The organism is Streptomyces sp. NPDC002133 (genome assembly GCF_040296405.1).
Taxonomy (GTDB): Bacteria; Actinomycetota; Actinomycetes; order Streptomycetales; family Streptomycetaceae; genus Streptomyces.
Window position 1 is genome coordinate 284,843 of sequence record NZ_JBEOXF010000001.1, and the last position, 56,988, is coordinate 341,830.

The window sequence follows — 56,988 nt, forward strand, 5'->3', positions numbered from 1 at the left end:
GCACCGAGGCCGCGCCCGAGAACGACTGGGCGCCGAGCTGCCGGGTCAGGCTGCCGATCTGCAGGGCGATGACCGCGCCGAACGGGATGGAGACGAGCGCGGTGGGCAGGATCGTGACGCTCGCGATGAACCAGGCCTGCTGGATGAACTCACGCACTTGGAAGGGCCGTCGGGGGAGCGTCCTGAGGACGTCCAGAGCCATCGCGAAGAGGCTGCCGGAGTGCCGGAGCGCGCCGACGGGGGAGGGGCTCATGCGCGCGCCACCGCCTCACGCTTGGCGATGGTCTCCCAGCGGGGCGGCCGGGTGATCCCGGTGCTCGGCAGCAGACGGGGCGTCATGCCCTCGACGCCGCCGCCGACGAGTCGCTTGTCCTTGCCCCCCTTCTTGCCTGCGCCTGCGCCTGCGCCCGCGCCTGCGCCTTGGCCTTCGTCGAGCTGCGCCAGCTCCTGCGCGACCTGGGCGGCGTCCTTCTCCTCCGCCATGCCGATCGGGCCCTGCATCCGGCCGTTCAGGAACTGCCGTACGACCGGCTCGTCGCTCGTCAACAGCTTCTCGCGGGGCCCGAACATCACCAGCTCCCGGCGGAACAGCAGCCCGATGTTGTCCGGCACCTGGCGGGCCGAGGCGATGTCGTGGGTGACGATCAGGAAGGTCGCGTCGATCTGCGCGTTGAGATCGACGATCAGCTGGTTGAGATAGGCCACCCGCACCGGGTCGAGACCCGAGTCCGGCTCGTCGAAGAGGATGATCTCCGGATCGAGCACGAGCGCCCGCGCCAGCCCGGCCCGTTTGCGCATACCACCCGATATCTCGCCGGGCAGCTTCTCCTCGGCCCCGATCAGCCCGACCATGTCCATCTTCTCGAGGACGATCCGCCTGATCTCGCTCTCCGGCTTACGGGTGTGCTCGCGCAGCGGGAAGGCGATGTTGTCGTACAGGCTCATCGACCCGAAGAGGGCACCGTCCTGGAAGAGGACCCCGAACAGCTTCCGCACCTCGTAGAGGTCGTGCTCGCGGAGCCTGGTGATGTCCCGGTCCGCGACCCGGATCGACCCGCGGTCGGGCTTGAGCAGCCCGACGAGCGTCTTGAGGAACACCGACTTGCCCGTGCCCGAGGGCCCGAGCATGACCGAGATCTCTCCGGCGGGCAGCGTCAGCGAGACGTCCTGCCAGATGATCTGGTGGCCGAAGGACTTGGTGAGCCCTTCCACACAGATCTCGACACCCATCCGGTACACCCTTCAGCCGGCCGTGGAGCAGCTCTGACATCTGCTCTACGGGGAGGGGCGGGGTGTCCGTCGCGACAACTTCCGGAAATTTTTGCGCGCGCGTGCATCCGAGTCGGTCATCGAGTCCGCCCTGCGGTCGAGGACGGACAGGCGGGCGAGTGTGCGTCGCACAATGCTTTTTGTTGCCGTCCGGCAGGTACGTATGGGGATGATTAGGCATCCGGGTTGAAGAGCGGACGAATTTCACATCATCCTTGCTGCCATGTCTCTCGCGTCCTCCGCCGCCGACTTGTCCGGCCTGCGTGACTACGCCTTCGACTGGGCGCTGGTCGACGTGGAGACGTCCGGGCTGATCCCACGCCGCGATCGGGTGCTGTCCGTCGCAGTGGTGACTCTGGGCCCGGACGGAGAGCAGACCGGGGAGTTCTCGACGCTGGTGAACCCCGGCTGCGATCCGGGGCCGGTGCACGTGCACGGGCTGACGGCCGAGCAGCTGCGCGGTGCTCCGACCTTCGACCAGGTGGCCGGGCGGATCGGCGCAATGCTGCAGCAACGTGTCCTGGTCGCGCACAACGCCCAGTTCGACTATGACTTCCTCGCGCACGAGTTCGCCCGGTCCCGGATGTGGCTGCCGGTCACCCAACGGCTCTGCACGCTGGCGCTGAACCGGCGTGTCGATCCGCCCACCGACGACCTGAAGCTGGGCACGCTCGCGGCCCACTACGGCGTCCCGCAGGCGAAAGCGCACGACGCCCTGGACGACACCCGAGTACTTGCCGGAATCTTGCGCGCTTCGCTGCGGGAGGCGGGGCGACTTGATCTGCCGCTGCCCCTGGTGGCCTGCCCGCCCAGGCAGGACCCACAGTTCGCGCCCAAGCCGCCCAAAACGCCGTGCGCCTTCCGTAACCCAGGGCGGCTCGTGGAAGGCGGGCCGCTGGCGCAGGGAATGAAGATAACCATCAGCGGGGAGACCCAGAGTTCGCGTGCAGAGCTGATCGGACGGGCTGTGGCCGCCGGGCTCAACATGATGACCTCCGTCAGCCGGCACACCAGCGTTCTGGTCACCAACGACTCACTGTCCGGTTCCACCAAAGCCCGTCGGGCGCAGGCCGAAGGTGTGCCGGTCATCGACGAGCACACCTTCCTGCGCCTGTTGGGCGACGTCCGGCCCGGGACGCCGCACGAAGAAGCGGGTCCCGCCACCGCATTCGTCGCTCCCTCGGCTTCCGCACCCCCGCCCGTGCCCGCGGCTCGTTCCTTGCGCCAGACCGACGCAGTCAGCCCCGAACCCCGGCTCCCGGCCCTTGCGGTACGACCCGAACCGGTCCAGCCGAGCCGCAAGCAGAGGTCCGCCGGGCGCACTGAGGAGCGGGAACGTCCTCTGACCGGGCGGCGTGTGCTCGTACTCGGCGGCACACACCCCGAAGCGGTGGCCGCCCGTACGCGCATTGTCGAGCTCGGAGGAGCCGCCGCCATCAATCTGTCCGCCGGCGTCACCGACGTCGTTCTTCTCGACGGTGGCGACACCGATCGCCGGATGCGCCGGATCACCTCCCTCGCATTCCCCACCCACGACGCCGCCTGGCTCGATGCCCCGGTCATTGACTCACAGCCGTCCATCGACCACGGACGTGAGGCCTCGCGCGTACTGCCGCGCGGCGGCGTCGTGGACCTGCCGTTCTTGGCGGGCCGTTGGACCGTGACCGCCACCTGGGCACAGCAGACGGCGTGCGAGATCGACGTGGTCGCCTTCGTGGTCGACGAGGACGACCAGGTCTCCTTCGACGAGGACTTCGTTTTCTACGGCGCCCCGGAGAATCCGGGCGGAACCGTACGGCTCCTCAGCGACGGCCCGACCGAGCAGACCATCAGCGTCGGCCTCGCCACGCTGCCGCCCTCGGCCCGTAAGGTCGTCGTCGCGGCCGCCATCGACGGCACACCCACGTTCGGTGACGTCGGCGCCATCCAGATCAGCTCCGGCCCCGGCACCAGCGCGGCTCCTCTCGTGCAGGCCACGCTGGACGCCGCCACCACCGAGCGCACCGTGCTCCTCGCCGAGATCTACCGCCGCGGTCCCCTCTGGCGCCTGCGCACCGTCGGCCAGGGCTACGACTACGGCCTCGACACTCTTGCCCGCGGCTACGGCGTCGCTGTCGCCGACTGACCGAGCGGAGGACGGGCCATAATGAAATGCCGCGCAGGCGACAGCTGCCGACTGGGCCGGGGAGGCTCAGTCGGGCCCCACGGCGGACACCCTCATCTCGGCACCACGTCCGGCCTCGACGAGCAGCACATTGTGAGTCCGGACGCCCAGCACCCACGACAACACTGCGCCTCACGATGACACAGTCGGAGTCTGCCGCGATGTGATCACCACGCCACCGCCCCGTCGTGCAAGTACAGCGGCCGTCCCACCTCCAGCGCCCGCAACGCAGCATCCAGGCGGTTCCGCAGCCGCGTACTGACCAGCTCCCGAGCTTTGTCCACCGCCACGAACCGGGCTTCGGACAACTCCTGGTCGTGTGGACGCAGCTCGTCGACGGCGTCAAGAGTTCCACCGTTGAAGATGAAGGCGATCTGGTCGTCCCAGGGTCCGTGGGGAGCGACCCAGTCCACGACCAGGAGCCCAAGCAGTTGTACGTTCCGGCCCAACTCCTCCCGGAGCTCGCGCCGCGCCGCGCGCTCCGGCGGCTCGTTCGCCTCGGCCATGCCTCCGGGCAGGTCCCAGCCCGGCTTGTAGGTGGGGTTCACGAGGAGCACGCGACCGGAAGGATCTCGAAGGAGCACATCTGCCGCGACGCGCTTTCGGGCTTGCTTGGCGTTGCCCTCGGCGAGGTACGCATTCCAGGCGTCGGGGTCGGCAGGTGTGGGTCTCATGTAGGCATGCCTCCCCTGGGCGTGATGATGTCGGCCAGCAGAAGCATTCTTGCGCGCCGCGCCTCGTCGAACCGCACCAGGTACTCCCGTACTGGTCCGCACGTCATGTGTGGCTCCAAAAGGCTCCGCAGTTCGTCGAGTTGGTGCACAACGCGAATGGAGCCAAGGGTCGGGCTTGTACTGAGCAGGTCGTGGCCGACGCTTACGGCGGCGTCGAGATCGGCCTGGTGCACATGGATACCGGCGAGTGTGATGCGACTCAGGGCCAGCGAGCGGGCCCGTCCGACCTCCCGGAGACGGACCGCGTCCTCAGCGTGTGACAGTGCCTGGTCGTACTGTTCCAGGTCGCGCAGAACAAGGGCCGCCTCGCTGGCCAGCGCGGCGGCGTCGAAAGGGCTCAGCCAGGGGTGTTCGGAGTCCGCGGAGGCGACGAGTGCGCCGTGGGCCCGATCCAGGGCGCGGCCGGCCGGTGTGTGCTGGGACGCGGCGGCCAGGGCGCGGGCATGCATGGTGTGGAGGCGGGCGGTCAGCGTGGGAATCCGAGGGCCTTCTTCGGCAAGGCCCAGGCCGGTCCGGGCCCAGTGTGCGGCGCGGGATGTGTCCCCGGTCTGGAGTGCGAGATGGCTGCTGCTCGCGGCTATGTGGGCAGCCAGTGGCAGGTCACCGGACGTACGGGCGAGTGGCAGGGCGCGGGCGAAGTGGAGTGCTGCCAGGTCGTCCTGGCCAGAGTCGTGAGCCATCCATCCGGCCATCTCCGTCAGGGCCGCCGCGGCGGCGAAGACCTGTGGCCCGCTGTCGGTATCGACCAGACGTGGGGCTACGCGGTCGCTGAGGTGCTGGACCACTGCCTGGTACAGGCGCCCTCCGCCGGTCTGACGGTCGGCTGTGCGGAAGGCATCCATGGCAGCGAGGTCGTCGCCGTCCGGAGGCGTCTCCGTTCGTTGCTGATGCGGCTTGACGGCTTGCGGCTCCCAATCCCGTCGCGCCAGTCCAAGAAGACGCCCGGGGATGTGGAAGGCGTCCGCGATCTGCTCGAACAGCGTTAACTTCTCCACCCGGCTCTTGCCGTTCATGTAGTCGTAGAGCCGCCCTTGGGTGATGTCGACTGCCGCTGCGAGGCGCCGAGTGCTGACGCCTCGGTGGTTGAGCAGACGGAACAGCGCGCCCATGTCGCGTTCCGCGCACGCCGCGAGTAAGCGAGCGTCGTCGAGCATTCCCGCGACGATCTTGCGCGGGTCCGTTGCCTCGCGGCCCATCAGCCGTCCCCCTACTGAGCGTTGACTCGATGCTACGTGCAGCAACCGTGTGGTGACTCCGTCTTGGGGTCACCTCTCGGAGTCTCTTCCCGCCCCGTCGAAGCCGTTGACTGGTCACATGCCGCCAGCCGGGCCCGAGGTACCCCGCGCGCGGCGGCGTAGACAAAAACCCGGCCCTGCGCCCCCTGTCAGGGCCGGGCCCCGCCCAAGAGGAGATGGCTCCATGACGATGACCGCAACCAGAGCGAACGCGATGGGTGCGCCTGGCTACAGCGAGACCTTGCAGTGCGAGCCCGAGGCCGCCCGCCGCGCCCGTCTCCTGGTCACAGCGGCGCTGCACACGTGGCGACTGGGCGATCTCACGGATGCGAGCAGGCTGATCGTCTCCGAACTGGTCAGCAATGCCATCGACCACACGCGCTGTCGCCTGGTCCGCATCACCGTGGGACTCGTTGGGGAAGGTCGGGTCCGAATCGCCGTAGCGGACAAATCCCGAGCAGCCCCGGCGCTCCGCGGCCCAGGTGTCAGCTCCGAAACCGGCCGCGGTCTTCTCCTCGTCAATGCCCTGAGCCACCGCTGGGGCTACGACAGGCATCGGTGGGGAAAGGTCGTCTGGGCGGAACTGCGGCTCAAGGCCGAGGAGCCAAAAGCGTGAGGCGGTCAACAATCGCGCCCAGGATCGCCTTACGGCTCCTGTCCGTGGACGAGCTGTCCGACGATCCGTGCCCCGAGGCGTGCGTGGAGGTCAGCTTTGGCCCGGTACGCCCGCCTGACGATCCGGACATTGTCATGCTCGCTGAGCCTCTGCGTATCACCCCTGCTGATCTCGCGCGGCTACGCATCGAAGCGGAGTTGGCCATGGGCGAGATTCGTGCCGAGGTCATGGAGGCAGAGATCGCCTGGAAGAGGGCGCTCGGCGACTGGTACGGGCAAGGCCGCGCCGCGGTCGAGCTCCGGGAACCCGACGTGGCCCTTCTCGTCCGGGTCCTGGAGGGCCTGCGGAAGAAGGACCTTGTGCCCGTGTGATTCCCAATGTCGCCGCCCGAGTACACGGAACGGCATGCGACACGGGCGGTTTGCGTCGGCTCCTCCTGCCTCCGAGGAGGCGTCGAGCCGCACAACTCCAATGCCCAACGCCTGCGCTGAGGAAGGCGCGGGTGACCCGAGAGCTCCTGCCCCGCCTTGGGCGGGAGCCCCGATGAGGAAGGAGCACAGGGTGGCAGAAAGCGTGACGCCCGCGGCCAAGAGCGGCCTTCTGGTGGCGGTGGAGGAACTGACCGCCGTCCATGACCGGTACGACAGCCTCCGGTCGGACAACCAGGGCAGCTCTGGTGATGCGCCGTGGCCGGGCGGTGACGGCAACTTGAACGACATCGAGTAGTCCCAAGCGGCGGCGAGGGCCGGCGCGGCCCGCCGGGCTTGCCCTCGCCGATCGTGTGTGCCACGTGGTCGAAATCATAAGGAGGCAATGGTGGAACATCGTTTGATCAGTGCCATTGAGGCGGCACTTGGATGGAATGGTGCCGAAGTACTCGGCAAGGGCTTCGTGCGAGGTCATGTCGATGACACGGCGCTCGCCTCACGCATCCTCACCCCGAGCCGCATGCTCGACATCGTCATGCGCAGGAGCCTCAGTCGCCCCCAGTTCCGGTGCTTCCGCAGGGGCGAGGAAGTTCACCCGGCCGTCTACTACACCGACAGCGTCAGTCCTCGGTGCCAGAGCATTTCCATGGTCAACTTGCGCAGCCTCGGCGGGCTCTTGCGCGAGGGGGCGACGCTCATCCTCGACCAGGTGAACGTCTTCGATCCGACGATGGAAGTCGCATGCCGGGCGTTGCAGTGGTGGTCGCACGAACGGGTGCAGGTCAACGCGTACCTGACCACGAACGATGCCGCTGGCTTCCCGCTGCACTGGGATGACCACGACGTGCTCATCGTCCAGCTCGCGGGTGAGAAGGAATGGGAGGTACGCGGAACGTCCCGAAGTGCCCCCATGTATCGGGACGCCGACCCCAACACCACCCCGAGTGACAACATCGTTTGGTCCGGCGTGATGAGGACCGGAGACGTCATGCACATCCCACGAGGACATTGGCACCAGGCAACTCGAACCGGCAGCGGCTCGGGAAGGAGCCTGCACGTAACGTTCGGGATCACCAAGCGCACGGGAGCGAGCTGGCTCGCCTGGCTGGCCGACTGGTCCCGCGAGCGCGAGACCTTCCGGCGTGATCTCGACCGCCAAAGCGGGGCCGACAACCGGCTGCTGGCGGCGGCCGCCACGGAGTTGATCGGCGAGCGCGCACCCACCGACTTCCTGGGGGCGTATGAGCAGGAAACGACTCTCGCTCGCCACGTGCCGTTCTTGGACATCTTCGGCCCGCTCAACTCCGTGGTGTGCACCACCCACTTTCGGCCCCGGATCACGGAGAACGGCACGACGGTCGATGTCATGACCTCGGGCAAGAAGCTCACCCTCGCAGCCAAAGCGCTTCCCGCACTGCGACTCCTGCTCAGCGGCACGCCAGTCCACCTGGACCAGGCATCGGTCGTGGTGGGTGCCGAGGTGAAAGAGGTGGCCGAGATCCTGGTGGAGGAGGAGATGTGCGCGCCGCTCACACTCGAGTTGTCCTCGGGCTACACCGATCTCGTCACGAACGCAGTCTCCTGACCAGTGCCGCGGACCTCGGCGTCACCGCGATCGACACCAGTTCCAACTACATGGGGTTCCGCGCGCATCAAACCCTGGCGAGCAAGGCCGGCGATCTGCTGTCCAAGTTCACGGTGTCCACGAAGGTCGGATACTTCCCGGCAAGCGGTGCGCCAGCGCATTCCCTCGACCCCGATCGCCTGCGCGCCGCCGTTGAGGAAGCCGTCCAGGACCTGGGGAGAGAGCCGGACCTGGTGTTCCTGCACAACCCCGAGCACAGCCTCGTCCGAGTACCCGAGACATCGGCGCCTGACAGCCTGGTCGACGCCTGCTCTGTACTGGTGGACGCCACCGCGCGCGGGCTGTGCGGCTCCTGGGGAATCTCGTCCTGGGACCCGCGAACGCTGGCCGGACTCAGCGGAGGCGGACTTCCCCGCCCCGATGTCCTCATGGTCCGCGCCGGCCTGCTGGTCGGCATCGAGACCTTGGAGGCCGCCGAACTCATCAGCAGACGATGGCAGCCCTCGGCGGTGTGGGGCATGAGCCCTTTCGGTGGGAGCACGTCGGAACCACTGTGGGAGAGATTCGACCCGCGGGTCTTCATCCGAGATGCGCAGCATTGCACTCCAGCCCAGGCCGCCTTCCGGACCGCCTTCGCCCTGCCCGCCGTGGACAAGGTTGCTGTGAGCACCAGCAGCATCGACCATCTGCGTGAGCTGGTCGGATCCCTGGACTACCAAGTGGACCAGCAGACGGTAGACCACTACCGCCGCCTCCTGCACGACGGGCGTCAGACGGACTGAAGTTCACGGGCGAGGCGAGCGGCTTCCTTCCGCGCGGGCACCAGCCGGGGGTCTGCCTCGTGCGAATGTGGCCCAACGACCTTCGTGCAGAAGAACAGCGCCATCAGGCGGCCGGACCTGCTCTCCAAGTCCGGCCGTCGCTCACGCCATACGCGATCTGCGAGAGCCGGTACTGCGAGGGCATTGCCCCACAGCGTCGCGGCGTCCAGCCCTCGGGGTGCCATCCCCCAGTCCTCCCAGTCGATTACGCAGAAGTCCGGGCCGGTCACGTTGGCCCAGGTGAGGTCCGCGTGCGCCGGAGCCCATTCGTCGACCGAGAGATCAGGAAGCTCGGGGAAGACCGCACGGATGGTCACGTCCACCACGTCTTGCGTGATCGACTCGGTATCCGGCGTCGCGATACGAGGGGTGTGCTGTGTGGCGAGTGCATCGAGCGTGGCGTTCAGCGCGGTCCACCATGTGCTTGGCAGCCGTGGGTCCTCGATCACCAAGGCCGCTTGCGCAACAGGTGGCGCGGTGATCAGCTCCGTTTCATCGGCACGCCACATGACAGGCTCGGCCCCATCACGCCACGTCACCCCCGCGTACCAATCCGGCATGGCCACGCCACGCAAGACAGCGGCTGTTTCCGGCCCGTTGCCCCCCTGGGCCCCTATCCTCCCGAACGACCGCCGCTCCACGCGCACCCATGTACCGCGATCCGTACGTCCCCCAACGGACCGGCGTTTACGGATCACCGTGTCCCGGTCAATACAGACTTGTAGAGACCGCTCCACGCGATCGAGCACGTCATCCACCGACTCGAGCCGCAGATCAACAGCGCGTGCAGGGGGCACCGACAGCGTCATGCTGGGACCGTAGCAAGCGCCGACCCTCCCGCGTTGACCATTCGGCCGCGCCTACATCAACTCTGCGTTCCTTCTGGTGCTCTTCCGCGCTGGACCGATCTTGGACACCGACCACTCAGCGCTGGTGCGAGACCAACGTGCAGCGCCAGAAGGGGCACACCCTCTTGAAGTTGGCCAACGACGGGCAGGCCTCCTGGGGGGGCGTGACGAGGAACGTTGCCTTCGGGCTGGCGTCGGAGGCCCACCAGCCAGCCTTTGAGTAAGGCGTCGAGATACCTCTCTCCGTCTAACGCCGAGCTTGGATCAGGGCGTGAGTACCGCTGGTGCGCCAAGCCTGGCCGGACCGTTCGAGCGTGCTCACCTTCCGCTGCTCCAGCCCGACGACGACATCGGACTTCAGAGTGCGGAGCGCTGCGACGGGCCCCGGGAAATATGCGGTGACGTCCGCGAACGACGTCGTCGGCTCCCACAGCCGGTCACCGACAAGGCGGCGGTAGTTGAGGTCGCCCTTGAGGATGGTCACCGCGGCAGCCGCGAACTCCTTCCGCAGGTCCTCGGGCATCTCCTCGTACGGCAGCGGAGCGCAGAAGAACGGGTGGGTGCGCACCTCCAGGTGACCTGTCCGCATGGCCTCCCAGAGGCGCCCGCCGATCCTGCCCGGTTCACCAGGCGCCTGGGCGAGGCGACGGAGGCAGTCGACGACATCCGCCGTCGTCGCGTCGGATACGTAGTACGGGTAGGGCTTGACGTGGAGTACGACCCTCTCGGCGTGGCCGTGTCCGAGGAAGTGGTCGGTGAGGACCAGGTCGGGGATCAGTTCCCGTCCGGCGTTGTCCGCCACTACGGCGACGGTCGCCGGCGCCCCTGCGGGCAGGAGCGACCACAGCTCGGCGCTGTCGTCGGCGACCAGGTTGGGGTCGGTGTCGCCGGGCGCTGGTTCATCCGCCGAGGCACGGAAGCCGAGGTCTGCGCGGTTGCCCCAGAGCGAGGCGTACAGCAAGGCCGTGGCCCGCTCGCCGGCGGGCGCGTCGGCGAGCTCGTCCAGGGCCCGGAGTTCCTCGTCCACCGCCGCACCGCGCAGTTCGGCCTGCTTGAAGGGCATGAAGGGGTCGACTCCCTGCCACGGCCCCTCACCGAAGTAGTCGATGGCGGCGAGGAGCCTGCGGTAGAAGTAGCTCTCGGACCAGAGGAACGGGACGTCGAACCACGATCGTCCGAAGTGTTCCCGCCCCCAGACCGACCAGAGCTCGAGGTCCTGGTCCGACGCGTCGAGCGGTTCGACGACACCGTCGGTGATCTCGTCCAGGAGAGCGTCGAGGGCCCGGTGCTGCCGGGGACCGTACGGGAAGGCGTCGCGTACCTGTCGGATCAGCGCCGGATGGCGCCTGTCCAGGACGCCCCGAGCGAACGAGCCTGGCTTGTTGCTCAAGATCACCGGCGCTTCGGATCCGGCGGCCTTGCCGGGGCCCCGGTCGTCGCCCTGGTCGTCGTGGGCGCCGGAGATCTTCTCTGTCATGGTGTCCGAGCCCTTCGCGTATCGCTCGTGCGTCCTCGATGTCCGGGGCCAAGGCACCGGGCGGACTGCCCAAGAACAGTGCATCGGAGTCCACCCTGCCCCCGGCGATCTGTCTCTGCTCGCCGAGCGACCAGAGGCGTACGTACCGTATCGCCGCCATCACCGGTACCAGCCCGCCACCAATGACCGGGAACCCGATGATCTTGCGGGTCGGGGCGGTCCCCGGATGCCCGCGTCGCTCGGAGGGCGGTCAGCTCGGCCTGGAGGCCGGCCGCGTCCGGTCATCGCACGGAGCGGCCGGCGCCGGTGTTCCTGTCGTCCGGCCCGAGCGAACGAGCCCGCCATGTCCGCTTCCCCTGATGCCGGGAACGCGGTTCTCACCGGCCTGCTCGGCGGTCAGGACGACGACGAGTCGGGGCGGTCACCGATTGGCGTACAGCGCCTCCAGTTCTCCCGAGAGCGCGGCGTGTACCTGGCGGGTGATCTCGTCCACCAGCACTTCGGGTTCGTCATTGAGCAGCGCTGCCATCGTCTTCTCGGCCACGTCGGCCGCGAGGATCTTGGGGGAGTCGATGTCCGCCGCCAAGTCGGTGTCGACATAGCCGGCATGCACGCCGACCACCAGCGTGCCCTGCTCCCGCAGCGCCAGTCGGAAGGCGTTCGTCAGCGACCACTGTGCGGACTTGGAGGCCGCGTAGCTCGGAAGCCGCCTGTTGGCCACCCACGATGCCACGGACAGCATGTTCACCAGCGCGCCGCCGCCGTTGGCGGCCAGTACGGGCGCGAACGCACGCGAGACAGCCCAGGTGCCGAAGTAGTTGACCTCCATCTCGCGCCTGGCGCCGTCGAACGATCCCTCGAGGAGGGACGGGCCGCCGGCGACCCCGGCGTTGTTGATGAGGATGCTGACATCGCCTGCGGCACGTGCGGCTGCGGCGACCCGCTCCTCGTCGGTGACGTCCAGTCGCAGCGGAACGAGCCCGGTGTCCCGGATGGTCTCCGGCTCCCGGACCCCGCCGTAGACCTTGGCGGCGCCGTGAGAGAGCAGTGCCTGGGCGAACGCCAGCCCGATGCCACGGTTGGCTCCCGTGACAAGGGCCACCGAACCCGTGATGTCCATGATCACCCTCCTCGCGCGCGGATGTGTGAAGCCTCCCCTCTTCCGACGCTAGGCCCCGGACGGCGGCTCAACCACCGGGCCACCTCACTGCACCTGCGTCCGTACCTCTTCCGCACTCGACGCCCAGAGCTGCGCGTGCCGGACATGCCCGAGGCCGACCTGCGAGAACGTACGAAGGCGGGCCATCACCCTGTCCGGCCGGCTCCTCCCGCTCCCGCTCCGGCGGCTTCGGGGCGCTTTCCCCTCGACCTGCCCGGACCTTGTTCGGGACACGGGGTTCGGCGTCCACGTCGGGCAGCGCTCTGTGTCCCGCGTTTCGCCGTTTTCACGGCGTCGGCGCGTCCATCGGGACGGGCGGCACGGTCGTGGGCAGAGCCGGTACCGACAGCGCGGGTGGTGCGGACGGCATCGGCGCAGCCGCCGCGCCGGGTTCGGCCGGGACGGGCGGAACGGCCGGGGCATCCACGCCGGGCAGTGGCAGCGGTGGCAGCGACGCGCCCCGGACCATCTCCGTCACCTCCGGGACGTCGGGCGACGGCAGGGATGGCAGCGGCGGCACGGAGACGACCGGCAGGAGCGGCGAGGGCGACGAGGTGGGGCTCGGGACGAGGGACGAGGTCACCGGGCTCGCGGCTGAGGCCGGGGCCGGAGGGCGACGGGCCCCGTCGCCGTCCGCCACGCGCACCTTCGCGGTGTCCGACGTGGCCGGCGAGCGGACGGGCGGACCGTCCCCGCCGTGGTCGTACGGCAGGACGAACCCCGCGACGACCAGCGTCGCCGCTGCCGTCGATGCCACGGCCACGGCCTGGGCGTTGCCCACGGTCCGCGGTCGGCAGCGGTCGCACAGCCACACGGCGAGGCCCAGCGTCGCGGCCAGGGAATTGCGCAGCGTCCGCCGGGCCCGGGCCAGCAGGGACTCGACCGTGCGGTAGCTCAGTCCCATCTTCACGGCGACCTGGCCGACGTCGAGGTCCTCGGACTTCAGCCAGAGCGCCTCGGCCTGCCGGGCGGGCAGTTCCCCGCTGCGTACGGCCAGCCACTTCGCCTCGGCCCGGTCGCACACCACGTCCTCGACGGGCGCCGGGCCCGGCGTGATCAGTGTCGGACTGTTGTGCACCTCGGCCTCGCGGTGGACCTGGCGGTACCGGTCGACGCAGAGCCGCATGGTCACCGTCGTCAGCCAGGCGCCCAGCCGCTCGTCGTCGAGGTGCGGATTCTCCGCGGCACGCAGCATCGCCTCGTGCACGGCGTCCTCGGCGTCCTCGACGCTCATGGATCTGCGGCGGGCCACCTTCAGCAGCTGCTCCCGGTGGCTCCATGCGCGCTGCCACCGGTCCTGAGACGTCTCCGCCATGAGGGCCCCTTCGCGCTCACCGCCGGTCCCTGCCGCCCGGCGGTGAGCGCGACATTACCGCCGGGTATCCGGGGTTGTGGAGGGGGCGGCACCCATCGAATCCGTACCGTTGCCGACCAGCGGAGTCGTGCTCGGCAGTACCCCGCCGCCCGGCGGCTCAACTCCCTTTCCAGCAAGGGGAATTACCGGTACCCGCGGCTCTTCCGGCCCGTTTGCGGATTGGCTCTCGGCGGGCCCGGAAGGCACGGAAGGCGCGGAAGGCCCGGAGGACGAGGGAGCGGGGGAGGGGGACGACGGAGCGGCCGGGGGCGAGGACTGCGGCCGCGCCGGTCGGGAGGACTCCGGGCCGGGGCGGGCCTCGGCTCCTCCGTCGCGCTGGTCGGGCACCACGCGGTGGCCGCCGAGGTAGTACGCGAACCAGGCCCTGATCGTACGGAGGTAGGCCGCCGAGTGGTTGTAGGCGAGGATCGCGCGGTCCAGGTCGTCCGGGTCGGAGAGGTCCCGTCCGCCCGCGCACAGGTAGCGGCCCGCCGCGAGAGCCGCGTCGTGGACGTTCTGCGGGTCGGCCGTTCCGTCCGCGTTGCCGTCGGCGCCCCAGCCGGCCCAGGTCGACGGGATGAACTGCATGGGGCCGACCGCGCGGTCGTACAGGACGTCCCCGTCGTACCTGCCGCCGTCCGTGTCCCTGATCGCGGCGAACCCGTTGCCGTCCAGCCGCGGCCCCAGGATCGGCGCGAGTGCCGTGCCGTCCGGGGCCACCCGCCCGCCGCGCGCATGCCCGGACTCGACCTGGCCGATCGCGGCCAGCAGTTGCCAGCGCAGACCGCAGCCGGGGGCGCCAGTCGCGAGCGCCGACTCCGCCCCCCGGTACGCGGCGAGGACGGTGGCCGGCAGTGCGCCCGCGGCGGTCACCGCGGAGCCCTCCGACGCACGGTCCGCCCCGCCCCCGCGCTCCACCCCTTGCGCCCGCAGCGGCGGCAGCTCGGTGCGGTATGCGCCGTCGCCGGCGACGCCCGGCCGCCCTTGCACGGCGGACGCTGTCTCCCCGGCGGGCGGAGAGGCCTGCGCCCCCGGCGCCTGGGAGGCGGTCAGTGCCGCCATGGCCGCAGCCGCCACTGCCGTACCCCTGACGCCCCTGACACCTGTGACCCCTCTGACGCCCCTGACTCCTGTGCCCTTGCGCCGTGTCATCCCGCAGCCCCCTCCCTGTCCTGACGCCGCACCGGAGATGAGGGCCGGTACGGCTTCCCTCACCGGCTCTACGCCGGCCGGGCGCCGGTCCGTCGCGCGGAAGCCGCGCGATTTCGGGGCCGGGCGGCGGAGGCCGGCGCGGCCGGGCTTAACGTGGGGGCATGGTGCGACTGAGAGTGGAGTTCACGACCGAACCGTTCGACCTGGATGAGGCCCCCGCCCACGCGCTGGTGGCACGGGAGGTCATTCAGGCGGCGGATCTCGACGCCGTCGATGTCGGGCCGTTCGGGAACACGGCGGAAGGCGGCACGGACGAGGTGCTCACCGCCGTCGACTCGCTGCTGCGCAAGGCTCTCGGAGCCGGCGCCACCCGGGTCTCGCTCCAGGTCAATGTGATCGGGGAGATCGGGGAGGGCGAGAAGTGACCGAGTCGGCAGACCACCCGCTGGTCATCGCGGTGAAGCCGCTGGTGGACGCCATGGGCGCGGAGCTGCTCCGGCCCGAGCAGGCGGGGCGTGACGACGTCGTCCTGGCCTGGGAGGGCGTCGAGGTCGTCGCCGTGCGGCTGCCTCAGCTCTCCGAGTCGCTGGACCACATCCTGGTCGCGCTGGAGCGCCGCCACGGCATGCCGCTGTCCGCGCTGGACCGCAAGACCAAGCAGTCGGTCGTCCGGCTCCTGGAGGCACGTGGTGCCTTTTCGGTGCGGCACGGGGTGGAGACGGTGGCGAGTGCGCTCGGTGTCAGCCGGTTCACTGTGTACAACTATCTCAACCGCGAGAATGCCGCGAAGAGTGAGTAGTTGATCGCTGTGCGTGGAAGGTCGCCGTCCGGATGTCGGGACAGCGGCTTTTGTGTCACCGGAGTTTCAACAAAGTGTTGACGCGGTGTCGGCGGAAGGCGTTAGCTGTCCCCAGCCCGTCCGACGCACAGTGCAGAACAGCCACGGAGGCTCCCGTGTCTTCGACTTCCGTACCGGGCCTCGCCCGGTTCAACACCTTGCCGGACAGTGCGGCCCAGGCCGCGCTGCATGAGGTGTGTGCCAGCTCGGCGTGGGGGAGCAAGCTGCTCGCCCAGCGCCCGTACGCCACCGTGGAAGCCCTCTTCGCCGCCGGCGACGCCGCCATGGCCGAGCTGACCGCCGAGGATCTGGCCGAAGCCATGGCGGGACACCCGCCGATCGGGCGCCCGAAGCCCGGGGACCCGACCTCCTCCCGCGAACAGAGCGGAATGGCCGGCGCCTCCGAGACGCTCAAGGCCGACATGCTCGAACTCAACCTGGCCTACCAGGACAAGTTCGGCCACGTCTTCCTGATCTGCGCCACCGGCCGGACCGGTGAGCAGATGAGGGACGCCGTCCGCGAGCGGATCGACAACTCGCCCGAGCAGGAGCGGGAGATCGTCCGCACCGAACTGGGAAAGATCAACCGCATCCGGCTGGGCCGCCTGGTGGAGGAAGAGAACTGATGAGCACCGCGACCGCGGCATCGCCGAAAAGTTCCGTGTCCACCCACATCCTGGACACCAGCGTCGGACGTCCTGCCGAGGGCGTCGCCGTTTCCCTGTCGGCCCGAGCCGGGTCCGGCGCGGAGTGGGTGGCGCTCGGCGGCTCCGCGACCGACGCGGACGGGCGCTGCAAGGACCTTCCGGCGCTGCCGGAGGGCACCACCCACGTACGGCTCGACTTCGAGACCGAGCCGTATTTCTTGAATGAGCACAGCTCGAAGAAGCAAGCCGAAGCCCAGCAGGACGCCCCCGCGAATCGGGACAGCGGTGCCGCCGGGGTGTTCTTCCCGGAGGTGGCGATCACCTTCGCCGTCGTACCGGGCGAGCACTACCACGTACCGCTGCTGCTCAACCCGTTCGGCTACTCCGTTTACCGAGGGAGCTAGCAGACACATGACAGCCAATCCCCGACCCGCCCGCCCTGTGATGCTGGGACAGAACCAGTACGGCAAGGCAGAGAACCGTGTCGTCAAGATCACGCGCGACGGCGACACGCACCACATCAAGGACCTGAACGTCTCGGTCGCCCTCTCCGGCGACATGGACGACGTCCACTACTCCGGCTCGAACGCGAACGTCCTGCCCACGGACACCACCAAGAACACGGTGTACGCGTTCGCCAAGGAGTACGGCATCGAGTCCGCCGAGCAGTTCGGCATCCACCTCGCCCGTCACTTCGTGACCTCGCAGGAGCCGATCCACCAGGCGCGCATCCGTATCGAGGAGTACGCCTGGGAGCGCATCGAGGCCTCGGACGCCAACTCCAAGTTCATCGGCGCGGACGAGGTCAAGCACTCCTTCGTCCGCAAGGGCCAGGAGACCCGGGTCACCCAGATCACCTACGACGGTTCGATGTGGGAGGTCATCTCCGGCCTCAAGGACCTGGTCGTGATGAACTCGACGAACTCCGAGTTCTGGGGCTACGCCAAGGACAAGTACACGACGCTGCCGGAGGCGTACGACCGCATCCTGGCCACTCAGGTCTCCGGTCGCTGGCGGTTCAACTGGACCGACGACGAGCAGCGGATGCCCCACTGGGAGAAGTCCTACGAGCAGGTGAGGAAGCACATGCTCCAGGCCTTCGCCGAGACCTACTCCCTCTCCCTGCAGCAGACGCTGTACCAGATGGGTGCGCGCATCATCAATCACCGCTCGGAGATCGACGAGGTCCGCTTCTCCCTGCCGAACAAGCACCACTTCCTCGTCGACCTGGAGCCCTTCGGGCTCAAGAACGACAACGAGGTCTACTTCGCGGCCGACCGCCCGTACGGCCTGATCGAGGCCACGATCCTGCGCGACGGTGTCGAGCCGCGGATCCCCGTCGACCTGACCAACCTCTGACGCATGGCCGGCGGACGGCCCCCCGCCCGGCCGGAGGCGGGGCCGTCCGCCGGTGGCGTGCTCTGCTTGACACGTGTACGCCGCATCTGTCCGCCGCGGCGTCCCCGTACCGGACCCACCGGACCCCCACCTGCTGTTTCCCTTTCGGCACCCACGGTCCCGCGGCCGTGGCACTCAAATCCCCCCAGGGTCCTGCCGTGCCCTCACCGCCACCGCAAGACGAAGGACGCACCGCCATGGCAGCATCGGCAGCAGCCCCGCGCACAGTCATCGAGAACTGTGCGATCGCGACCGTGGACGCCAACGACACCGAGTACGCCTCCGGGTACGTCGTCGTCGCCGGCAACCGGATCGAGTCGATCGGCGCGGGGAAGGCACCCGACAACCTGGAGAACGTGGTCCGCCGTATCGACGGCACCGGCCACCTCGTCACCCCGGGCTTGGTGAACACGCACCACCACTTCTACCAGTGGATCACCCGGGGCCTCGCCACGGACCACAACCTCTTCAACTGGCTGGTCGCGCTCTACCCCACGTGGGCGCGCATCGACGAGCAGATGACGTACTCCGCGGCCCAGGGCTCGCTCGCCATGATGGCCCGTGGCGGTGTCACGACCGCGATGGACCACCACTACGTCTTCCCGAAGGGCTCCGGCGACCTCTCCGGCGCGATCATCCGCGCCGCGTCCGAGACGGGCGTCCGCTTCACCCTCGCCCGTGGCTCGATGGACCGCAGCGAGAAGGACGGCGGCCTGCCGCCGGACTTCGCCGTCGAGACCCTCGAAGGCGCCCTCGCCGCCACCGAGGAGACCATCGACAAGCACCACGACGCCTCATTCGACTCGATGACGCAGATCGCGGTCGCCCCGTGCTCCCCCTTCTCCGTCTCGACCGAACTGCTCAGGCAGGGCGCCGAGCTGGCCCGTCGCAAGGGCGTGCGGATGCACACCCACGGCTCGGAGACCGTGGAGGAGGAGAAGTTCTGCCACGAGCTGTTCGGCATGGGCCCGACCGACTACTTCGAGTCGACCGGCTGGCTCGGCGAGGACGTGTGGATGGCCCACTGCGTCCACATGAACGACTCGGACATCGAGGCCTTCGCCCGCACGAGGACCGGTGTCGCCCACTGTCCGTCCTCGAACGCCCGCCTCGCCGCCGGTATCGCCCGAGTGCCGGACATGCTCGCCGCCGGTGTGCCGGTCGGCCTGGGCGTCGACGGCACCGCCTCCAACGAGTCCGGCGAGCTGCACACCGAACTGCGCAACGCCCTGCTGATCAACCGCCTGAGCACCGTGCACCGTGAGCGCGCGCTCAACGCGCGCCAGGCCCTGCGGCTCGGTACCTACGGAGGCGCCCAGGTCCTGGGCCGCGCTTCCCAGATCGGCTCCCTGGAGCCCGGCAAGCTCGCCGACCTGGTGCTCTGGAAGCTGGACACGCTGGCCCACTCCTCGATCGCCGACCCGGTGACCGCCCTCGTCCTCGGCGCGGCGGCCCCGGTCACACTCTCGCTCGTCAACGGCAGGCCGGTCGTCGAGGACAGCCGGCTGCTGCACGTCGACGAGGACGCCATCGCCCGCTCCACGCGGGACGAGGCCCAGCGCCTCGCGCGGATCGCCGCGCAGGCCTGACACCCCCGGTAGTCCGGCCGAGGGGGACGGCCCTCGGCCGGCGGCCGTGAACCCGAGCGGGGTCCACGGCAGCCGTCACCGGGGGGTGCGTGCGCCAAAGGCACGCACCCCCCGGGATGGTGACTCGTGTCGCCATCCCCATGGTCCAGGCCGGTGAGGACGTCGGCCGCGAGGGCGGCGTTCCCCGTGAGTCCGATGCCCTGGCGTACGTACGCCTCGGCCATCGTCCGCAGCCGGGCGCAACTGTCCACGATCTTCGCCGAGTAGCCGTACGACTACTGGTCGGTGTCCGGTTCCGGGTCGGCGAAGACGAGATCGGGCCAGAGCGAGCCGCTCGCGGGGGCCATGGCGTCGCGCCGGCCGGCGGCGGCGCCGAGCTGTCCGCCCTGACCGACGACGAGCGCGCCGAGCTGGTCGCCCATACCCCGCTCTGGTTCTACATCCTCCGTGAGTCGGAGACGAACCCGCGCCACCCCGGCCGTCTCACCGGCGTCGGCGGTCATCTCGTCGCCGAGGTCTTCCACCGGGCGATGGAGGGCAGTCGCACCTCGATCGTCCGCCATCCCGACTGGCGCCCGAGCCTGCCCGCGGCACGCCGCGGCGCCTTCACGATGGCCGATCTGCTGCTCTTCGCCTTCGACGGCGACGCGGACCAGCTCAACCCGTTGGGGGACGGCCCGATTCCGGCTGCGGAGTCCGTGCCGGGTGCGGGTCCGGGTGCGGTTCCGGGTCCCACAGCATGAGGTTGCTGAACAGCTCCGCCTGCTCGATCGCGTCGTCCAGCGCGTGATGAGTGTGCCGTCGCCGCGAGAGCAGCATGCGCGGCATCGTTCCCTTGGCGACGGCACGCAGCGGGAGCCGGGACTTCGTCGCGTACAGGGTCTTCATGTCCAGACATCCCGAGTGGCCGAACGGACTCGCGCCGGTGAACCGGATCAGATACCAGTACAGGAACATCCAGTCGTACGAGGCCGGGTAACCGCACATCACCGGCTGGGCTCCCGTGCTCACCTCGCGCACCCAGTCGACGAACGCGGCCATCGCGGCGGCCGGTTCGCTGCCGTCCCTGATCAGCCGGTCCCGGTCGAGCCCGCTCACCGCGAGCGCCTCGGGGACGAACTCCTCGCTGATCGGCCGCAGCTCGCGGTAGAAGGTGTGTGCCCCGTGGTCCGCGGCCGGCACGTACCCCTGCGCGTCCTGCCGCCCCGCCACCGCCGCACCGAGGCTGATCATCGAGTACGGGCCCGGGATCGGGCCGTCGGCCTCGACATCGACGGAGATGTAGAGGCTGGGCTTCACACGGCGTGACGGCGTGCGTGGTGAGGAGGGCGACGACGGATGAGGCATGGGGCGAGCCTCGCAGGCCGCCGGCCCGCGGGCCACCGGGTTTTCGACGCGTCGTACCCGCCCGGTCGAGGATCTCGTACATGTGCGACACCCCGGAGCTCCTGCCGGCATGGGCGCGCGGGATGCTCCCCGTCGGGGCGACCGTTGCAGCTCCCGCCCCCGGGGTGCGCTGACCGCGGGCACGGGGTGGTCGCCCCTTCGCCGGTCTCGTCAGCGGGTGTCGGCCTCCCCGGTCCAGTGAGGGCTCCGCCCGCTCAGCGCGATGACCCGGTCGAGCAGCGGCGCGTCGTCCGGGACCGGCACGGCCGGGCCGAACATGCCGTCACTGCCCGGGTCGTCCGCGGCCGGCTTGAGCAGGCCGTACGACACGGCGAGGCTCGCTTCGTCCGGGTCGTGGTCCTGGCCCGTGGCGCGGGCCAGGTCCCAGCCGTGGACGAGGAGTTCATTGAGCGCGACCCGCCCCGCGATCGCGGCCGGGAACGTGACGCCGCCGGCCTGGGTGTCGCCGTCCCAGGCGCCGGGGGCGCGCCACGCCGCCACCAGCTCGTCCAGGACGCGGGGGAGTGTCCCGCGCCAGTCGTCCTCCAGCACAGGGGTGACCGTGCCCGGATCGGTGTCCGTCGTCGGTCCGAGGTCCTTGCGCGCCGCGTCACGGAAGGCGACGGACAGCCCGAGGATGTGGGCGAGGAGCTCCCGTACGGCGTACTTCGGACAAGGGGTGGGATCGCCGAGACGCGCGTCGTCGACGCCGCTCGCCAGCCGCGCCATGGCGGCGGCGACGGGTCCCAGGTCGGGTGTGTTCGTGTGGTTCGTCTCCATGACCGGCAGACCTTCCCGCCGACGGAAACTCATCGGTGTCCCGACGGCGACCCGTCACTGCCGCATTTCGGTGCCCCATCTGTGCCCCGTCGCTGTTGCGTCGGCGACCCATCCGTGAGTCCGCTTCGGTGACGCAGAGGTTCCCGGCGATCACCCGATCGGGCCATCCGTACGCGCCAGGACGGCCGAGTCGCCCATGGCGCCCATACGCTCCCGAGGTGACCCGTACCGCCCCCACCGCTGCCCTGAACACCGGCCTCGACGACTTCCTCGCCTGGGCGGAGTCGGAGCGCGGAGCCGCCCCGCCCGCACGCCCCGCGGACGCCGTGCTCACGCTCCTCACCCTGCACGGCGTGGACACCAGGGCGGGCGTACCCGAGCCGACGCCGCAGCTGCTGGTCCGCGTGCTGCACGAGGACCTGCCGGGGGTGCTGGCGATGACGCCCGACGAGCTCGCCGCCATGCCCGGTCTGCTCACGGCACTCGCCGACCGGGTCAAGGCGGCACGCAGGCTGAACGCCAAGCGCCATGCCCGTCTGATCGCCGTCGTGGACGAGGCGCTTCCGGAGTTCGAGCGGGCGATGACCGACCCGCGGAACCTGACCTGGCCGCGCTGGTACGCGTCACTGCTACGGGCGGACGGCGTCGACGCGGACGACGCCGATGCCGTACGGACCTGGCTGGCGGCTCACTCCCGGACCCCGCACGCCGACCGCCCGCAACTGCCGGCACCGCTGCACCGCTCCGCCGTCACGGCCCGCACCTTCGTGGCCCGGACCGTCCTCACCGAGGCCCTGCTCGCCCAGGACCCCGCCGCCGGGCCGGACCGGCTGGAGCGCCTCGCGGCCGAGCTGACGGACCGCTGGACCGCCACCGGCCTCAGCGACGCTCTCGCCGGCCCGTACGCCGAACTTGCACCCGGCCCGGAGGACCTTGCGCACCTCGCCCTCGCGGACCGTACGCGCGACGAGCATCTCGACTACTTCGCCGACTCCGGTGTCCCGCTCCCTCCGCCGCCCGCGCCGCCGGCCCCGGACGCCATCAGGGCCCTGCTGCACGCGGCCCCGCTCCCCGCGGCCCTCGCGGCGGGAACGGCGGGCGACGACCTGCGCGAGGTGGCCGAGCGGTGCGGATTCCCCGGCCCTGCCACGGCCGTCTGGACCGAGGGCACGCCGGAGGAGCTGACCGAGCTCGGCGCCGACGTCCTGGCCGCGCTGGTCGAACGCATCCCTGTGGCCGCCGGGCCGGAGCAGGAGTACGCCGTCGACGCGGCGCACATCCTGTACACCCTCTACGAGCGCGGCTGCACCCCGGATTCGGTGGCCCGCAAGGCGGCCGACATCGCCGGCTGGAAGGTCGCCCCGGGCCTGGAGGAGCTTCCGGTGCCCGTCCCGGAATCGGCCCCCACCGCCTACTCGACCCCGGCGACGGCCGAACTCACAAGCCTCCTGTCCCTCCCCGAGCTGACGGATGCGGACCGCGCCGAACTCGACGCCCACGCGCACGCCCTGGCCGGCCTCGTCGACCAACTCGCCGAGACCGGCTGTGTCTTCCGCACCGGCGACGCGTACGGCCTCACCCCGCTCGGCAGTGCCGTCATGCGCCACATCCTGACAGCGGGCGAGGTCGCCGCCCCCGACCAGGAGGACGTCACCGCCTGGGACGCCGCCGAGACCGTCGCCGCCGTCCAGCACTGGCCCCCGGCCATCGCCGCAGCCACCCTGACCGCCTGGACGACGGCCCGCGGCGGCACGGACGCGGCCTGGAGCGAGCTGCTGACGGCCGTGTCCGCCGCCAAGTCCGCCGACTTCCCGAACACGGCGACTCCGACGCTGTTCGCCCACCTCGACGCCGCCGCCGTCCCGGTCGGCGCGCTCCGGGCGGCCGTGACCGACCCCGTCACCGGCGCATACGCTCACCGCCTGCTGGCCGCTCGCCACGAGCCGGCCGACGAGGCCCTCGTCCCCGTCACCGCTCGCGCGGCCCTGACCCTCGAGGACCTGGACCTCCTCTGGACGGAGGACATGCGCGCCTTCGTCGCCGCCGCGGCCGAGAACCGCGAGCCGGACCCGGTCCCCACGGCGGTCCTCGACGCCTTCGACGCGGCTGCCGCCGTATGGCCGGGCGGTGCCAAGGCGCTCGTCCGTGCGCTGGCCGACGCGGATCCGCCCACCTCGGCGCGTGTCCTGCACGACCTGCGCGACCGGCACCCGGAGCGGGCGGTGAGGGACGCGGCGGCGCACACCGTCAAGACCGCCGTGTCCTCCATGCCCTCCGGGAAACGGCGCGCGTCGCGGAGCAAGTGAGGCCCGAGCCGTCCGCTGGTCGCGGGCGCCGGAAAATCGCAGGCCGGAACCCCAACCGCCCCCGTATCGTGCCGGACCGGGCTCGAACGGTCCGAACTGGAGAGGCGGCGATCGACCGGTATGTACGACGTCTGGCGACGAGCGGAGCTGAGCAAACGGCTTGATGTCTGGTCGAGCTACCTGGGCTCACGCGTTGATGAAGGTGCCACGGGACGCCGCGAGCTGGAGGAAGTTCTCGCCGCGGCGCGCACGGCTCAGGCCGCCGGCGACCTGGACTCCGCGGAGGACCTCTCGCGCCGGCTGATCGACGATGCAGGTGAGTACGGTCTGCCCCACGCCCCTTCGGCTCCGCGCCCCGAGGAGGCCGACGCGCAGGTGCGCGACTACGTGAAGGACCTCCTCCCCGAGGCACTCTCCCTGGCGGAACGCGACGGTCTCGACCGCGTCAGCCTGTTCCTGCGGTGTGAGTCCAGGCGTCTGCGCGGTCGCTGCGACATCGATCCGCTGACGCGTCAGGACATCGACTACGTGTACGCCCGCGCGTGGATGGCTCTCGATCTGGGCCAGGTGGAGGCCGCGAACCGTGAACTGGTCCGGCTGCGGGACATAGCCGCGTCGTTTCCCGAGCGATCGCCCTGAGCCGGCCCGAACGTCCGTCGGGTCGTCCCCCGCACCGTCACCGGCTCGCCCGATGGACAGCGCGCGATCCGGCCGGGCCGCGCACGCCGGGCCCTTGCAGGGCGTGGCCGACTGTGCCATACAGGTCTGGACCAATGCCCCGTCGGACGGAGGCAGTCCTGTGCAACACACCCTGGGATGCGCCGTGTTGACCGCTCTGATGTGCACCGCCGCCGCCCTGCTCACGGCCTGCGGTGAGCAGGAGGCCGGGGACACCAGCGGCCCGTCCGTACCGAGCGGCGTCACCGCCCAGGCCGGCAGCGCCACATCCGTGCACGTCATGTGGGAACGGTCGACGGACGACCGTGGCGTCACCGCGTACGAAGTCTTCCGCACCGGAACGAAGGTGACGTCGGTGCCCGCCACCAAGCACATGATCGACGTGGACGGCCTGACGCCCTCGTCCGCGTACACCTTCACCGTCCGGGCCCTCGACGCCGCGGGCAACGCCTCACCGCACAGCGCATCGATCCCCGTGACGACCCTCGCCCCGGCCGCCGAGGACAACCGCGCCCCGAGCAGGCCCGGCGCCCCCGAGGGCCGGGCCGAGGGCGCCCGGTCGGTGACTCTGAACTGGGGCGCGGCGAGCGACGACACGGCCGTCACGTCGTACGACATCTACCAGGCCGACTCCCGCATCCACACCGTCCCCGGCACCACGACCACCGCCCGCATCACCGGTCTGCGCCCCGGCACCGTCTACACCTTCACGGTCCGGGCCCGCGACGCGGCGGACAACGCGTCCCCCGACAGCCCCTCGCTCGACCTCACGACCGCCTCCGCTCCGGGCGCCGGTCCGAACACGGCCCCAACAGCCCTGACCGCCGCCGCCCGCACCACCGGCACGGCCCACGCCATCGACCTGACCTGGACCCCACCGAAGACGGGCGCCCCGGTCGAGGAACACCAGCTCTTCCTCAACGGCAAGCTCGCCACCACGATCGTCTGGGGCGCCCAACCCCCGCCCGGCCAGGTCCGTTACACCTTCACAGTCACCGACAAGCCGGGTACGCGCTACTCGGTCAAGCTCCGGGCGAAGCTCCCGGACGGGAACTGGGGGGACTTCTCGGCGCAGCGCACGGTGGTCATCGGCTAGGGACGCGATGGGGGCGGTGACGTTCGGCGGCGGCGTGCCACCAGCCGGGCGGGGAGGGACCGTCGACCTCGGCGCTCGGCTGGTCGGGGTGCAGGCCGAGCCGGCGCAGGGCGTCGCTGCGGACACGAACGTCGAACCACCCGTGCCAGTGCCCGTCGGGGCCGACACCGCAGGCAAGCCCCCAACGGATCTCGTTCTCGTCGAAGGGCATCCAGTCGATGCCGCGGTCACGCAGTCAGGCGCGTGCGGCAGCCATCGGCCGGAGGCAGCCGGGCAGGTTCTCGTAGGCGGCGACGGTGACCCAGTCCGTGCTCGGAGGATTCATGGCCTCCATGATGCCGGGCGGGGGCTGCTCGCGGCATCCGACGTCGGACCGAGTCGATGAGCCTCGGGCGGACCCGCGAACTCGTCACGCTCCCGGACACGGACGGTGCGTGGCGGGTGCAGGTTTGCCGCGCGGGCCGGACGGAGGCTGAGCGACTCGCGGCGGAGACGGGCACGGCCAAGGGCGTCGAGCGCTGTCGCGTCCGCTTCCGGCCCACGGCGTGACGACAGTGTGTGCCGGGGACGCGGGCCGTCCCGCGGTTGATGCGCCCGTCCCGGCCGTCCGGAGAGCGGACTCCGGGTGGTGCTTCCGTGCCGGCGTGCTCGTCGGGCCGGGCACGCCCGTCAGGACGCGCCCGTCAGAATGGGAACGTACGAGTGCCCGCGGCCGCGGCCCGGTGCTCCACCTTCACCACAGCAGCCGAGAGGTGCGTCGTCCCGTGAATCCGTCCACCCCGCCCACGGAGTCCGCTCACCGTGTGCAGATCGAGTACTGCACCCAGTGCCGCTGGCTGCCGAGGGCCGCATGGCTGGCCCAGGAGCTGCTCACCACGTTCGAGACGGAGCTGGAGGAGCTCGCACTGAAGCCCGGCACCGGCGGTGTCTTCGTCGTGCGCGTCGACGGCGAGGTCGTGTGGGACCGGCGGGAGCAGGGCTTCCCGGAGCCCACGGCCGTCAAGCGGCTGGTCCGGGACCGGGTCGCACCGGGGCGGACGTTGGGGCACACGGACAAGCCGGTGCAGTAGTCACCGGCCGAATGCCGTCGCCCCCTGGTGTCGTGCGGTACGAGGGGGCGACGGCAGCGACACGCAGACGGCCGAGGTCAACCGGCCAGTTGCTCGTACGCCGACAGGGGCAGGACGTCCGCGCAGTCCGCGTCCAGTGAGACGTGCAGCAGCAGGTCGTGCGCCTGCTGCCATGTGTCGGCCGCGAAAGCCTTCTCACCGTGCTCCTCGCGTCTCGCGGCGAGTTCCTCGGCGGCGACCTTGCGATCCACCTTGCAAGCTGGCGACAACGGGTCATGGCACGCCGCTGACACGGAACAGACGCACACTCAGGCGGGCAGGAGCGGCTCCAGGAACTGGCTCGGCGAGCCGTGCCAGAAGATGTCGAGGCTGTCTCGGGCACGCGTCGCTGCGACGAAGAGCAGTGAGCGGGCCCGCTGCATCTCGCGGCGGTGACGTAGGGCGTCGGCCGACCGCAATTGCAGGATCGCTTCGCGTGGCACGAGACCCTGTGTCACTCCGGCGATGATCATGCGCTGGTATTCCAGCCCCTTGAACCGGAACATCGTCCCGATGTGGACCCCCTCGTCGCCGCGCGGCCCGTCCGGACCGATCTCGACTGCCCTGATCTCGACCTGGGCGAGGGCATAGGCCACCTCCTGCGCCAAGGCGTTCGTGGGGACGCAGATGCCGATCTGTTCAAGCGGGATGTCACCCCACCCGGCAATCAATCCGGCAATGCCTTCCCGCTCCGCGTCCCAGTCCGTGCTCGGGTGCAGTGTGGGCACGCCGCCGCTCAGAACGGATCGGTAGCCGGCCAGAGTCTCCTCGCTGCCGTCGAGGTCGTCGAACGCCTCCCCGCGCAGCACTTCGAGCGCCGAACCGAGGATCTGCCGGGTAGTGCGATAACTCAGGGACAGTTTGGCCGAGCGACCCCGGATGTTGATCCCGAGGCTGCCGAGCGTGACCTGCGTGCTGTAGATGCGCTGATGGGTGTCGCCGACCAGGAAGAGATCGTTGCGCTCCCGGGCCACCATCGCACGCAGCATCTTCCAGTGCCCTGGCTGCAGGTCCTGTGCCTCGTCGACCACGATGTGCCGGTAGCGATAGCGCAGCCAGCCCGCCGAGGTGTCCTGCAGGTGGATGTTTTCCCGGCCGCCGGCGGCCTCGCGCTGTCGCTCCACGGCCTGGATGCGCTGTTCACGCTCCATCTCCAGCCTTGCGGCACGCTCGGCGACCTGTCCCCAGGTCTGCCGTCCGAGCTGGTCCAGTCGCTGGGTGAACCGCTCCGCCTGCTGCCAGATCTCGGCACGTTCGGCCCGGGTCACGTTCCGGCCCCGGCCTGCGCGCCGGGCGCGGAAGTAGTCGGTCCGGGACGCGACCGCCTGGCCGAGGATCACCTGCGTCCACTCCTCGTGGAGGAACTCCGCGTCCCAGCCCGTCTCGTCCGACTCGTCGAGCATCGAACGCCACTCACGCAGGGCCTGGTTGTCGTCGATGGTCTGCCTGCTGCTGCCGGGCTCCGCCTCGCGAACCACCCGCAGCGCCAGCTGGTCGACATGGCTGATCTCGACGCGCGCCAGCAGCTCTTCACCACCCAGCTCCAGCAGACGAGCCCGGAGGTCTGCCGCCAGGTTCTTGTTGTACGTGGTCAGCAGTACCGGCTTGGTGCGCCCCGGCGGCAGCTGGGACACGAGGTGCTTGACCCTGTGGAGTGCGACGATGGTCTTGCCCGTACCAGGGCCGCCTCCCACGCGCGTCGGCCCGGAGTAGTCGCGCTCCACCAGCTTGGCCTGCGTGGGGTGGAGGAACACCTTCCAACGGCCGAAGCTGCCGCCTTCCAGGGCCTCTCGCAGCGCGTCGTCCGTGGTGGTGACCATCGTCGCCGGTCGCTCGGCCGCCGCCTGGAAGTCGGTGGTGTCCACCGGTTCGGGCGCGGCGACGGGGGCCGTGACCTGTTCGAGGACCTCGTCGTAGGACTTGCCGTCGAAGAGGGACAGCAGCACCTCGCCGGAGAGCTGCGGTGCGTACTCGACGAGACCGAGCAGCTGGTCCTCGGTGGTGAGCGTGCGTACGACGGGCAGCAGCGGTTCGGCCACGCCGAGTTCGGTGAGCTGCTCGTCGGTGACGTGGGCGAAGAGCGGCTCGGGGGCCACGGATGGCGCGGGCGCAACCGGTTGTTCCGGTTCGGCCGGCGCAGCCGTCTTCGGCAGCAGTCGCTTGGCGAGGCTCTCCTCGACGACCTGGAGGTCGACGTACTCGATGCCGCCCGTGACCGGGTTGACGCCGTACGTGACCCGGTCGTACACGTCCTTGCGGTGCCGTACCGAGACGATCAGCCAATCGCCGTCCGCAAGCCGCAGCAGCAGCGCTCGGTAGTCGTCGCTGACCCGTGCGGACCACAGGCGTGTGTCGCCTGTCAGCTGCTTGAGCCGCAGCCCCGACGAGTGTGGGTTCGCCTTGAACTTGTGCTGGAAGTCGTAGATCGCCCCCTTCACCGTGCGGGGGAGCTTGAGGATCTCCTTGTCGGCCTTGTCCAGCAGCCGAAGTGTCACGTTCGCCGTGCTCATCAGTGGGTGCCCCCCCGGGTCGTTCCGTCGTGCCGTTCCTGTTCTCGGAGCCGCTCGGCCAGCTCCCTCGCCGTCCAGGCGCCGGCGGGGCGCACGTCCCAGCCCGCGGCGGCGTAGGCGCGGTCGCGGTCCTCCGCTTCCGGATCGCCTTCCGTGTCCACCGGCCGGTGGGCCAGGACGACACCGACCTTGGCGTCGGGCCAGGCCAACTCCGCCATCCAGCCGCGGTCGTCGAGCTCATAGCCGTCCCGCGGCGCCGGGACGCCGAGGGATGCGAGCGCCACGGCCAGGAGTTCCAGCCCCGGCTCGTCCGGGTCGAGCAGCTCCAGCACGGCCTCCCAGCCGTCGGTCCCCGTCGTTGCCGGAGCCTCCTCGACTCCAGGGGCCGCCACTGCGGCGGCCAGGGACGGCTCCTGGGCCGCTGCGACCGGTGGCCGTTCCTCGACGAGCGTGACGCGGGTCGACTCCAGCCAGCCCGCCCCGCCCGCGACGGAAAACTCCTGGGCCGAGAAACCGTCCAGCAGACTTGTCGTCAGCTGGGCACTGTCGCCGCCGCCCTGCTCCAGGAACTGCAGCAGATTGCTCCAGTACAGCCAAGCCCGCCAGCGCTTCTTGTGACGGGCCTCGTCTGCGACGGCCGCCTCGGAGTCGTCGAGGACGGTGATCGCGGACCACACGGGGGGAGTCCGCCGCCCGTCGGCGGTGGCCACCACCCGGCAGGCGGACGCGTCCGTCGCGGCGAGCAGACGTACCTTCCCGGGCTGCGTCTGCGGGGGCCGCCCGCGCAGCGCCGCCTCGATCTGCTCGCCGACGGTGTCCGCCGAGACGACAGCCGCATCGGCGCCCGCTCCGGTCAGGCCCGCGACAACGGCCTCCGCCCGCGCGAGCCATCCGCCCGCGTCCGGAGCCCGCAGATAGGCGATCAAGGTGTCCGCCGGGTTGACCCACACCGTCTCGGCGAGCTCACCTGGCAGGGCGCCGCGCACCTTGGCGTAGTACGCACGCGCCTGGGCACATGCCTGCTCACCGTACGGCCTCCACACGGGATCGGCGGGGCCGGCTGCGGAGTAGCCCGCTTCCCGGACGCGGGTGCGCCACTCCTTCACGTCGTAGTAGGTCAGCTGGAACACGCGCACACCGTCGACACGCAGCCGTGCCCGCTTGGTGGCGTCGTCGGCGAGGCGGTTGTGCTTCGTGCTCGCGTGGAACTCGTAACCGTCCAGATACAGGGCGAGGCGCGGGCCCGGGGCGTCGAGCCGCTCGAAGAGGACGTCGGGCCGGGTACCGTCCAGGACACGCTGCTGGGACACCCGCCACCGCAGGACGGCGCCGTCCGCCGCCGTGAGCCGGAGGTCCAGCGAGTACGTCCCTGCGGCCGTCGTGTACGCGTCGGCAGCGGCCCGGGAGTCGGGCTGAGCTGCCCAGTCCTTGAGCGTCTCGACGAACATGACCTCCAGGTCGGACTCGGCCTGCCGCTCCAGCGGGATCTGCTGCGTGGTGCGGATCTCGGTGGTCTTCCACGCCTCGCCGTCCTTGCCCAGGAGCTCGTCCAGCATCTGGCGGACCTCGCTCCGGCTGACGCGGTCGTAGTCGCTCGCCGGCACACGGCGCAGCAGACAGCGGTGACAGCCGTCCTGACCCTTCTCGATGCAGGTGCAGCTCTCGATGACGTCCCGGGCCGCCACCAGCACCTCGCGGAAGCCGTCTGCGGACGCGAGCCGGTGCAGATAGCCGGTCCCGCCGGGGAGGCGGTCGTAGACGACGAGGAAGCGTCGCGTCCAGTCGGAGTCGCCGCCGTCGGGCATGGAGGCGGCCGCGATGTCGATGTGGTCGGGGTCGCCGCCGTAACGGGCGGCGATACCGGCGAACATCGCCGCAGTGAAAGAGGCGAGCCGCTCCCGGGCGCGGGCGACCGATGCGGGCAGGAGGATCCGGACCGCCTCGGTGTCCAGCTCGTGCGCCAGCAGCAGCGGCAGATCCTGCCCCTTGCCCTGCTCGTCGCCATTGCCCTTGGTCCGCCGACGGGGGCACCACAGCAGGTGGTGTGCGCTGGCCTTGGTACTGGCGGCGAGCGAGTCGGTGAGCGCGTCCTGCGGCTTGTCCGCCACAGGCCGGCCGTCGGCGGTCGCACCGCCGCAACTGGCGCAGACGTAGAACGGGTTGATACGTACGTCATCGCCTGCGAGCGGGACGGTGCTGCTGCCGTCCTGGCGGTCCACACCGAGGTTGAGGGTGCGGATCTTTGCGCGACGGCTGAAGTCGACACCGAACGTCGCCGTCTCGTGCCGCCAGGAGCCCGGCGCCAGATGCGCGGGATCGATGTCGACGGTGGTCAGCATGGCGTACCGCCGCCGGTCCCGCTCGTCCTTGTCGTCGCGCACCCGCGCGTCGTCCCGCTTGTCCCGCGCGATGACCCGCCTTGGCTCCAGTACGTACTGGACGCAGCCTGCGTCCGCGATCTCCCGCCCGCCGCAGCGCGGGCAGGGCGACGCGTCGTGCTGGGCGTTCTCCGTCCGCACGTAACCACAGGCCGGGCACAAGCGCCACACCTTCCAGGACCGCCGGTCGGGGCTGCCGATGTCCAGAGCCCGCACCTGGTGGCGGTAGCCGTTGACGTAGAAGCTGCTGCCCGGGGCGAGTTCGGCGAGGGCGAGCCGGCGCGAGCGCTCGTAGTCGCGCACCTCGCTGCGGTACGCCTTGCGGCTGCCCTCCTCGCCGTCCGGATTCTCCTCGGTCCAGTAGAGCGTGGCCTCCAACTGCGTGGTGGTGTCCGTGAGGCTGTAGTTGGGCAGCAGGCCGAGCTCGACCAGCGCACCGTGCGCGCTGGAACGGCTCAGCTCGCGCAGCAGATCACCAGTGGTGCGGCGCTCCGCCAGCAGCTCACGGTGCTCCCGGTCCTGCTCCGGGTCGCTGCGGACCAGCCCCTCCATGGCCGCATCGATGGCCGCGATGCGCCGCCGCAGCTCCTCACGGCGCCCCGTCCAGTCCTCCTCGGCCTCCTGGAGCGTACGGGCGATGCCGCCGGTCGCGTACGCCCGCAGCTCGTCTGCGGCGTGGTCGGTGACACCCATGTCGTCGTCGCTGCGAGGGAACAGCGAAAGGAACTCCTCGACCAGCCGCGCCCCGTGCGTCAGAGCCGCGTCCGCCAGGTCCTGGCACCAGCCGGTCGTGCCGAACAGGGCGGACGCCAGCCGGGGTACGGGCATCAGCCGCTCGCCGTCGGCCGTGGTCAGCTTGCCGCGGGCGGCCAGATCCAGCAGATGCGCCGTGTACTGGCGACGCAGGATCTCGACGGCCGAGAGATAGCAGCCGGGCGGCACGATGTCGCCCGCGATCATCTCCCGAGGGTCGTCCAGGTAGTACAGGTCCCGGGCGCGCCGGCCACCGAAGGCCACAACCAGCGCGTTGCCCGTCCTGCGGCCCGCCCGCCCAGCGCGCTGCACGTAGTTGGCGGGGCCCTTCGGCAGCGAGCCCAGTAGGACGGCGGACAGATCGCCGATGTCGATGCCGAGTTCGAGCGTCGGTGTGCAGGAGAGCACATTCGGGTCGGTGTAGTGGGTGCCGGAGCGGAAGGTGCGCTCCACCCGCTCGCGCTGGGGCCGGGTCAGCATGCCCGTGTGCTCGGCCGTCACGACCCGGAAGGTGCCGCCGGTCAGATACAGCCGACGGTAGTAGTCGTCCCGGTAGTCGCGGGCACGCGAGGCGGCGAAGCCACTGGAACCGACGCTGCTGCGGACGTCCGCACCGGTCGCCCAGCCGTCGGTCAGCGGTGCCCGGAGCATCCCCCCGCACCGGTAGCGGGGGCACGGATGCCCGTACCAGCGGGTGCGGCGCTCGGGCGGCACCACCTGCTGCCAGCCGCAGTCCGCACAGCTCACATACGCCTTGTTGACCACGTCGTCGTCGAGCAGCCGCACCTCGACGTGACCCGGCTGCAGCCCGTACACCCGGGTGGTGCGGTCCTGCGCCGTACGCACCGACAGCGCCTGCTCCTCCACCAGGACCGGCAGCAGCCTGCGCAGGTACTCGGTCGCCCCGGCCGTGTCCAGACCGAGGCAGCGCCGTGCCCAGTCCTGGTACCAGCCCTGCCGCCCGGTCACGGCGTCGAAGGCGGACCGCTCCTTCTGTCCGTCCAGCAGGAACCGCGGCGCGGCCATCCCGTCGGGGAACGCCGGCATGCCGTCGGGCCGGCCGCCCCAGATCTTGTAGCGGGCCACCCCCGCGTCCTTGATCCACGGCTCCAGCCACCGGTGCCGCACCCCGCCGCGCAGCCGGATGCGCTCCAGCAGGCCGCGTACGAAGGCCAGATACCGCTCCGGCGTCGGCAGTCCGCCGCTCACCATCAGCTGCCCTGGCAAGGACAGATGGAGATCCCGGGCCAGCGCCGTGATCCGGTCGGGATGGTCGATCACGACCTCGGCGGCGGCGGTGCGCGTCAGCTCCAGCGTGCGACCCTGGCGGGAGCGCAGCCCGAACTCCATCACCGTCGCGAACGCCAGCCGCTCGCCGATCAGCTTCCAGGTCCGGGCGTCACCCGTGCCCCGCCCCGACAGCAGCCGGTCCACACCCGGTTCGTCGTGCAGGTCCGGCGGCACCACCGCGGCCAGCGCCTGCGGGTCGTCCACCGAGTCCAGCACATTGCCGATCAGGTCGTTGAGTGCGACCGGGGCGCCCGACTCGTCCAGATTGTGTGCGAGCAGCGACCTGAGCGAGAACTTGTACGACGCGTTGGCCACATAGCCCGCCCGGTGCGCCGCGTCCTGCGTCGAGTCGTTGAACAGAAGCGTCTTGCGCTCCTCCGGCACGAGCGCGATGTCTCCGCCCGTGAACAACTGCGTGACGGTCGCCGAGGCGAGCGCGGCGAGAGCCGTGCCGAGAAAGCGGATGCCGTTGTCGGTGTTGCAGGCCGGACAGCGGTCGTCCAGGGCGGCCTTGTCTGCCGACTTCTTGTCCGTGATGGCGAGCGCGAACCAAGCGTCCTGCAGTTCCTCGGCGTCGGCGAGCTGCGGCAGCCGGTATGTGCCCTGACCGCCGTCCAGCACCACCACCGACAGTGGGTCCGTCCCGCCGGACGAAGGTTTCGCACCCGTCAGGGCGTTCAGCGCCTCCTCGGCCTCAGCAGGGGTGGCGGCGATGAAGTACCGCATGCGCCGCTTGTCGCGCCCCAGTCCGGCCCGCCACACCTTCTCCTGAGCCATCACGAGCTGCTGCGGATCCGCCTCGGGCGACAGCGCCGCCCAGCCCGACCGTCCGCAGTTGCGGCAGTACACCGCCGGCAGCGTCGCGGCAGCCGGCCGCAGCGCGGTGTCCGTGCCCGGGATCGACTCGGGCCGGCGTGCGTCCGCCGCCCTGCTGCCGGAGTCCTCCTCCTCGCCCGCGACGGGCGGCCCGGCGGCGAGCGCGGCCCGCCTGGCCGCCGTACGGTCGTCCTCGTACCACCGGAACTCCGGGGTCCGCCCCACCCCGCGCAGCACGCGTGTGACCGGCCGCACCCACAGATGCGCCTCGATGTGCAGCAGGGGCCTGGGCCGCTTCTCGTCCGACTCCGGGTCGCGCGCGGCGGACAGACACCGATCCGCTGCCGCGCCTGCTGGCCGAGAACGTAAGGCGTTCCCTCAGCATCTGGTGCGCGATCGCGGTAGGCCGGGCCGAGCGCTGGTCCCGCTCCGTGACCGCGCTGCTCGAACTCTTCGACGCAGACCGCCGAACCCGTCTCTCCCCCTCTCTGCTCGGCACGTTCGACCAGGCCCAGCAGGTGGTCGACCTGCTGCTCGCAGACCCGCACGGACCCGAGGAATGGCACGCGTACCGGGGCGGCCTCGCCGTACTCGCCCGCCACGGCGCCGACGACCTGGTCGTGAACGCGGCCGAGCGGGCGGTCGACCGGACGCAGCTGCCGGACATCGTCGAGCAGGCGATGCTCCGTTCCTGGGCCGACGGGATCCTTTCCACCGACAACCGACTGCGCAGCACACGCTCCGACGACCTCGACGCGCGCGTCGCCGACTTCAAGGAAGCTGACCGCCGCCTCGTCGCCGCAGCGGGCGGCGCGGTGATCGAGGCGTGCAACACGCGACGGCCGCGACGCTTCGACAGCGGCAGCGGCGCCGTGATCAAGCGGGAGGCGGAGAAGAAGACCCGACACCTGCCGGTTCGCGAACTGCTCGGCAAGACCCGCGAGGTCGTGCAGTCGATCAAACCGTGTTTCATGATGAGCCCGCTGACCGTCAGTCAATTCCTCCCTGCCGACTACCACTTCGACGTGGTCGTGTTCGACGAGGCATCCCAGGTACGGCCCAGCGACGCCATCAACTGCATCTACCGTGGGCGCACTCTCATCGTCGCCGGGGACGACAAGCAGCTGCCGCCCACTTCGTTCTTCGACTCCTCCGTCGACGACGACGCGGACGAGTACGCGGAGGACGTGCCCGACTCGTTCGAGTCGCTGTTGCACGCCTGCAAGGCCGGCGCGATGCGTGAGCTGCCCCTGCGCTGGCACTACCGCAGCCGCCACGAGAACCTGATCACCTTCAGCAACCGCGAGTTCTACGAGAACTCGATGGTGACCTTCCCCGGCGCCCTGGACGAGGGCAACGACGTCGGTGTCGCGTTCCTCAAGGCCGGCGGTGTCTACGACAGGGGAGGCCGCCGCGACAACCGGGCCGAAGCGGCCTTCGTCGCCGAACGGGTCATCCACCACTTCGACACCCGGCCCGCCAAGACCCTCGGCGTCGTCGCCCTTTCCCAGGCGCAGGCCTCCGCCATCGACGAAGCCGTGCAGCAGGCACGGCTGTCCCGCCCCGACCTCGACCACTGTTTCACCGAGGACCGGCTCGACGGCTTCTTCGTCAAGAACCTCGAATCGGTGCAGGGCGACGAGCGCGACGTGATGATCATGTCCGTCGGCTACGGCCCTGACGAGAACGGCAAGCTCGGACTGAACTTCGGTCCGATCAACAAGGGTGGTGGCTGGCGCCGGCTCAACGTGGCGATTACCCGTTCCCGATACCGCATGGAGGTCGTGGCCTCCTTCCGCGGCTCGGGACTGGCCGACAGCCCGAACGAGAGCGTCCAGTACCTCAAGCGCTATCTCGAGTACGCCGAGAACGGGCCGTCCGTCCTCGCGCGCGACGTCGTCCAGTCCGACGCGGAGCCGGACAGCCCGTTCGAGGAGTCCGTCCTTGCGGTCCTGCGCGGCTGGGGCTACCGGGTCCAGCCGCAGGTCGGCGTCGCCGGTTACCGCATCGACTTGGGCCTCCGCCACCCCGAGCTCCCCGGTGCCTACGCCCTCGGCATCGAATGCGATGGCGCCATGTACCACTCCTCGAAGGCCGCTCGTGACCGCGACAGACTGCGCGAGCAGGTGCTCGTGGGCCTGGGCTGGAGGCTGTACCGGATCTGGGGCACCGACTGGTACCGGGGCCGTGCGGCTGCGGAGCTGCGGCTGAGGGAGGCGGTCGAGCAGGCTGTCGCCCAGGGACCGTTGGCGGCATCGGCGCCGGGGGCACAGGCGGCTGTGGTGTCGGGCGGTTCGGCCGGGGGCGGCCCGGCTTCGGCGGCTGGATCGACCGCCGGCCCGGGCGGGCACGCGCTGACGGTTCCGGCCCCGCGAGCGGAGGGAGGACGGGGCGAGGCCGAGTTCCAGCGGGTGCCGGTCGACACCGAGGTGGAGCGAGAGTGGAGCGCCCGGTACCGGATGGCTGCGGTCTGGGTCGCTGTGCGGCACGAGCTCCACACGCCGGAGGCCCGCCCCGCGTTGCGCAAGGCCCTGGCGCAGATCATCGAGGCTGAGGGCCCCATCCACGAGGACCCGCTGGTCCAGCGCGCCCGTGAAATCTGGGGCCTGGGCCGAGCCGGGAACCGCATCCGCGACAACGTGAGGGAAGTGGCGCAGGCTCTGGTCCGCGCGGGTCTCGTCACCTCCGAGGGTTCCTTCTTCGATGTGGCGGAGCGGGCGGAAGGGCTGAAGGCCCGGTGTCCCGACGAGGGGGAGGTCCCGCGCAAGGTCACGTACATCGCGCCGGCGGAGCGGTATCTGGCCCTCTGTGAGCTCGCAGCGGAGTGCCCGGGCATGTCCGAGGAAGAGCTGATCAAGCAGGCGTGTGAGTTCTTCGGCTGGCGGCGCACGGGCAAGGACATCCGCGACTGCCTGGCTGCGGACATCGCGGAGCTGTACCGGCAGCGCAAGCTGGAGGGCGGTCCTGGGCGGGTCGGAGCGGTGCGCTGACCCGACGCCGGTTCACGGATTCCCGCCACCGGGCGGGCCCGAGATTTCCACGAGGCGCACAAGCCGGTCGACGGCGGCATTTCGCCTCGGCGGCGGTGACCGTAAGCGGACAGAAGGGACCCCGACCTGTGGGGGGACCGGCCGGGGTCGTATATGGGGTCGCGGAGGGTGGTCGCCTCTCGGCGAAAGGCTCCATGGGGCTTCAGCCGAACGATCGTCCCCATGGGCAATAGGTGAGGCCCGGGGACACTGTCCCCTCCGCGGCCACGTATGGGTGAACCGTCAACCAGCTCGGGTTGTTCCCGGGCCGTCCCGGACCACCCCGAGCCGGCCCGGGGGAGGTGTCCGTACGCGCCGGGCGGGCACATGTACCGGTGAAAGTCCCTGGTGGAAGCCCCACGGGAGCGAGGCCGTGTCCCGAACCGCATCTGACCCTTCTCCGGCCCGGCCGGTGGCGCGCGGGCCGCTCCTTCTCGTCGCCCTGCTCGCCGTCTGCTACGCGGTGGCCGGCCTCGGGGCCGTCGCGTCGGCCGGGGCCGGAGACCTCTACACCCTGCTCGACCGGCCGGACTGGGCGCCGCCCGCCCGGCTGTTCGCCCCGGTGTGGAGCGTGCTCTACGCCACGATCGCCGTCTCCGCGTGGCTGGTGCTGCGCAGGCCCCGGCCCGAGAACCGGGCGGCGATGGTGTGGTGGTCGCTGCAGCTCGCGTTCAACCTGGCCTGGAGCCCGCTGTTCTTCGCGGCGCGCCAGTACGGGCTCGCCTTCGCCGACATCTGCCTGCTCCTCGTGGCCCTGGCGGCCACCGTGGTCGCCTTCGGCCGCCTGAACCGTCCGGCGGCGCTGCTGCTCGTCCCCTGCCTCTGCTGGGTCGCCTTCGCCGCGGCCCTGAACCTGGCGATCTGGATCGCCGACACCTCGTAGGACTGCCGCCGCCCCCGGTGCTGTGCGGTACCGGGGGCGGCGTCGGTGGCGAAGCTGCGAGGAGGAGGGGTCAGCCGACCAACTGCTCGTACGCGGGCAGGGTCAGGAAGTCCGCGTAGTCCTCGTCCAGCGAGACGTGCAGCAGCAGGTCGTGGGCCTGCTGCCACTTGCCGGCCGTGAAGGCCTCCTCGCCGATCTCCTCGCGGATCGCCGTGAGTTCCTCGGCGGCGACCTTGCGGGCCAGCTCCGGGGTGGCCGTCTCGGTCTTTCCGGCGTGCTCGAATTCAACGCCCGCGTTGATCCACTGCCAGATCTGGGAGCGGGAGATCTCCGCGGTGGCCGCGTCCTCCATCAGGTTGAAGATGGCGACTGCGCCGAGACCGCGCAGCCACGCCTCGATGTAGCGGATGCCGACCTGGACGGCGTTGCGCAGGCCCTCGTACGTCGGCCTGGCGTCGAGGGAGTCGATGGCGATCAGGTCGCCCGCAGCCACCGAGACGTCCTCGCGGAGGCGGTCCTTCTGGTTGGGCTTGTCGCCCAGCACCGCGTCGAACGAAGCCATGGCGATCGGGACCAGGTCGGGGTGGGCGACCCAGGAGCCGTCGAAGCCGTCCGCCGCCTCACGGTCCTTGTCGGCCTTGACCTTCTCGAAGGCGACCTTGTTGACCTCCGCGTCGCGCCGGGACGGGATGAAGGCCGCCATGCCGCCGATGGCGTGCGCGCCGCGCTTGTGGCAGGTGCGGACCAGGAGTTCGGTGTAGGCACGCATGAACGGGGCCGTCATCGTCACCGCGTTGCGGTCCGGGAGGACGAACCTGCTGCCGGCGTCACGGAAGTTCTTGACGATCGAGAAGAGGTAGTCCCAGCGGCCGGCGTTCAGCCCTGCGGCGTGGTCGCGGAGCTCGTAGAGGATCTCCTCCATCTCGTACGCCGCAGTGATCGTCTCGATCAGGACGGTCGCGCGGACGGTGCCCTGCGGGATGCCGACGTAGTCCTGGGCGAAGACGAAGACGTCGTTCCAGAGGCGGGCTTCCAGGTGCGACTCGGTCTTCGGGAGGTAGAAGTACGGGCCCTTGCCCAGGTCGATCAGACGCTTCGCGTTGTGGAAGAAGTACAGGCCGAAGTCGACCAGGGCACCGGGGACGGGGCGGCCGCCGAGGCGGAGGTGGCGCTCCTCGAGGTGCCAGCCGCGGGGGCGCATGACGACCGTGGCGAGTTCCTCCGCCGGCCGGAGGGCGTACGACTTGCCCGTGCGGTCGTCGGTGTAGTCGATGCGGCGCTCGTAGGCGTCGATCAGATTGAGCTGGCCGATGACCACGTTCTCCCATGTGGGGGCGGAGGCGTCCTCGAAGTCGGCGAGCCAGACCTTCGCGCCCGAGTTCAGGGCGTTGATGGTCATCTTGCGGTCGGTCGGGCCGGTGATCTCGACGCGGCGGTCGTTCAGCGCGGCCGGGGCCGGCGCGACCTTCCAGCTCTCGTCCTCACGGATCTGTGCGGTCTCCGGAAGGAAGTCGAGGGTGCTGGTGCGGGCGATCTCGGCGCGGCGCTCCGCGCGGCGGGCGAGGAGCTCGTCGCGCCGGGGCGTGAACCGCCGGTGCAGCTCGGCGACGAAGGCGAGTGCCGCGTCGGTCAGCACCTCCTCCTGCCGGGGCAGCGGCTGGGCATCGACGATGGCCAGCGGCGACGGCGCTGGTGCGGACATGAGCTGTCACTTCCTTCAGCGAGCTTCACGGGCAGTGCCTGGCGGCCGCGGGGGCGTGAATGTGGCACTCAGTGCCAGAGCTCCGAAGTGCGGTCGTCGGCGCCGTCCGGGGGATCGGGCGCTTCTGAACAGTGGATAGTAGTTACCGCATGGTGGAAGTTCAATGGTTTGTTGATATCGAGATTCTCCGGTTCGACATATCGTGGCGCTCAGTGCCACGCCCTTCACCCAAGGTGCTCCAGATCCTCCGGCGTGTCGATGTCGTACGCCTCGGCCACGTCCCCGCACTCGACCAGCGTGATCTCCTTCTCGTGCTCCCGCAGGTAGTCCCGGGCTCCGCGGTCGCCCGACGCGCGCTCCGCCACCGCCTCCCAGCGGGTGGAGCCGAACAGCACCGGATGGCCGCGCCGCCCGTCGTACGACGCCGACACCAGCACGGACGGCGCATCGCACGCCGCCACCACCCGGGCGACGGCCGCCGCGCCGATGCCGGGCTGGTCCACCAGTGAGACCACGACCGCGTCCGGTCTCCCGCCCGCGGATCCCAGCGACGCGAGGCCGGTACGGAGCGAGGAGCCCATGCCCTCCTCCCAGTCCTCGTTGACCGTCACGACGCACCTCCCCAGCTCGGCCCTCCGCAGCACCTCGTCCGCCGAAGCGCCCAGCACGACGTGCACGGAACGGCAGCCGCCCGCCCGCAGCACCCGTACCGCGTGCTCCACCAGGGGGCGTCCGTGGTGCTCCAGCAGGGCCTTGGGCCGGCCGCCCAGCCGCCGCCCGCCGCCCGCCGCCAGAACGAGACCGACGACCAGCGGTTTGTCTGAAGTGTGAGCCATGCACCCTGCTTACCTCATCGAGTGGCGAGATGCCGCGACGACCTCGGACAGGGTGCCGTTCCGCTACCGGAGTTCACCATGGGGGACCCGAGTACCGCGCCACCCCCGACCCGACGGTGGCACAGGGCCCCGGAAGCCGACACGTCGAGCTGAATTTCGTACCGCGGAGTGGCGGACTCCGCACGGAATGGCGTTAACTTGCCCGCGACCCCAGGCGTCTGACCACCGTCCGGCGGGTCGGACAAAAGGCCGGGCAAGGACGTGCGAGGGGGAGAGCTTTGTTGCGGAGCGTGGGGCAGACGCGGGTGACACGGAGCGGTGAGGACCCGAGGGTGGCGGAGCTGCGCTCCGCCGTCTCCCGGCTCCGCCGCGAACTGGCCGGGTACCCGGCCGAGTTCACCGACCGCGGAATCGCGGAGGACGAACTGGCGGCGATGGACGCGATGGCGGTCACCGGGGTGCCGGAGATCCGCCGCCTGCGCCGCTCGCTGCTCCTGATCGCCGGGTCGATCGGCTCGGTGAGCGCCCTCGCCCCCGGGCTGACGAACGTACGGAACGCCGTGGAGCTCTTCGGTGAGCCGAGCGGTGAGCCCAGCGGCGAGCCGACCGGCGGCCCGAACGGAGAGCCGCGCCTCTGACGCGGACCGGAGAGCGGAGTCCACGCCCACGCCCGGCCCCCTCTGGCTACGCTGAGCAGTGATGTCCACCAACCAGCGCCCCACTCTCCGCGAGCTCGCCGTCCAGGCGCTCTCCTCGGTCGAGCACGGCTACGACCTGCTCGCGCCGAAGTTCGACGCGACCCCCTTCCGCACGCCCGAGCGGATCCTCGACGAGGTCGTCCGCACGCTCGGGCCGCTCGGGCCGTTCCGCGCCGGGCTCGACATCTGCTGCGGCACCGGCGCGGGCACCCGCGCTCTGGGAGAGGTCTGCCAGGAACGTGTCGTCGGCGTGGACTTCAGCGCGGGCATGCTCGACGTGGCACGCGGCACGCAGGCGAAGGCCCACTGGGTGCGGGCCGATGCGCGGGCCCTCCCTTTCGTGGCCGCCTTCGATCTCGCCGTGAGTTTCGGGGCGTTCGGGCACTTCCTGCCGAAGGAGCGGCCCGGGCTCTTCGCCCAGGTGCACTCGGTGCTCAGGCCCGGCGGCGTCTTCGCGTTCCCGGTCGGCGCGCCGCCGCACCCCGGCTCGTGGCCGTACTGGGCGATGCTCGGCTTCGATGCGGCCATGAGGGTCCGCAACACCGTGTGGTGGCCGCGCTTCGTCATGTACTACCGCACCTTCCCGCTCACGGAAGTGCGCCCCGAACTGGAGCGGGCCGGATTCGCGGTGGAACTGCTTCCGCTCGAAGGGCTGGGGCGCCGCAGGCGGGACGGGCGTCCGCGCGCCGCGCTCCTCGTGGCGCGCAAGGAAGCCTGAAGCGGACCGGCGCGGCATCGAGCGGACCGGCGCTCGGGTGCGGTCAGGCCGTTGGGGTCGCTCAGCCCTGCGGCGGGGCCGATGTGTTGGCCAGCGCCTCGGAGAGCTCCTTGGCGACCGTCTGGAGGATCGGGACGATCCTCTCCGTCGCCGCCTCGGTCACCCGGCCCGCCGGGCCCGAGATCGAGATCGCCGCGGCCGTCGGGGAGTTGGGCACCGAGACCGCGAGGCAGCGGACACCGATCTCCTGCTCGTTGTCGTCCACCGCGTACCCGGCGCGCCGGACCTGTTCCAGGGCATCGAGGAAGCCCTCGGGAGTGGTGATCGTCTTCTCGGTGGCGGCCGGCATGCCGGTGCGGGCGAGGAGGGCCCGTACCTCCTCCGGCGGGGTGTGCGCGAGGAGCGCCTTGCCCACGCCCGTGGAGTGCGGCAGGACCCGGCGGCCGACCTCGGTGAACATGCGCATCGAGTGCTTCGACGGCACCTGCGCCACGTACACGATCTCGTCGCCGTCGAGTAGCGCCATGTTCGCCGTCTCGCCGGTCTCCTCGACCAGACGGGCCAGATACGGGCGCGCCCAGGTGCCGAGCAGCCGGGACGCGGACTCGCCGAGGCGGATCAGGCGGGGGCCCAGGGCGTAGCGCCGGTTCGCCTGCTGGCGTACATAGCCGCAGGCGACCAGCGTGCGCATCAGGCGGTGGATGGTCGGCAGCGGGAGCCCGCTGCTCGCGGAGAGCTCGCTCAGCCCGACCTCGCCCCCGGCATCGGCCATCCGCTCGAGCAGATCGAAGGCGCGCTCGAGGGACTGCACGCCACCACTGCTCGCGGCGGGCTTGGCGGCCTCGGTGGACACCGGGGCGCTGCTGGCGCTGGACGTCGGCACGTCAACGGTCCTTTCAGGCGGACGGGCAAGGTGCCAGCCTACCGGGCGGGGGCGGGCGGGGCACTGCCCCATGGCAAGGAGTCTTTGCCGGTCAGGAGGCGTTTGTCCATGGTTGACGGCCGCCGCCTGCGCCCATTTGAGCTCCGCCCTGTGGATAGCTGTGTTCCGCTTAAAGAAAATTGCTTTCCACTCTATGGAAACATCCAAGCGCGCGTGGCGCCAGGGGAGGGTCTTGACGGACGCCGGGTCCGGAGTGAAGATTCCTTCAACAGTTCGTTGAAATTCTGCCCTGTGGAATGGAAGTGGGGGCACGGGTGTCCGGTCCGGACGTGAGTGATGTGAACGACGTCAACCTGGTACTGCGCTCGACACGCGTCATCACCCCAGAGGGGACGCGCGCCGCGTCCGTCGCCGTCGCCGCCGGAAGGATCGCGGCCGTGCTGCCGTACGACGCCGAGGTACCGGCCGGGGCCCGGCTCGAGGACGTCGGTGACGACGTCGTGCTCCCCGGCCTCGTCGACACCCATGTCCATGTGAACGACCCCGGCCGCACCGCGTGGGAGGGCTTCTGGACCGCCACCCGCGCGGCCGCGGCCGGCGGCATCACCACGCTGCTCGACATGCCGCTGAACTCGCTCCCGCCCACCACCACCGTGGACAACCTCCGCACCAAGCAGGAGGTGGCCGGGCCCAAGGCGCACGTGGACACCGGCTTCTGGGGCGGGGCGATCCCGGACAACACCAAGGATCTGCGGCCCCTGCACGACGCCGGCGTCTTCGGCTTCAAGTGCTTCCTGTCCCCGTCGGGCGTCGAGGAGTTCCCCGAGCTCGACCAGGGGCAGCTCGCCCGCTCCCTGGCCGAGATCGCCGGCTTCGGCGGCCTGCTGATCGTGCACGCCGAGGACCCGCACCATCTGGCGGCCGCGCCGCAGCAGCCCGGCCCGAGGTACGCCGACTTCCTCGCGTCCCGCCCGCGCGACGCGGAGAACACCGCGATCGGAAACCTGATCGCCCAGGCCAGGCGGCTGGACGCCCGCGTGCACGTGCTGCATCTGTCGTCCGGTGACGCGCTGCCGCTGCTCGCGGCGGCGAAGACGGAGGGTGTGCGGATCTCCGTCGAGTCCTGTCCGCACTTCCTCACCCTCACCGCCGAGGAAGTCCCGGACGGGGCCACCGAGTTCAAGTGCTGCCCGCCGATCCGTGAGGCGGAGAACCAGGACGCCCTGTGGGCGGGCCTGGCCGACGGCACGATCGACTGCATCGTCTCCGACCACTCGCCCTGCACCACCGACCTCAAGACCCCCGACTTCGCCACCGCCTGGGGCGGGATCTCCTCGCTCCAGCTGGGCCTCCCGGCCATCTGGACCGAGGCGCGCCGGCGCGGTCACACCCTGGAGGACGTCGTCCGCTGGATGTCGTCCGCCCCGGCGGAGCTCGCGGGTCTGACGCAGAAGGGCGCCATCGAGGCCGGCCGCGACGCCGACTTCGCCGTCCTCGCCCCCGACGAGACCTTCACCGTGGACCCGGCCGAGCTCCACCACCGCAACCAGGTCACGGCCTACGCCGGAAAGACCCTCCACGGCGTCGTGAGGTCGACATGGCTGCGCGGCACGCGGATCGTGGAGAACGGCACCCTCGCCGAGCCGACCGGCCGGCTGCTCGAAAGGAACAACTGAAACCGTGGCGACACCGTCCTTCACCGGCAACGCGAATCCGTACGCGGGCGGCGACCCGTACGCCGACTACCGCACCGCGGACTTCCCGTTCACCGGCTACGCCAACCTCGCCGACCGTCGGCTCGGCGCCGGTGTGATCGCCGCCAACGACGAGTTCTTCGCCCAGCGGGAGAACCTCCTCGTCCCCGAGGCCGCCGAGTTCGACCCCGAGCATTTCGGCCACAAGGGCAAGATCATGGACGGCTGGGAGACCCGCCGCCGCCGCGGTGTCTCGGCCGAGCACCCGTGGCCGACCGCCGACGACCACGACTGGGCGCTCGTCCGCCTGGGCGCCCCCGGTGTGATCCGCGGCATCGTCGTCGACACCGCCCATTTCCGAGGCAACATGCCGCAGGCCGTGTCCATCGAGGGCACGTCCGTCGAGGGCGCCCCCACGCCGGAGGAGCTCTTCTCCGACGGCGTGAAGTGGACCACCGTCGTCCCGCGCACCGCCGTCGGCGGCCACGCGGCCAACGGCTTCGAGGTCACTGCCGAGCAGCGCTTCACACACCTGCGCGTCAACCAGCACCCCGACGGCGGCATCGCCCGGCTGCGCGTGTACGGCGAGGTCGTACCGGACCCGAAGTGGCTCGCCACGCTCGGCACCTTCGACGTGGTGGCCCTGGAGAACGGCGGCTCCGTCCAGGACGCGTCCAACCGCTTCTACTCGCCGCCCGCCAACACCATCAACCCGGGCCGCTCCCGCAAGATGGACGACGGCTGGGAGACCGCCCGCCGCCGCGACCAGGGCAACGACTGGATCCGCTACCAGCTCGTCGCCGAGTCCGAGATCCGCGCCGTCGAGATCGACACCGCCTGCCTCAAGGGCAACTCGGCGGGCTGGGCCTCCCTGTCCGTCAAGCAGGGCGAGGACGGTGAGTGGACCGAGTTCCAGCCGCGGACCCGTCTGCAGCCCGACACCAACCACCGCTTCGTGCTGGACACCCCGGCGGTCGGCACGCACGTGCGCATCGACATCTTCCCGGACGGAGGGTTCTCCCGCCTCCGCCTCTTCGGTTCCCTCACGGAGCAGGGCGCGGCCCGATTGGCGGCCCGCCACCGCGAGCTGGGTGGCTGACGACATCTCCCGTGCGCGGGGCGCACCGGAACGGCAGCACCGGTGCGCCCCACGCACGTGCACGGACCGCGTGGCCCCACGCACAGGTCTGAGTTCAGGCCGCGTGGCCGCCGTCGACCGACAGCTCGGCGCCCGTGATGTACGCCGCCTCGCCGCCCGCGAGGTAGGCGACCAGCGACGCCACCTCGTCGGGGTCGCCGAAGCGGCCGAGCGCGGTGAGCGCGCTCTGGGCCTGGGCGAACGGGCCGTCGGCCGGGTTCATGGAGGTGTCGACGGGGCCGGGGTGGACGATGTTCGCGGTGATGCCGCGCTCGCCCAGTTCCCGTGCCAGGGCCTTGGTCAGGCCGATCAGCGCGGACTTGCTCATGGCATAGAGAGTCCCGCCCGGGCCGGGCACACGCCGGGTCATGCACGTGCCGATGGTGATGATCCGCCCGCCCTTCTCCATGCGCGCGGCAGCCGCCTGCGAGGCGAGGAAGACGCCGCGTACGTTGATGCCGAGCACATGGTCGACGTCCGCGGGTGACAGGCTCTCCAGTGGGCCGAGCAGGCCCACGCCCACGTTGTTGACCAGCACGTCGAGCCGGCCGAGCTCCGCCACGGCACGCTCCACCGCGCCCGCCGCCTCGACGGCGTCCGCCGCGTCGGCGCGCAGCGCCACCCCGCGCCGGCCGGTCGCCCCGATCCTGCGCACGACCTCGTCGGCGGCCTCCTTGTCCTGGACGTACGTGATGGCTACATCCGCTCCCTCCAGGGCCAGCCGGAGCGCGGTTGCCGCGCCGATCCCGCGGCTGCCGCCGGTCACCAGGGCCACCTTGCCGTTCATCGAAGTCTCCTCGTCCATCGGCGAATGGTGATGACTTCCATGACATCGGGCCGCAGCCCTGGACACCGGCGGCGATCGGACACGGCGATCGGACAGAGCCATCGGACGGCGATCGGACACGGCGATCGGACACGGCGATCGGACACGGCGATGAGTTCCGGCCGAGGATGGAGTCAGAGCTCGTAGACCGAGGAAAGGAATCCCCCATGGCCAAGCTGACCCTGACCCAGTTCCTGTCGCTCGACGGCGTCTGCCAGGCACCCGGCGGCCGGAACGAGGACACCCGCGGCGGCTTCGAGCACGGCGGCTGGAGCTTTCCGTTCGCGGACGAGGACTTCGGCGCCTTCATCGACGGGGTCTTCGACCGCGTCGGGGCCTTCCTCCTCGGCCGCCGGACGTACGAGATCTTCTCCGGCTACTGGCCGCAGGTGACCGACGACAACGATCCGATTGCCTCCCGCCTCAACTCCCTTCCCAAGTACGTGGTTTCCACGACCCTGGAGAAGGCCGACTGGAACAACTCCACGATCATCTCCGGCAATGTCGCCGACGAGGTGGCCCGGCTCAAGAGGGAGCTCGGCGACGGCGAGCTCCAGATCCACGGCAGTGGTGCGCTCGCCCGGTCCCTGATGGCCCACGACCTCATCGACGAGTTCCATCTGCTGGTCTTCCCCGTGGTGCTGGGCTCGGGCCTGAGGCTGTTCGCCGACGGAACGATGCCCACGCGCCTCACGCTCGACTCGTCCTCAACCACCGGTACGGGCGTGGCCATCCACACCTACCGGACCGCCGGCCGGCCCGAGTACGGCACGTTCGGACTCCCCGAGTGAGGAGTCACCGGACACGGTGACAGCTCCTGTCGGCCGTGAGGTGCTGCTCATGCTCCCGCATGCCCCACGGGGAGCCGTATTCCGTGAGCAGATCGAGGAACGGCCTGGGTGCGAAGGCCTCCGGTCCCAGCACCCCCGCCTCTGACCACGCGCCGGTCGCCACGAGCTCCAGGGCGACGACGGGATTGACGGCGGTCTGCCAGACCACGGCCTGGGATCCGTACTCCTTCATGGACCACTCGTTGTCGACCACGTGGTACAGGTACACCTCCCGCGGCCGGCCGTCCTTGCGCCCCTTGACCCAGGTGCCCGCGCAGGTCTTGCCGCGCATCCGGTCCCCGAGTGTGGCCGGGTCGGGCAGACACGCCGCGACGACGTCGCGGGGCGACACGCGCACCGGCCCCTCGGGCCCGGGCACCGTGACGGGTTCCGTCCGGTCCAGGCCCACCTGGTGCAGCACCCGCAGGGTGTTGATGAAGTCGCCGCCGAGCCCGTACTTGAAGGTGACGCGACCGGCGTCGACCCAGCGGGGGATCAGCAGGACCTCCTCGTGCTCGACGTTGACGCACTCGACCGGTCCGATGCCCTCCGGGAAGTCGAAGACCTCCGGCTCGGTGAAGGGGTCTGTCGTGAACCAGCCGCGGTCCTTCTCGTAGACCACCGGCGGATTGAGGCACTCCTCGATCGTGGTCCAGATGTTGAACGAGGGGGCGAAGTCATAGCCGTCCACGGTCAGATCGGCACCGTCACGTACCCCGATCTCCTCGATGGTGTCGAACAGTTCGTCGGCGGCGTACCGGGCGAACACATCGGAGAGCCCGGGCTCCACGCCCATGCCGACGAGCGCGAGCCTGCCGCTCTGCTCCCAGGCGTCCGCCAGCAGGAACTGCTCGTCCCCGAGCTTGACCCCGCACTCCTCGTACGGGCGCTCCGCATGCGGCCGCGACAGCGACATCGCCATGTCCAGGTAGTGGGCACCGGCGGCGAGGGCCGCGCGGAACAGCGGCATGACGAAGCGCGGATCGGTCGCGTTGAGCAGGACGTCACAGCGTTCCCGTACGAGCAGTTCCGTGACCGCCGACTCGTCCGAGGCGTCGATGCGGGTGGCGGCGAAGCGGCCCTCCTGCCGGGCGGTGCCCGCGCCCGCCGTCCCGGGAGCGGCGAGAGCCGCCACGGCCGCCTCGGCGCGCGACACGTCGTAGTCCGCGACGACCATGTGCTCGAAGAATCCACGGCGAGCGGCGATCCGGGTGACGGCTGTCCCCACTCCACCGGCGCCGACCAGCAAGATGCGCATAACGAGGTCCTTCCCTCTTCCCGGGGACACTCCCGGCCCCCGATGAAACTCACCGGGGACTGATAGCGTCAATGGTGTTGGCATAAGCTCGGCGACGTGCGAAGGGGCAGGCCGTGCCCAAGAAGGTGGTCCCGGACTCCGAGCGGCGACGGCGCCGCCCGACGAAGACCGGTGTGGTTCTTTCGGAGCAGCTGATCGTGACGACGGCGCTGCGCATGCTGCGCGAGCACGGCAGCGAGGGACTGACCGCACGCCGGCTCGGGGCGGCGTTGGGGGCGGATCCGAGCACCCTCTACCGCTACTTCCGCGGCATGGACGAGTTGACGCTGGCGGTCGGCGACGAGCTGACCGGACGTGCGCTGCGCGGCTGGTCGGCCACGGCGGACTGGCAGGCGGACCTGCGGGACCTGGGGCTGCGCATTCACGCCGCCTATCTGGCGCATCCCCAGGCGGCGGTGCTGACCGCGAGCCGGGTCTCCGGACGCGCACATGAGATCGCCTCGGACGAGATCATCCTGGGAGTACTGCACCGCGCAGGCTTCCCGACGCCCGCCGCAGTGCGTATCTACCACTGCTTCATCGACCAGACGCTGGCCTTCGCGGCGCTTGACGCCGCCGCGCTGGCGCTGCCCGAGGCGGCCCGCCGGGCCGACGAGGCCGTATGGCAGGCCACGTACGCCCGGCTGCCGGCGGACACGCACCCCCATATCGCGCCCGCGGCCCCCCATCTGATCGCGGAGATGAACATCAGCGCCTATCCGGGGGCGCTCGACATGCTCATCGCCAGTGCCGCGGCCCAGCTCGCGGCGTTGTGACCGCACAGGTCAGGTGCGGCGGCTCCGGTCCGCGATCATCAGGAACGCGAAGCCGAGCACCGTGACCACGATGTGCGCATAGAGCTCCCTGCCCTCCAGGAAGCCGATCGGCTCGATGAGCCACCGGGTGAAGCCCATCAGCGCGAACCAGCCCCCGGTCAGCTGGCGCAGCACCCCGCAGACGCCCACGACGAGCAGTGCCATCCCGATGAACTCCAGAAGCTTCTTCATACCGTGATCGTCGCCCCGCCGGACAACGTGCCGCGTCCGTCGACGGCATGCACCGCTGCGTCCAAAGTCCGAGACCGCGTGACTTTGGTAGCTGTCGACGCTCGCGCGGCGATGCCGGGCCCCTCAGCTGCGTAGATTTGTCGATATGACGCGTACGGAGTACTCCTGGCTGCTGCCGTCGGCCATCGCCGGCCCTCCGGACCCGGAGCTTCCGGGCGACCGGGGTCGTGAGCGTCCCCGTCGGACCGTGCGCGACTGGGTCGTGGACACCGTCGCGTTCCTGTTCGCTGCCGTCATCGGGCTCCTCGCGGCGGAGGCGGGCAAGCAGGCCGGCAACGCCGAGGTCGTCGTCATCGCCGACCAGCTGATCGGCGCGGCGGCCTGCTGTGCGGTGTGGTTGCGGCGGCGCTGGCCCGTGGGGCTCGCCGCCGTGCTCATCGCCGTCGGCCTCGTCGTTCCCGTCGCGGGCGGCGCGATGCTCGTGAGCCTGTTCAGCCTGGCCGTGCACCGGCCGTTCCGTCCGGTCGCCGTGCTGGGTTCCCTCGCGGTGGTGTGCGCGGTGGCCACGGCGTTCGTGCGGCCCGATCCCGATCCGAACGTCACCGCACTGGTCAACATCGTCGCCGGGATCGTCCTTGTGCTGCTGGCGATCGGCTGGGGGATGCTCGTACGCTCCCGTCGCCAGCTTGTCGTGGCCCTCCGCGATCGCGCCCACCGGGCCGAGGCGGAGGCGGAGCTGCGCGCCCAGCAGGCGCAGCGCCTCGCGCGCGAGGCCATCGCCCGCGAGATGCACGACGTCCTCGCGCACCGGCTGACCCTGCTCTCCGTGCACGCCGGCGGGCTGGAGTTCCGTCCCGACGCGCCGCCGGCCGAGATCGCCCGCGCCGCCGGCGTCATCCGCGACAGCGCCCACGAGGCGCTCCAGGACCTGCGCGAGATCATCGGCGTACTGCGCGCGCCGGGCGAGGGCGACGGAGACGAGGGGGACCGGCCGCAGCCCACGCTCGCGACCCTCGGCGCACTCGTCGAGGAGTCCCGGCGCGCGGGTATGAGGATCACCCTCGACAACCGCGTCGCCGACCCCGCCGCGACCCCGGCCGCAACCGGACGTACCGTCTACCGCATCGCCCAGGAAGGCCTCACCAACGCCCGCAAGCACGCCCCGGGAGCCGAGGTGACGGTCTCCCTGGGCGGGGGCCCCGGGGACGGTCTCACCGTCGAGGTGCGCAACCCGGCCCCGGCAGGCGCGGTGACCGAGGTGCCCGGTTCCGGCCAGGGCCTGATCGGCTTGACCGAACGCGCGACGCTCGCGGGCGGCAGCCTGGAGCACGGGAAGACGGCCGACGGAGGGTTCATGGTCCGATCCTGGCTACCGTGGCCCTCATGACCATCCGGCTGCTCATCGTCGACGACGATCCCCTCGTCCGCGCGGGACTCACCTTCATGCTCGGCGGGGCCGAGGACATCGAGATCGTCGGGGAGGCCGCCGACGGCTCCGAAGTCACCGCGCTCGCCGACCGGTTGCGGCCCGACGTGGTCCTGATGGACATCCGGATGCCCGTGGTGGACGGACTCACCGCCACCGAACGGCTCCGGGCCCGCGCCGAGGCGCCCGAAGTCGTCGTCCTCACCACCTTCCACGCCGACGAGCAGGTCCTGCGCGCGCTGCGGGCCGGGGCGGCGGGGTTCGTGCTGAAGGACACCCCGCCCGCCGACATCGTCGCGGCCGTGCGCCGCGTCGCGGCGGGGGACCCGGTGCTGTCGCCGGCCGTCACCCGCCGGCTGATGACCCGGGTCGCGGCCACCGCGCCCGACGACCGCGCCGGGCGGGCCCGGGTCCGGCTCGACGCACTGGCCGAGCGGGAACGCGAGGTCGCCGTGGCGGTCGGCCGGGGCCACTCGAATGCGCAGATCGCGGCCGCGCTGTACATGAGCGTGCCGACCGTGAAGACGCACGTCTCCCGCATCCTGGCCAAGCTCGGCCTGAACAACCGTGTCCAGATCGCGCTGCTGGTGCACGACGCGGGGCTGCTGGACGAGGACGCGGCGCAGTAGGCCGCGCTGGTGCTCCGGTCCGACCCGATCCCGGCGTACGCAAGGTCCCGGAAGCGCTGAGGGCGGATCACCCCGAGCTCCGCTTCCGGCCCGTCGTCCGCACCACCATGAAGACGGTGCTCCCCTGGGGACCGGCCAACGCGGCCCGTTTCTTACTGGGATGAGCCGTTCACCTCCACGACACCCCAGCCCACCTGGAATGTTCGATTCCGTGAGCATGCTGCACCCGTGAGACGCATCGTGGGAATCGTCCTGGCGGTGCTGCTGATCGGCGGTGTGGCAGTAGCCGTCGTGGCAGGCCGGGAAAGCCAGGGCACGGGCACGGCAACGAAGACCGTGCGCGGAGTGATCGGGTCGGAGAAGGCGGAGTTCTTCGCCGATCCCGAGGTGGTGAAGAGCCTGGCTGCCAAGGGCTTCACCGTGAAGACGGAGACGTCCGGCTCCTGGGACATGGAGCAACTTCCCCTGGCCGGTTACGACTTCGCCTTCCCCGCCTCCAAGGCACCGGCCGACGAGCTGCGCGGGAAGTCGAAGATCCAGGGCGCGCCGCTGCGGCCCTTCTACTCGCCCCTCGTCGTGGTCGCCCACCGCAAGGCCGCCGAGATCCTCGCCGGCAACGGGCTCGCCACGCTGAGCGGCAAGGCCACGGGGACCCTGCGCATGGGTCCGTACCTCGACGCGGCGAAGGCCGACCGGACCTGGCAGCAGCTCAAGGGGTCCGCCGGACACGCCGAGCTGAGCGGCACGGTGTTCATCAGCAGTACCGATCCGCTCGCCTCCAGCTCCGGGGCGCTGTATCTGGCCGCGGCCTCGTACGTCGCCGACGGCGGAAAGGTCGCGGCGGACGACGCCGCGGTCGCGCGCACCGCGCCGCTGCTGAAGAAGCTGACCTCGGTGCAGGGTGCACAGCAGACCAGCTCCGACGCGCCGTTCCGGGACTTCATCAGCGGGGTCGGCAATCCGCTGGTGCTCGTGTACGAGTCGCAGGTCGCCTCACTGCTGCTGCAGAAGCAGGACGTCGGGGACCTGGTGGTGCTCTACCCGGACACCACCGTCTCCAGCGACCACACCCTCGTACCGCTCACGGAGAGCGGTCGTGAGCTGGGCGAACTGCTCGCGACGGACAAGTGGCTGCGGGAGCTCGCGGTACGGCACGGATTCCGGCCGCAGGGGGCGGCCGCCGAGTTCACCGCCGCGACCGCGGCGCACACCGACTATCTCAACCAGAAGCTGACCGGAGTCCGCCAGGCGCCCGTGCCCACCTCCAAGGTGCTGCACACGATGGCGCAGCGGGCTCGGTCGTAGGGGGGCCGACATGACCGAGAGAAGTACCGGGAACAGCACCGGTAACAGCACCGAGATGAGCATCGGGAACAGCGGCGACGCACTCGTTCTCACTCCGCCGGAGCCCGTCGCCCCGGTCCGTGCCGAACAGGCCACCGGGCTCGTACCGCTGGACGACTCCGTGCGGGACGAGATGACGCGACGCGCTGATGAGTACGTCGGCTCGCTGGCCGGGCTGGACGCCCGTTCCCCCGAGTTCGCCGGCCGGATCGGGGAGATCGCGGGGCTCGGCGCGGGCGAGATCCGCAGCGCCGCGCAGCAGTCCAACCGGATGCTGGACCGTACGGTCCGCTCGCTCGCGGGCAGCGGTGAGGACGCCCCGTCACGGGTCGCCTCCTCGCTCGTCGAACTGCGGCGCACGGTCGAGGACCTGGACCCGCGGGACGCGCCGGGCAAGGGCGCGCGAAAGTTCCTGTCCAGGCTGCCGGGCGGGAACAGGTTCCGCGACCACGTCGCCAGGTACGCCTCGTCGCAGACGACGCTGAACAGGATCGTGGGCGCCCTGCGCGGCGGCCAGGACGAACTGCGCCGCGACAACGCCGCGCTGCACACCGAGCGGGCCCGGCTCTGGGAGACGATGGGCAAGCTCCAGGAGTACACAGTCCTCACCGACGCCCTCGACGCCGCCGTCGAGCAGCGCATCGCCGCCACCCCCGACCCGGTCCAGGCGGACGCCCTGCGCGCCGACGTGCTCTTTCCGGTCCGGCAGAAGCACCAGGACCTGCTCACCCAGCTCGCGGTGTGCGCACAGGGGTACCTGGCCATGGACGTCGTGCGCCGCAACAACGAGGAGCTCATCAAGGGCGTCGACCGCGCGGCGACCACCACGGTCTCGGCGCTGCGCATCGCCGTGATGCTGTCCTCCGCGCTGGAGAACCAGCGCAAGGTGACCGAGCAGGTCAACACGCTGCGCGCGACCACCGAGGACCTGATCCGGGGCAACGCGGAGATGCTCGCCACCCAGAGCGGCGAGATCCAGCGGATCGCCGCCGACCCGGCGGTCGGCGCGGAGACCCTGCGGACGGCGTTCCAGCAGATCTACCGGACCCTCGACGCGATCGACACGTACAAGGTCCAGGCGACGGAGTCGATGGCGGCGACGGTCGAGTCCCTGACGGCGGAACTCCAGGCGGCGAGCACGCATCTGGAGCGAACGCGCCGTTCGGGCGCGCTGGAAGGCGGTGGTCTCGCATGACGATCCGGACGAGTACGCGTACGGGGGTGTGGGCCGCCGTGACCGCCCTGGCCGTCATGGTCACGGCGGGGTGCGGGAGCGACGCGCCCGACAAGCAGCCCGACACCACCTACCGGCCCGGCACCCTGAGGGTTCTCGCGAGCAGCGAGCTCTCCGACATGAAGCCCGTCCTGGACGCGGCCGCGAAGGCGACCGGGGTCACCGTGCGGCCCACGTGGGCCGGGACGCTCGATGCCGTCGAGCAGGTCGCGTCGGGGAAGGCGGACGGGAAGTACGACGCCATCTGGCTGTCGTCCAACGACTATCTGCGGCTGCGGCCCGAGAGCGCGGGCCGGATCAGCAGCGAGACGCCCGTCATGACGTCGCCGGTCGCGATCGGGGTCAAGCCCGAGAAGGTACGGCAGCTCGGGTGGAAGCCGGAGTCCGTCACCTGGTCGCAGCTGCACAAGGCCGTCGCGGACGGACGCCTGACCTACGGAATGACCGACCCCGAGCGGTCCAACTCCGGCTTCTCGGCGCTGATCTCGGTGGCCTCCGGCCTCTCGGGCGCGCAGTCCGCGCTCACCGAGGCCGACGTGGCCAAGGCGACCCCGCAGCTGAAGGAGTTCTTCGCCGGGCAGAAGCTGACCTCCGGCTCCTCCGGCTGGCTCGCCTCCGCGTACGAGCGGCGGGGGACGGTGGACGCGCTCGTCAACTACGAGTCCGTGCTGATGTCCACGAAGCTGACCGTGATCCGCCCTCAGGACGGTGTCGTGACGGCCGACTACCCGTTCACGCTCCTCACCTCGGCGCCCCAGGAGGCGCGCGAGTCCGGCAGGACGCTCACCGACTACCTGCGCGGGCCCGAGGCGCAGAAGGCGATCACGGAGAAGACGTTCCGCCGCCCGGTCGTTACATCCGTACGGCCGGCGGCCGGTCTGGCCCTGGACCAGCGGCGCGAACTGCCCTTCCCCGGCAGCCGGTCCGTCGCGGACGGGCTTCTGGACTCGTACGAGAACAAGCTGCGCCGGCCGTCCCGCACGGTGTACGTCCTCGACACCTCCGGGTCGATGGAGGGCGAGCGGCTGGAGGGTCTGAAGGCGGCGCTGGTGGAGCTGACCGGAGATTTCCGGGACCGCGAGGAGGTGACGCTGATGCCGTTCGGCTCGCAGGTGAAGCGGCAGCTCACGCACACGCTCGACCCGGCCGACCCGGACGCGGGACGGGACGCGATCCGCAAGGCCGCGGAGCAGCTCTCGGCGCATGGCGGCACGGCGATCTTCGGCAGTCTGCGGGACGCCTACGCCTACCTGGGCCGGGGGTCCTCCGAGGACGCGTTCACCTCGGTGGTCCTGATGACGGACGGGGAGAACACGACCGGGGCCTCGGCCGAGGACTTCGAGGCGTACTACGGGGGGCTGCCGGCCGAGCAGCAGCACACGCCCGTCTTTCCCATCTTCTTCGGCGACTCCGACCGCGGAGAGCTGAACCGGATCGCCGAGCTCACCGGCGGGCGGCTCTTCGACGCGGAGAAGGACTCGCTGGAAGGCGCCTTCGAGGAGATCCGTGGCTACCAGTAGCAGCCGGGTGCTCGGCTATCTCGAGTCCAGGAAGAACCTCGCAGGGAGCGCGTGCGGGCTGCTCGGGCTCGGGCTGACGTTCGCGGGAGTCGCGGGCGCGTACTGGCCCGTCGTCATCGCCGGGCTGTACGGGGCGGGCGCGCTGATCGCGCCACCGGAGCGGCCGAAGGCGCCCGGCTTCCCGGAGCCCGCCCAGCAACTGGATGCTCTGCGCGGCGACTTCGGGCGGCTGCAGGGCTACCTCGCGGAGGTGGACCTGCCGCCCGCCGCGGCCGGCCGGCTCACCGAGCTGGACGCGCTGCTTGCCGCGCTGCTGGAGCCCGGGTGGGTCGCCGACGCGCTCGCCACCGATCCGGAGGCGGTGCACGCGCTGTCCCGCGCGATCCGGCAGGACATCCCCGAGTCGGTCGACACCTACACCCGTACCCGGTGGTGGACCCGGCTCAATCCGGGGAGCGAGCCACCGGAGCGGCACCTGGAGCGCCAGCTCGGCCTTCTGCACACGGAGGCCGAAGCCATGGCGTCCGCCCTGCGCGAGCAGGAGGCGCGACGCCAGCAGACCCACACGCGCTACCTGGAGGACCGCGGCCACGGCGCCTGACGGAGAGACGACGTCTTCGACCAGCGGGCACCCACCACGATCCGGTCCGTCCGGCGTTCGACGACGGACACGCGGGCTCTCGCCTTCGGGCACGGCATCCACTACTGCCTGGGGGCGCCACTGGCGCGGCTGGAGACGGGCATCGCGATCCGGACCCTGCTGGAGCGCTGCCCCGGCCTCGCCCTCGATCCCGAGGGCGGGCCGTTCGACTGGCTGCCGGGCATGCTCATTCGCGGTGTCCGCCGCCTGCCCGTCAGATGGTGACGTTCCTGCGACG

At 70.7% G+C, this 56,988-nt stretch carries 51 protein-coding genes and 2 pseudogenes (1 of these 53 running past the window's edge); 32 read left to right on the forward strand and 21 right to left on the reverse strand.

Translation table 11 applies throughout. The annotated features are described in order from the left end of the window. Both ABT078_RS01200 and ABT078_RS01205 read right to left on the reverse strand, forming a co-directional pair. Positions 1-253, reverse strand: partial view of an MlaE family ABC transporter permease gene (locus ABT078_RS01200; RefSeq protein ID WP_351222476.1) — the beginning only. The gene continues 518 nt to the left of window position 1, outside the view; only the first 253 of its 771 coding nucleotides appear in the window; the start codon lies at positions 251-253; its stop codon lies beyond the left edge, outside the window. Beyond that, on the reverse strand, positions 250-1,230 hold the full coding sequence (locus ABT078_RS01205; RefSeq protein WP_351222478.1) for an ABC transporter ATP-binding protein: 981 nt from the start codon (positions 1,228-1,230) through the stop codon (positions 250-252). Before ABT078_RS01205 ends, ABT078_RS01200 begins: the two co-directional genes overlap by 4 nt. A 262-nt stretch (positions 1,231-1,492) precedes the next feature. Between ABT078_RS01205 and ABT078_RS01210 the strand changes: the two genes are divergently transcribed. Beyond that, the gene (locus tag ABT078_RS01210; RefSeq protein ID WP_351222480.1) at positions 1,493-3,394 is read left to right on the forward strand and encodes a TerD family protein; all 1,902 of its coding nucleotides are present in this window, start codon (positions 1,493-1,495) and stop codon (positions 3,392-3,394) included. A gap of 206 nt (positions 3,395-3,600) precedes the next feature. Here ABT078_RS01210 and ABT078_RS01215 read toward each other — a convergent pair whose 3' ends face one another. Then, complete coding sequence (locus ABT078_RS01215; RefSeq protein WP_351222482.1) at positions 3,601-4,107, reverse strand: NUDIX domain-containing protein; 507 nt, start codon at positions 4,105-4,107, stop codon at positions 3,601-3,603. Next, the gene (locus ABT078_RS01220) at positions 4,104-5,363 is read right to left on the reverse strand and encodes an NsdA family TPR-like regulatory protein (protein ID WP_351222484.1); all 1,260 of its coding nucleotides are present in this window, start codon (positions 5,361-5,363) and stop codon (positions 4,104-4,106) included. Before ABT078_RS01220 ends, ABT078_RS01215 begins: the two co-directional genes overlap by 4 nt. 223 nt (positions 5,364-5,586) lie before the next feature. Here ABT078_RS01220 and ABT078_RS01225 point away from each other — a divergent pair, with 223 nt between their 5' ends. From ABT078_RS01225 to ABT078_RS01245, 5 genes are all read left to right on the forward strand, one after another. Further along, positions 5,587-6,018 carry an ATP-binding protein gene (locus ABT078_RS01225; protein WP_351222486.1) on the forward strand — a complete coding sequence of 144 codons (432 nt, stop codon included), beginning with the start codon at positions 5,587-5,589 and terminating at the stop codon, positions 6,016-6,018. A gap of 44 nt (positions 6,019-6,062) precedes the next feature. Next, complete coding sequence (locus ABT078_RS01230; protein WP_351222488.1) at positions 6,063-6,389, forward strand: hypothetical protein; 327 nt, start codon at positions 6,063-6,065, stop codon at positions 6,387-6,389. Positions 6,390-6,561: 172 nt separating this feature from the next. Further along, a complete protein-coding gene (locus ABT078_RS01235) occupies positions 6,562-6,744 on the forward strand; it encodes a hypothetical protein (protein ID WP_502981125.1) in 183 nt (60 codons plus the stop codon). A 90-nt stretch (positions 6,745-6,834) separates the two neighbouring features. Then, positions 6,835-8,031 carry a JmjC domain-containing protein gene (locus tag ABT078_RS01240; RefSeq protein WP_351222911.1) on the forward strand — a complete coding sequence of 399 codons (1,197 nt, stop codon included), beginning with the start codon at positions 6,835-6,837 and terminating at the stop codon, positions 8,029-8,031. Positions 8,032-8,081: 50 nt separating this feature from the next. After that, complete coding sequence (locus ABT078_RS01245; RefSeq protein WP_351222492.1) at positions 8,082-8,813, forward strand: aldo/keto reductase; 732 nt, start codon at positions 8,082-8,084, stop codon at positions 8,811-8,813. Here ABT078_RS01245 and ABT078_RS01250 read toward each other — a convergent pair. The 5 genes from ABT078_RS01250 to ABT078_RS01270 form a co-directional block, all read right to left on the reverse strand. Beyond that, positions 8,801-9,661 carry a hypothetical protein gene (locus ABT078_RS01250; protein ID WP_351222494.1) on the reverse strand — a complete coding sequence of 287 codons (861 nt, stop codon included), beginning with the start codon at positions 9,659-9,661 and terminating at the stop codon, positions 8,801-8,803. The genes ABT078_RS01245 and ABT078_RS01250 overlap by 13 nt on opposite strands. 286 nt (positions 9,662-9,947) lie before the next feature. After that, the gene (locus tag ABT078_RS01255) at positions 9,948-11,177 is read right to left on the reverse strand and encodes a damage-control phosphatase ARMT1 family protein (RefSeq protein WP_351222495.1); all 1,230 of its coding nucleotides are present in this window, start codon (positions 11,175-11,177) and stop codon (positions 9,948-9,950) included. Positions 11,178-11,598: 421 nt separating this feature from the next. Next, positions 11,599-12,297 carry an SDR family oxidoreductase gene (locus ABT078_RS01260; protein WP_351222497.1) on the reverse strand — a complete coding sequence of 233 codons (699 nt, stop codon included), beginning with the start codon at positions 12,295-12,297 and terminating at the stop codon, positions 11,599-11,601. 325 nt (positions 12,298-12,622) lie between these two features. Next, positions 12,623-13,651: an RNA polymerase sigma factor gene (locus tag ABT078_RS01265; protein ID WP_351222499.1), complete on the reverse strand. Its 1,029-nt coding sequence runs from the start codon at positions 13,649-13,651 to the stop codon at positions 12,623-12,625. Between the two features lie 54 nt (positions 13,652-13,705). Further along, positions 13,706-14,752 carry a lytic transglycosylase domain-containing protein gene (locus tag ABT078_RS01270; protein WP_351222501.1) on the reverse strand — a complete coding sequence of 349 codons (1,047 nt, stop codon included), beginning with the start codon at positions 14,750-14,752 and terminating at the stop codon, positions 13,706-13,708. Positions 14,753-15,006: 254 nt separating this feature from the next. Here ABT078_RS01270 and ABT078_RS01275 point away from each other — a divergent pair, with 254 nt between their 5' ends. The 7 genes from ABT078_RS01275 (at position 15,007) to ABT078_RS42580 (ending at position 20,057) form a co-directional block, all read left to right on the forward strand. Beyond that, positions 15,007-15,267, forward strand: a complete 261-nt coding sequence (locus ABT078_RS01275) for a YkoF family thiamine-binding protein (protein ID WP_351222913.1) — start codon at positions 15,007-15,009, stop codon at positions 15,265-15,267. Next, the gene (locus ABT078_RS01280; protein ID WP_351222503.1) at positions 15,264-15,641 is read left to right on the forward strand and encodes a helix-turn-helix domain-containing protein; all 378 of its coding nucleotides are present in this window, start codon (positions 15,264-15,266) and stop codon (positions 15,639-15,641) included. Before ABT078_RS01275 ends, ABT078_RS01280 begins: the two co-directional genes overlap by 4 nt. Positions 15,642-15,796: 155 nt before the next feature. Then, positions 15,797-16,306 carry a 2-oxo-4-hydroxy-4-carboxy-5-ureidoimidazoline decarboxylase gene (uraD, locus tag ABT078_RS01285; RefSeq protein WP_351222506.1) on the forward strand — a complete coding sequence of 170 codons (510 nt, stop codon included), beginning with the start codon at positions 15,797-15,799 and terminating at the stop codon, positions 16,304-16,306. Next, positions 16,306-16,731, forward strand: a complete 426-nt coding sequence (uraH, locus tag ABT078_RS01290; RefSeq protein ID WP_351222508.1) for a hydroxyisourate hydrolase — start codon at positions 16,306-16,308, stop codon at positions 16,729-16,731. Before uraD ends, uraH begins: the two co-directional genes overlap by 1 nt. Before the next feature lie 7 nt (positions 16,732-16,738). After that, positions 16,739-17,686 (forward strand): factor-independent urate hydroxylase, encoded by a 948-nt coding sequence (pucL, locus tag ABT078_RS01295; protein ID WP_351222510.1) that lies wholly within the window; start codon positions 16,739-16,741, stop codon positions 17,684-17,686. Between the two features lie 236 nt (positions 17,687-17,922). Beyond that, positions 17,923-19,314 (forward strand): 8-oxoguanine deaminase, encoded by a 1,392-nt coding sequence (locus ABT078_RS01300; protein ID WP_351222512.1) that lies wholly within the window; start codon positions 17,923-17,925, stop codon positions 19,312-19,314. A 116-nt stretch (positions 19,315-19,430) separates the two neighbouring features. Further along, a complete protein-coding gene (locus ABT078_RS42580; RefSeq protein ID WP_502981126.1) occupies positions 19,431-20,057 on the forward strand; it encodes a hypothetical protein in 627 nt (208 codons plus the stop codon). Here the strand turns inward: ABT078_RS42580 and ABT078_RS01310 are convergent. Beyond that, positions 19,972-20,661, reverse strand: coding sequence for a 3'-5' exonuclease (locus ABT078_RS01310; protein WP_351222514.1), 690 nt, complete (start codon positions 20,659-20,661; stop codon positions 19,972-19,974). The two genes, ABT078_RS42580 and ABT078_RS01310, sit on opposite strands and share 86 nt — an antisense overlap. Positions 20,662-20,871: 210 nt before the next feature. Continuing rightward, positions 20,872-21,480 (reverse strand): TIGR03086 family metal-binding protein, encoded by a 609-nt coding sequence (locus ABT078_RS01315; RefSeq protein ID WP_351222516.1) that lies wholly within the window; start codon positions 21,478-21,480, stop codon positions 20,872-20,874. Between the two features lie 218 nt (positions 21,481-21,698). Between ABT078_RS01315 and ABT078_RS01320 the strand changes: the two genes are divergently transcribed. The 3 genes from ABT078_RS01320 to ABT078_RS01330 all read left to right on the forward strand — a co-directional run bounded on the left by ABT078_RS01320 (position 21,699) and on the right by ABT078_RS01330 (position 25,560). Then, positions 21,699-23,786 (forward strand): hypothetical protein, encoded by a 2,088-nt coding sequence (locus tag ABT078_RS01320; RefSeq protein ID WP_351222518.1) that lies wholly within the window; start codon positions 21,699-21,701, stop codon positions 23,784-23,786. A gap of 120 nt (positions 23,787-23,906) precedes the next feature. Further along, positions 23,907-24,425: a hypothetical protein gene (locus tag ABT078_RS01325; protein WP_351222520.1), complete on the forward strand. Its 519-nt coding sequence runs from the start codon at positions 23,907-23,909 to the stop codon at positions 24,423-24,425. A gap of 199 nt (positions 24,426-24,624) precedes the next feature. Then, entirely contained in the window at positions 24,625-25,560 is a 936-nt protein-coding gene (locus ABT078_RS01330; protein ID WP_351222915.1) for a fibronectin type III domain-containing protein, read from the forward strand. On the opposite strand, the gene ABT078_RS01335 is transcribed toward ABT078_RS01330, so the two are convergent. Further along, positions 25,550-25,771 carry a hypothetical protein gene (locus ABT078_RS01335; RefSeq protein ID WP_351222522.1) on the reverse strand — a complete coding sequence of 74 codons (222 nt, stop codon included), beginning with the start codon at positions 25,769-25,771 and terminating at the stop codon, positions 25,550-25,552. The genes ABT078_RS01330 and ABT078_RS01335 overlap by 11 nt on opposite strands. Positions 25,772-26,324: 553 nt before the next feature. On the opposite strand from ABT078_RS01335, the gene ABT078_RS01340 reads away from it, so the two are divergent. Then, positions 26,325-26,630, forward strand: a complete 306-nt coding sequence (locus ABT078_RS01340) for an Rdx family protein (RefSeq protein ID WP_351222524.1) — start codon at positions 26,325-26,327, stop codon at positions 26,628-26,630. Between the two features lie 77 nt (positions 26,631-26,707). Here the strand turns inward: ABT078_RS01340 and ABT078_RS01345 are convergent. The 3 genes and pseudogenes from ABT078_RS01345 to ABT078_RS01355 all read right to left on the reverse strand — a co-directional run. Next, positions 26,708-26,875: pseudogene (locus ABT078_RS01345) on the reverse strand (malate synthase A); the annotation flags it as partial. A 63-nt stretch (positions 26,876-26,938) separates the two neighbouring features. After that, positions 26,939-29,179, reverse strand: a complete 2,241-nt coding sequence (locus tag ABT078_RS01350; protein WP_351222526.1) for a UvrD-helicase domain-containing protein — start codon at positions 29,177-29,179, stop codon at positions 26,939-26,941. Beyond that, positions 29,179-34,671, reverse strand: a complete 5,493-nt coding sequence (locus tag ABT078_RS01355; protein ID WP_351222528.1) for an MrfA Zn-binding domain-containing protein — start codon at positions 34,669-34,671, stop codon at positions 29,179-29,181. The genes ABT078_RS01350 and ABT078_RS01355 overlap by 1 nt, the downstream gene beginning before the upstream one ends. A 176-nt stretch (positions 34,672-34,847) precedes the next feature. Between ABT078_RS01355 and ABT078_RS01360 the strand changes: the two genes are divergently transcribed. Together ABT078_RS01360 and ABT078_RS01365 are read left to right on the forward strand one after the other, a co-directional pair. Next, positions 34,848-37,406 (forward strand): DUF3320 domain-containing protein, encoded by a 2,559-nt coding sequence (locus ABT078_RS01360; protein ID WP_351222530.1) that lies wholly within the window; start codon positions 34,848-34,850, stop codon positions 37,404-37,406. A 412-nt stretch (positions 37,407-37,818) separates the two neighbouring features. After that, positions 37,819-38,328, forward strand: coding sequence for a TspO/MBR family protein (locus ABT078_RS01365; RefSeq protein ID WP_351222532.1), 510 nt, complete (start codon positions 37,819-37,821; stop codon positions 38,326-38,328). Positions 38,329-38,398: 70 nt separating this feature from the next. Here ABT078_RS01365 and aceB read toward each other — a convergent pair whose 3' ends face one another. Together aceB and ABT078_RS01375 are read right to left on the reverse strand one after the other, a co-directional pair. Then, complete coding sequence (gene aceB, locus ABT078_RS01370; protein WP_351222534.1) at positions 38,399-40,030, reverse strand: malate synthase A; 1,632 nt, start codon at positions 40,028-40,030, stop codon at positions 38,399-38,401. Between the two features lie 224 nt (positions 40,031-40,254). Further along, entirely contained in the window at positions 40,255-40,866 is a 612-nt protein-coding gene (locus tag ABT078_RS01375; protein WP_351222536.1) for a nucleotidyltransferase family protein, read from the reverse strand. Between the two features lie 278 nt (positions 40,867-41,144). Between ABT078_RS01375 and ABT078_RS01380 the strand changes: the two genes are divergently transcribed. Continuing rightward, positions 41,145-41,504: a DUF5955 family protein gene (locus tag ABT078_RS01380; RefSeq protein WP_351222538.1), complete on the forward strand. Its 360-nt coding sequence runs from the start codon at positions 41,145-41,147 to the stop codon at positions 41,502-41,504. Between the two features lie 61 nt (positions 41,505-41,565). Next, positions 41,566-42,282 (forward strand): class I SAM-dependent methyltransferase, encoded by a 717-nt coding sequence (locus ABT078_RS01385; protein WP_351222540.1) that lies wholly within the window; start codon positions 41,566-41,568, stop codon positions 42,280-42,282. A 61-nt stretch (positions 42,283-42,343) separates the two neighbouring features. On the opposite strand, the gene ABT078_RS01390 is transcribed toward ABT078_RS01385, so the two are convergent. After that, entirely contained in the window at positions 42,344-43,165 is an 822-nt protein-coding gene (locus ABT078_RS01390; RefSeq protein WP_351222542.1) for an IclR family transcriptional regulator, read from the reverse strand. Positions 43,166-43,461: 296 nt separating this feature from the next. Here ABT078_RS01390 and allB point away from each other — a divergent pair, with 296 nt between their 5' ends. After that, on the forward strand, positions 43,462-44,841 hold the full coding sequence (gene allB, locus ABT078_RS01395) for an allantoinase AllB (protein ID WP_351222544.1): 1,380 nt from the start codon (positions 43,462-43,464) through the stop codon (positions 44,839-44,841). A 4-nt stretch (positions 44,842-44,845) separates the two neighbouring features. After that, entirely contained in the window at positions 44,846-45,958 is a 1,113-nt protein-coding gene (gene alc, locus ABT078_RS01400) for an allantoicase (protein ID WP_351222546.1), read from the forward strand. A gap of 94 nt (positions 45,959-46,052) precedes the next feature. Here the strand turns inward: alc and ABT078_RS01405 are convergent, their stop codons facing one another. Next, on the reverse strand, positions 46,053-46,802 hold the full coding sequence (locus tag ABT078_RS01405) for an SDR family oxidoreductase (RefSeq protein WP_351222548.1): 750 nt from the start codon (positions 46,800-46,802) through the stop codon (positions 46,053-46,055). Positions 46,803-46,990: 188 nt separating this feature from the next. Between ABT078_RS01405 and ABT078_RS01410 the strand changes: the two genes are divergently transcribed. Next, positions 46,991-47,614 carry a dihydrofolate reductase family protein gene (locus tag ABT078_RS01410; protein ID WP_351222550.1) on the forward strand — a complete coding sequence of 208 codons (624 nt, stop codon included), beginning with the start codon at positions 46,991-46,993 and terminating at the stop codon, positions 47,612-47,614. Positions 47,615-47,618: 4 nt separating this feature from the next. On the opposite strand, the gene ABT078_RS01415 is transcribed toward ABT078_RS01410, so the two are convergent. Further along, positions 47,619-48,911 carry a saccharopine dehydrogenase family protein gene (locus tag ABT078_RS01415; protein WP_351222552.1) on the reverse strand — a complete coding sequence of 431 codons (1,293 nt, stop codon included), beginning with the start codon at positions 48,909-48,911 and terminating at the stop codon, positions 47,619-47,621. A 113-nt stretch (positions 48,912-49,024) separates the two neighbouring features. Between ABT078_RS01415 and ABT078_RS01420 the strand changes: the two genes are divergently transcribed. Beyond that, a complete protein-coding gene (locus tag ABT078_RS01420; RefSeq protein ID WP_351222554.1) occupies positions 49,025-49,726 on the forward strand; it encodes a TetR/AcrR family transcriptional regulator in 702 nt (233 codons plus the stop codon). Between the two features lie 9 nt (positions 49,727-49,735). On the opposite strand, the gene ABT078_RS01425 is transcribed toward ABT078_RS01420, so the two are convergent. After that, entirely contained in the window at positions 49,736-49,957 is a 222-nt protein-coding gene (locus ABT078_RS01425; protein ID WP_351222556.1) for a hypothetical protein, read from the reverse strand. 145 nt (positions 49,958-50,102) lie between these two features. On the opposite strand from ABT078_RS01425, the gene ABT078_RS01430 reads away from it, so the two are divergent. The 7 genes and pseudogenes from ABT078_RS01430 to ABT078_RS01460 form a co-directional block, all read left to right on the forward strand. Further along, entirely contained in the window at positions 50,103-51,344 is a 1,242-nt protein-coding gene (locus ABT078_RS01430; RefSeq protein ID WP_351222558.1) for a sensor histidine kinase, read from the forward strand. Further along, positions 51,341-52,012: a response regulator gene (locus tag ABT078_RS01435; RefSeq protein WP_351222560.1), complete on the forward strand. Its 672-nt coding sequence runs from the start codon at positions 51,341-51,343 to the stop codon at positions 52,010-52,012. The genes ABT078_RS01430 and ABT078_RS01435 overlap by 4 nt, the downstream gene beginning before the upstream one ends. 228 nt (positions 52,013-52,240) lie before the next feature. Then, entirely contained in the window at positions 52,241-53,317 is a 1,077-nt protein-coding gene (locus ABT078_RS01440) for a hypothetical protein (RefSeq protein ID WP_351222562.1), read from the forward strand. Positions 53,318-53,372: 55 nt separating this feature from the next. Continuing rightward, positions 53,373-54,551, forward strand: coding sequence for a toxic anion resistance protein (locus ABT078_RS01445; protein ID WP_351222917.1), 1,179 nt, complete (start codon positions 53,373-53,375; stop codon positions 54,549-54,551). Then, a complete protein-coding gene (locus ABT078_RS01450) occupies positions 54,548-56,110 on the forward strand; it encodes a substrate-binding and vWA domain-containing protein (protein WP_502981127.1) in 1,563 nt (520 codons plus the stop codon). The genes ABT078_RS01445 and ABT078_RS01450 overlap by 4 nt, the downstream gene beginning before the upstream one ends. Continuing rightward, positions 56,097-56,711 carry a hypothetical protein gene (locus ABT078_RS01455; protein ID WP_351222564.1) on the forward strand — a complete coding sequence of 205 codons (615 nt, stop codon included), beginning with the start codon at positions 56,097-56,099 and terminating at the stop codon, positions 56,709-56,711. The genes ABT078_RS01450 and ABT078_RS01455 overlap by 14 nt, the downstream gene beginning before the upstream one ends. Positions 56,712-56,789: 78 nt before the next feature. Next, positions 56,790-56,975, forward strand: a pseudogene (locus ABT078_RS01460) (cytochrome P450); the annotation flags it as partial. Positions 56,976-56,988 lie beyond the last annotated feature (13 nt).

Coding starts and splice junctions, on each gene's coding strand:
- ABT078_RS01445 (WP_351222917.1), top strand. CDS start 53,373: ATGAGCATCGGGAACAGCGGCGACGCACTCGTTCTCACTCCGCCGGAG.
- ABT078_RS01375 (WP_351222536.1), bottom strand. CDS start 40,866: ATGGCTCACACTTCAGACAAACCGCTGGTCGTCGGTCTCGTTCTGGCG.
- ABT078_RS01215 (WP_351222482.1), bottom strand. CDS start 4,107: ATGAGACCCACACCTGCCGACCCCGACGCCTGGAATGCGTACCTCGCC.
- ABT078_RS42580 (WP_502981126.1), top strand. CDS start 19,431: ATGGTGACTCGTGTCGCCATCCCCATGGTCCAGGCCGGTGAGGACGTC.
- ABT078_RS01435 (WP_351222560.1), top strand. CDS start 51,341: ATGACCATCCGGCTGCTCATCGTCGACGACGATCCCCTCGTCCGCGCG.
- ABT078_RS01210 (WP_351222480.1), top strand. CDS start 1,493: ATGTCTCTCGCGTCCTCCGCCGCCGACTTGTCCGGCCTGCGTGACTAC.
- ABT078_RS01450 (WP_502981127.1), top strand. CDS start 54,548: ATGACGATCCGGACGAGTACGCGTACGGGGGTGTGGGCCGCCGTGACC.
- ABT078_RS01250 (WP_351222494.1), bottom strand. CDS start 9,661: ATGACGCTGTCGGTGCCCCCTGCACGCGCTGTTGATCTGCGGCTCGAG.
- ABT078_RS01260 (WP_351222497.1), bottom strand. CDS start 12,297: ATGGACATCACGGGTTCGGTGGCCCTTGTCACGGGAGCCAACCGTGGC.
- ABT078_RS01235 (WP_502981125.1), top strand. CDS start 6,562: ATGAGGAAGGAGCACAGGGTGGCAGAAAGCGTGACGCCCGCGGCCAAG.
- pucL (WP_351222510.1), top strand. CDS start 16,739: ATGACAGCCAATCCCCGACCCGCCCGCCCTGTGATGCTGGGACAGAAC.
- ABT078_RS01245 (WP_351222492.1), top strand. CDS start 8,082: ATGGGGTTCCGCGCGCATCAAACCCTGGCGAGCAAGGCCGGCGATCTG.
- ABT078_RS01225 (WP_351222486.1), top strand. CDS start 5,587: ATGACGATGACCGCAACCAGAGCGAACGCGATGGGTGCGCCTGGCTAC.
- ABT078_RS01315 (WP_351222516.1), bottom strand. CDS start 21,480: ATGGAGACGAACCACACGAACACACCCGACCTGGGACCCGTCGCCGCC.
- ABT078_RS01330 (WP_351222915.1), top strand. CDS start 24,625: ATGTGCACCGCCGCCGCCCTGCTCACGGCCTGCGGTGAGCAGGAGGCC.
- ABT078_RS01220 (WP_351222484.1), bottom strand. CDS start 5,363: ATGGGCCGCGAGGCAACGGACCCGCGCAAGATCGTCGCGGGAATGCTC.
- ABT078_RS01415 (WP_351222552.1), bottom strand. CDS start 48,911: ATGCGCATCTTGCTGGTCGGCGCCGGTGGAGTGGGGACAGCCGTCACC.
- ABT078_RS01265 (WP_351222499.1), bottom strand. CDS start 13,651: ATGGCGGAGACGTCTCAGGACCGGTGGCAGCGCGCATGGAGCCACCGG.
- ABT078_RS01300 (WP_351222512.1), top strand. CDS start 17,923: ATGGCAGCATCGGCAGCAGCCCCGCGCACAGTCATCGAGAACTGTGCG.
- aceB (WP_351222534.1), bottom strand. CDS start 40,030: ATGTCCGCACCAGCGCCGTCGCCGCTGGCCATCGTCGATGCCCAGCCG.
- ABT078_RS01425 (WP_351222556.1), bottom strand. CDS start 49,957: ATGAAGAAGCTTCTGGAGTTCATCGGGATGGCACTGCTCGTCGTGGGC.
- ABT078_RS01310 (WP_351222514.1), bottom strand. CDS start 20,661: ATGCCTCATCCGTCGTCGCCCTCCTCACCACGCACGCCGTCACGCCGT.
- allB (WP_351222544.1), top strand. CDS start 43,462: ATGGAAGTGGGGGCACGGGTGTCCGGTCCGGACGTGAGTGATGTGAAC.
- ABT078_RS01410 (WP_351222550.1), top strand. CDS start 46,991: ATGGCCAAGCTGACCCTGACCCAGTTCCTGTCGCTCGACGGCGTCTGC.
- ABT078_RS01405 (WP_351222548.1), bottom strand. CDS start 46,802: ATGGACGAGGAGACTTCGATGAACGGCAAGGTGGCCCTGGTGACCGGC.
- ABT078_RS01430 (WP_351222558.1), top strand. CDS start 50,103: ATGACGCGTACGGAGTACTCCTGGCTGCTGCCGTCGGCCATCGCCGGC.
- uraH (WP_351222508.1), top strand. CDS start 16,306: ATGAGCACCGCGACCGCGGCATCGCCGAAAAGTTCCGTGTCCACCCAC.
- ABT078_RS01325 (WP_351222520.1), top strand. CDS start 23,907: ATGTACGACGTCTGGCGACGAGCGGAGCTGAGCAAACGGCTTGATGTC.
- ABT078_RS01335 (WP_351222522.1), bottom strand. CDS start 25,771: ATGCCCTTCGACGAGAACGAGATCCGTTGGGGGCTTGCCTGCGGTGTC.
- ABT078_RS01385 (WP_351222540.1), top strand. CDS start 41,566: ATGTCCACCAACCAGCGCCCCACTCTCCGCGAGCTCGCCGTCCAGGCG.
- ABT078_RS01350 (WP_351222526.1), bottom strand. CDS start 29,179: ATGAGCACGGCGAACGTGACACTTCGGCTGCTGGACAAGGCCGACAAG.
- ABT078_RS01255 (WP_351222495.1), bottom strand. CDS start 11,177: ATGACAGAGAAGATCTCCGGCGCCCACGACGACCAGGGCGACGACCGG.
- ABT078_RS01270 (WP_351222501.1), bottom strand. CDS start 14,752: ATGGCGGCACTGACCGCCTCCCAGGCGCCGGGGGCGCAGGCCTCTCCG.
- ABT078_RS01205 (WP_351222478.1), bottom strand. CDS start 1,230: ATGGGTGTCGAGATCTGTGTGGAAGGGCTCACCAAGTCCTTCGGCCAC.